The sequence below is a fragment of the Colwellia sp. BRX9-1 genome, from assembly GCF_014077195.1.
In the GTDB taxonomy this organism is placed as follows: Bacteria; Pseudomonadota; Gammaproteobacteria; order Enterobacterales; family Alteromonadaceae; genus Colwellia_A.
In genome coordinates, this window is the sequence record NZ_JACGVM010000003.1 from 230,685 (window position 1) to 279,649 (window position 48,965).

Genomic DNA, 48,965 nt, shown 5'->3' on the forward strand with positions numbered 1-48,965 from the left:
ACGAACAGGGCCCGTCAGATTACCCGCAAAACTTGTCATGTCGGTACGAATCGGATCATAGTAGCGACCAACAAAAGCAAAGACTTTACTTTCCCCATCGTTATTAATGTCCCATGCAGCACTTAAGCGAGGAGCAATTTCCCAGTCGAACGTTTGAATCGTATCGCCTGCAGATGAAATATGCTCATATTTTTCCGAACGTATGCCAATATTCACCGAAATACCATCATCATTGCTCCATTCATCTTGAATGAAGAATACTTGACCTTCAATTGACATTTCAACCGGAGCTGTTTGGGTCATATTAATGCGATAAACATTATTTAAACCATTTGGATTACCCGTAGAACTATTAAAAGTCATCTCATCTAATTCTGCACGACTAATTGCACCATCATTATCAGAATCTAACAGGCCTAAATAGTATGCGCTATCAGTTGCTACCATCGCATCTAGAATGCCATCTACGTCACTGTCTGAATCAGAAATATCGGTAGTTCCTGTCCAGCTATCGCTAACATAGCTACCAAAAGTTGCACCTGAATTTTGACCTGGAATTGATGTGTATTGCGCGCCGTCACCAGTATATTCTAGGCTGGTTTTAAAGGTACTTTTAGTTTGTGAGTAACCGGTTTTAATAACATGAGAGCCAAAATCACTCGTATCTAAATAATATTCGGCAGTAATTTTCATTTCAGTGCCATCACGACTGGTAATAGAGTCAGAACCGAGTCCACCGAGTGAAAGATCACGACCCGTAGGGTTACCCCCTAAATAAGCCACATCATTTCTTGAAGATTGGTCTGCGGCTAAACTAGACAGTTCTCCTTCATGTGAAGCATATTCTGCAGTAACAATTAAATCATCCCATGTATGAGAGTATTCAAAATGCAGATTATCACCACCTTGTTTTCGAGCTCTATCTCGATTATTAAAGAGTGACGCATCAGCTGAACCACTTATTTCTGTTGGATCGTTAAAGTACGAAACAACAAAACGATCATTTTGAGTTGCTTGCCAAGTTAATTTAGCAAAACCTAAATCAGCTTCATTAGTAATCGTGCGTTGAAGTGCACCCGTTTCTGGATCAGCAACATCTTCTTCAAGGTCTTTGACTTGATAAGAAGTAAAGAACCATAATTCATCTTTGATGATTGGACCACCAAGCGTAAAAGCCGTATCAAAGGTTGAAAAGCTATTTGCATCTTCATTTTTGTTATCAGCAACTAAGCCATCATTTTGCAGGTAGTAGTTAACAGAACCATGAAATTCATTACTACCTGACTTAGTAATAACGCGAGAGACTAAACCTGCACCACCGGCAAACTCAGCAGGAATACCACCCGTCAGTATTTGTTGTTCTTGAATAATTTCGGAGTTAAAGTTTGCACCAAATGTACCTGTGTTATTATCGGTAACATTAATATTATCAATATAATAAACGTTATCTGTAGATACCCCTACACTGCCACCACTATCACTATAGTTAACACCTGATTTAGAGGAAGGGTTTCCACCTGTAGAAGGTTTAGTACCTGGTGCTAATTGTAAGTATGCTTGATAATTACGCGCAGTAGGCAAAGATTCAAGCATTTCTAAAGTTAAATCAATACCTGATGTCGTTGAGCTAGTATCAATGGTTGCAACAGAGCCTCTCACTGAAATCACTTCGATATTATCCCCAATACCAGATAAGATGTAATTTACATCAAAGCTTTTACCTGACACTACACGCACTTTATCACGTGAAAAAGGTTCAAAACCATTACCTGTTATTTCAACTTCATATTTAGTTGATGGGTCTAAACCTGATAATCTTAAGTAACCATTTTTATCAGTTACGCCTTTGCGGCTAACTAAACTTTCAGAAGTGCTTACATTTACAACGGCACCCGCTACAGGTTTACCCTCTGCATCAGTTACTTGGAATTTTAGACCACCGGTATCTGCAAATGCTGTACTCATACCTAGAACAGTCGTTACAGCGATAGCTGCAATTGAGCGTTTAAAGTTTCGCTTTAAATTAGAATTTTTCATTATTAGTATTTCTCCCTGAACTTATAATTTTAATTATTTAAAATCATGAGGTTAACTTTTAAACAAATCGTTCGTTTAATTAACAACCCCTTGATACTGCCTGAATATGGAGATATTACAAGCCTTTAGGTCAAAGTTATTTTGAACTTTTACAGACGAAGCTAACCACCTGATATTTATATAAATGTCTATTTATTCGTACAGTAATGTTTGCAACAATATATCTTTTTCAATAAAAAAAAAGACTAATTAATAGACATATTTCAATCTAAATTTTTTTTATAAATAACGAAAAAATAGCAGTGACCAACCTTGATCAAACGCCTACATAAGAGGTATGGTATATTTTTTTATAAAGGTTACATTTTTAATGGTTACAGATACTGAAGGTTACATCCATATTATTGAATACTTGACTGAGCATTTCAGTTTATTTGAAAACTCCTCCTCAGTAAGTGCTGATTCAGATACCGTTATGAGCGTTATTGAACAAGAATTAAGTGAACAAATCATCAGTATTTGCAGCCAGAACGAAGCGTTGTCTTTTAATCAGCGCAATACTATTATTCGAGAAGTTGATGCTATTGTTTATGATTTAGAAGAGATTCTCTCTGGCGTTATTAACAACAAAGTCACTAACGAGCAAAAAACATTCATTAAAGAATTTGCCTTACTGATTAAGAATTTATTTGATAGCGAAATTCACAGTCAGTTTTTATCTTAAGGCGTTGAACGAATTATTTCGAGCAATAATATTTACCCACAAAAAACCTGATCACGACCCAAGTCTTTCGCTTGATATAATGCTCGGTCAGCGCGGGTAAAGAAATCATCAAAGTTATCATCTGCAAATCTTATACAAGTAACACCGATACTAACAGTTACTTTAATTTCGCCCTGCCACTCACCTTTTATAATTAGATTACTTTGATTAAGTCGAATACGCTCTGCGACAACCTTTGCTGACTGCAATGTAGTTTCAGGGAGCAATATTGAAAATTCTTCACCGCCAATACGGGCTAAAATATCTTCTTGTCGAAGACAAGGAAGTAAACATTGAGCCACTGACATTAGCACCTTATCCCCTATCGGATGGCCATAGCTATCATTGATATCTTTAAAGTGGTCAATATCAATAGCAATCAAGGATAGAATGCGAAGGTGCCTTTTAGCACGATGAAACTCTCGTTCAGCATGATCAATAAAATAGCGGCGGTTATACAGCTTAGTTAATGAATCGGTATTTGCTTGTTTTCTAAATTCTTCTTTTAACGCATACAATTCACTGACGTCGGTAGAAAATCCAATTAACGTTGGAAGTTCACCTTGGTGTTGATAAGGAATTTTTGTACTAATATAGTAACGTACATTACCTTGTTCATCTGCTGAGGTTTCTTCTATGGTTTGTTTTTCGCCCGTATCAAAAACTTTTTGATCAGATTGGTTAAAATGCTCAGCAACATCAAGTGGTAAAACCTCAGTGTCTTTCTTACCAATAATATTTTCTGCTGACGTACCAAATAATTCAGCAACTTTACTGTTTACATATTTAAATGTTCGCTCATTATCTTTCATGTAAATATAAGCATCAACATTATCAAGTACCGTATGAAGTAATTTTTTCTGTGCTTTAATTATTTTTTGGAGCTTTTTTTCTGCTGTTATATCTGTTGATACACCACAAATACCGATGACATTGTTAGCATCATCGAACAAGGGTTTTTTAACCGTTTTATATATCCGGGTTTCTTGTAGGGATTTGATGAAGTTTGTTTCTTCATTTTCTACAGTTATAGCCTCTTTAATAACCTTTCGATCATTTTCTTTTAGTTGCTGAGATAACGCTAAATCAAAGAAATGACTATCATCAAAGCCAATGATATCTGTTGAGTTAATATTAAATAAATCCAGTACAGCCTGGTTTACATAGGTATAGCAACCATGAATATCTTTAGTGAATATACAAGTGCCAACGTTATTTAACACTTCCGTTAACATCTTAACGTCTACGGATAAATTATCCTTTGACGTTGAAGTAACGGGTAATGGTTTCTTTTTACTCACTAATAAACCTTAACTGTTGATGATATTACAGAAAGTTTAATTGTAGTTGAAAATTAATAATAGGCATTATGCTTGCGACATAATCGTTATTTAGCCAATATTTATTCAGTGGGTAAGCTTGCATAGTGCAGAGACAGGAGACAGGAGACAGGAGACAGGAGACAGGATTAAGCGCTAAAGTTATCTTGATATAACCCAAGAGAAAATGACTTTCTATTGGGTTATTAAATCATCAGTGTTAATAAGCTATGACTTTAAATTAGTAAGCGCCGGCCGCATAGGTTAATTCATAGCTGTGGCTGTATATTTCTAATATATTACCAAAAGGGTCTTCCATGTAAATCATACGATAGGGCTTTTCACCGGGATAGTAGTAACGCGGCTCTGCCATACGTTTTTTACCACCTGCTTCGACAATTTTTTCCACCAGTTCTTCAAGATTAGGATCTTGCACACAAAAATGAAACACGCCTGTTTTCCAGTATTCAAAGTTGTCTTCTGGATTTTCTTGATTAGCAAATTCGAATAGCTCAACGCCGATGCGGTCGCCTGTCGACATGTGGGCTATTTTAAATTTACCCCAATTAGCACCAAATACGTCGGTACACATAGCGCCAATGGGGCTATCATCTTCAATGATTTCTGTTGGTTTCATTATTTCATACCAACCTAAAACGCCAGTATAAAATTCAACAGCAGCCTCTAAATTAGGGACTGAAATACCGATATGGGAAAAAGTTCTTGGATATGCTTTACTCATTTTTATTACCTCGTTAAATTTGATAGACAAAGTATAGTGAACTTTATAAAGTATATAAAATTATCATTTGTAATATAAATGAGTACATTTTGTTATGATAAATCTTATTTGGTTAAAAACATTTTGCACGCTTGCTGACGTTGGACATTTTACCCAAACAGCGGAAATTCTTTTTATGACGCAATCAGGCGTAAGCCAGCATATAAAAAAACTTGAAGCGCAGTTGGACATTTTATTATTAACGCGGGAGGGTAAGTCTTTCTCATTGACCGATGCGGGTATTAAATTACGCCAACAAGGACAAGATTTATTAGACACATCTGCTGATATCGAAGCTTCAATTAAACAAGATGATGCTTTTATCGGTGTCATTAAAATAAGTACACCTGGCAGTGTCGGCTTAAAACTATACCCAAAGATGCTTGATATGCAGCAACGCTATCCGGCGCTTATTATCGATTACACCTTTGCACCCAATAAAAATATAGAGCAAAATTTAATTGAGCGAAAAATTGACCTGGGGATACTCACTGAGTTAAATAGGAGCCCACAGTTAGCCTACAAAAAAATAGCCATTGAGCCTTTGGTTTTAGTGACGTCAAGTGATATCACAAGTATCAACTGGCAGGTGCTTACTTCTATAGGTTTTATCAGCCACCCTGACTCAGAACATCATGCACAACAATTATTGAGTAAAAATTACCTTGAATTTGAACATACAAGTCAATTTAAGCACAAAGGATTTTCTAATCAAATAAGTTTGATTTTATTGCCCGTTAGCCAAGGATTAGGTTTTACCGTATTACCCCTACATGCGGTAAACGCTTTCCCTGAGCAAAGCCTGATAAAAGTACACACATTGGAGATACCGGTCAGTGAAACCTTATATCTTTGCCAAAACAAACATTCGTTTGACACTCAAAGGAGTCAATTAATTAAAAAATCGATTCGTAAATTTATTTTATAACATTGACTATAAAAACTCACTTAGCCTATGAATTTTTTAGCGATAAGCAAACACTCAAATCGGCTCATAGTGACTTAATTGTAAATTTATTTCCAGCCGACCCGCCATTGATCACTGACTTTTAGATCCCGCCAATCTATGGTGTATTCATTATGAGTCATCACCGCTTCGATAACACAGGCAATTACTTTTTGTTCTTCGTCAAACTCCACCTTAGTGATAATAAAGTGTTTTTCTTTATTGGTAATATCAACTTTAGTCCACTTACTATTGATGAGGGCTTTGGGATTAATTTTATTCATCTTTACCTTAGTGTATAAGTTATTGTTTCAAAAAAGACAGTGTAAATATCGATAATGAAAATTGCCCAGGGACTTTTTTAGTCATTAAAAATCCGACTTCTTTAATATCTTCTGAGTTAAGTAAAGGCGCATTTGGTATAGCCCTTCCACGAAAAGTTGCTTTAAAGTCTGCAAGCTCGAAGATATGATTTTCACGCTTATTAGCGACGGTTTTAAAGTCATGTTTATAAGCTAACCGGTAGCCATTTACATAAATAATTAGCCTTAATTGATAGGCTTGCCCGTCACCTTCGGTGTTAATAACAAGTTTCTTATAAGATTGTGGAAGATTATCGACAGCACGAAAAACCGAACTAAAGCCGCCATTATTGTCTAGAGAGATGCTACCGCTAAAAATACCATGATCTTGAGCAAATATCATTTCCCCGTTTGATAAGCCGCCCATAACGCCATCATTGGTTATCCGCCAGCGTCCGTTTTCTTGCTTTGAAAAATCAATCATATAAGCCTTCTTATTGCCACTTGAATTATCATTGGCCTGGTTATTAATATTGTTACCACTGGCATAAGCACTGAAAAACAAACATAAAATTAAAATAAATCGCATCAATAAATTCCACTTAAGTATTCTATATCGCCTTTTAAATACGCAAAATAAACTTGTTAAGATCAAAATCACTAAAAATGAGCTAAAATTAATACTCTAACGTATGTAGTGTTAGATTTAATTTAAAATAATAACCAACGAGTAAAAATATATGCGCATTTTTTTATTGATATTGTTTATCAGCCTTGCCTCAGGTTGTAGCACAAAATATACAAATCAATCAGTCACAGGTAAAGCTTTTCCAGCGGTTACCGGACAAACATTAGAAGAAAACACAGTCAATATTCCAGCCGATTTCAACAAAGAATTTACTTTATTATTAGTAGGCTACAAACAGAATTCACAGTTCGATATCGATAGATGGTTAATCGGTTTAGATATGACTGAAACTAAAGTCGATGTCTATGAGCTCCCGACTATTCAGGGATTGTTCCCAAAAATGTTTAGTACTTTTATCGACAATGGTATGCGTGCTGGTATTCCAAAACCTCTTTGGAAAGGGGTGATTACAATTTATGAAGACGGTGATAAAGTTCAAGCTTTCACTGGAAATGAAAGCCCTAATAACGCGCGAGTATTACTGTTAGATAAAAATGGCATCATTGTTTATTTTTATGATGACGGTTTTTCAGTTGCAGCGCTTAATGAGTTGAGAGATAAGTTAACGCCATCGAGCTAGTGTAACTTTGTTGAGACTTGTGCAAGAGACAGCAATTAACCGTTACTGTTTTTTGCCAATTTTAGCTATTTACCCAAGGTTTATTCTTATCTATTTATATACCCATACTTCTTTATTTCCTTCAACGTTGTCGTCAAAATATTTTGAAGCACGACATATTAACTCACTACTTCACCCTTGATTTTTACCGCACCAAAACGGGGCGCTTAATCACATCAGTGCAATTCCCTCGGTTACTCATCATTTCAAAAAAACACTAACCTCAAATAAAAACCTTTTATTACAATAAATTAGTAGCAAAGCACTGTTTACTAATGATCTGGCATAAGACTTGAAGCTCTGATAATAATGAATAATTATCTACAGTGAAAATTATGCTCTCTGCTTTTATTGAACAACACAAACTACCTGATGAATTCAGCGACACCGTTAGACTGCATTATCAACCACTTGCTGAGCGAATATTGGGGCAATTCAAAAAACACAACACACCGTACTTTGTCGGTATCAATGGCTGCCAAGGTAGTGGAAAGTCAACATTAACAGACTTTCTCGCTGAATATTTAACAACTCAATACCCTCTTAATGTGGTGGTGATGTCTTTAGATGATTTTTACCTAACAGGTAAAAAACGTCAGCAGCTTGCAGAAAATATTCACCCATTATTAGCAACAAGAGGTGTGCCAGGCACCCATGATATCGCGACTCTTGAGCACGTACTTTTGCAATTAAAAGCTAAAAAAACGGGATTTTCTATCCCTAGATTCAATAAGGCTACCGATGAACCCTATCCAAAAGAGCATTGGACTGTGGTTGATAAACCAATAGATATTATTTTATTAGAAGGATGGTGTTGGGGGGTAAAGCCTCAAACTGAAGAACAACTAAGGTCAGCTATTAATGAACTTGAATTGCAGTATGACGCTAAAGGTGAATGGCGAAATTACGTTAATCAACAACTGAGCGAGGCTTATGTTCCCTTGTACAAAAACATGGATTTTTGGTTAGCACTGCAAGCACCATCATTTGACTGTGTTTATAAATGGCGATTAGAGCAAGAACAAAAATTACAAGCTAGAAACATCAACTTAGCTAATTCAAAGGTAATGTCTCCTGAAGAAATATTAAACTTCACCCAATATTTTCAGAGACTTAGCGTACAGAGCTGCACGACTATCGCACAATCTGCTGACGCAATATTTTACTTAGATTATGCTCGCCAAATCAAAGATGTGCCTCTAAAGGAAGTACGATGAGCTCATTAAGAACACTTGTTTTTAGTGACTTAGATGGAACCTTACTCGATCACTTCACTTATCAATCAAGGCCCGCAGATAAAACACTTGCGCAATTAAAATGTGCAAATATTCCGGTTATTTTAAATACCAGTAAAACCCTAGCTGAATTAGCCATTATTCATCGTGAACTCAAACTAGATACCCCCTTTATTATTGAAAATGGTGCCGCTATTTATATACCTATAGCTACTTTTTCAGCACAACCTGCTGACACTGAAATTGTTGGAGACTATTGGGTAAAATCTTTCTGTTTACCTAGGCAGCATTGGTTAACTTTATTAGCTGAAAAAACTGATGAATTTAAAAAGTATTATCAAGGTTTTTCTACTATGTCTGCTGCTGACCTTACCGAAATAACAGGGCTGTCGTTAACAGAAGCTAAGCGCGCTCAACAAAGACAATATGGTGAACCCATTCAATGGTTCGGTGATGAGGTCAGCAAAAATAGCTTTATAGAGCATCTTATTGATCTAGGAGCCAATGTTGTTCAAGGTGGTCGGTTCATTCATGTCGGTGGCTACTGCGATAAAGGCCAAGCCCTAATTTGGCTAACAGAGCAATATCGAGAAAACTTTAATAACCCTGCAATTCTGACCATCGCCTTGGGTGATGGTGAAAATGATAGCCCAATGCTAGAAGCCGCAGATATCGCGGTACAAATTCGTTCACCCGTTCATAACTTCCCCAAACTCTATCGCCAATTTAAAACGACTCGTACTCAAGATTATGGTCCTGAGGGTTGGGCTCAAGCACTACAAACTTTGCTAGCAAAGCAACTACTTTCATCTTCTACTATTATATAAGAGGTAAACCATGGCTGATTTTTATCAAAACGGTACAGTAACCACGCTACATAACTTAGCACAGCGTGAACCAGCAGATATGGCAGCTGAAATACTAGCCTTCTCTAAAAAGCGTTCTTTAGGGCTTATTTTACCTTCATTATTTTCTGAATTAGAAGGCAAAGCCTTGCCCGACATTATTAATAAAATTAAAGGTGTCGAATATTTATCAGAAATAGTTATTGGTCTTGACCGTGCCGATCTTGAACAATATAAACACGCCTTAACTTTCTTTGGTCAACTGCCACAACATCACCGAGTATTATGGAATGACGGTCCAAGATTACAAGCGATAGATGCAAAATTACATGCCCTAGGGTTAGCCCCCAAAGAGTTGGGTAAAGGCCGTAATGTTTGGTATTGCATGGGCTATATTTTAGCTTCGGGTAAAGCGGAGTCAATTGCCCTACATGATTGTGATATTTTGACCTACGAACGTGAACTACTAGATAGACTACTTTATCCTGTTGCTAACCCTATGTTTAATTACGAGTTCGCTAAAGGTTTTTATGCACGAGTTGCCGGTGGAAAAATAAATGGCCGTGTGTCCCGTCTATTAGTAACACCGCTAATTAAAGCGTTGAAAAAAACAGTCGGTCATTGTGACTATTTAGAATACATGGACAGTTTTTTATATCCTTTAGCCGGTGAATTTTCTTTCCGTCGAGATGTATTAAACGATATTCGTATTCCTAGTGATTGGGGTCTTGAAATTGGTGTGCTCTCAGAAATGTATCGCAACTATTCGCCTAACCGTTTATGCCAAGTTGATATTGCCGCGACCTACGATCATAAGCATCAAGATTTATCTTTGGATAATACTGATGGTGGTTTATCAAAAATGTCTATTGATATCAGTAAAGCTTTTATTCGTAAACTTGCTACCCAAGGTGAAACGTTCACGGCAGAAAAATTCAGAACATTAAAAGCGACTTACTATCGTATTGCGTTGGATTATGTCGAAACTTATCGAAATGATGCCATGATGAATGGCCTTAAACTTGATATTCATAATGAAGAAAAAGCAGTTGAGATGTTCGCACAGAATATATTAACCGCGGGCAATACCTTCTTAGATCAACCCATGGATACGCCGTTTATTCCTTCTTGGAATAGAGTAGTTAGCGCCATACCTGATATTTTATCGCAACTAAAAGAAGCGGTAGAGTTAGATAACGAAGAATTCAGACAAGCATTATAAAAAAAGGTGCCACATGCCAACGCAAGATAATCAGTTAACACCTAAATTGCAGGGTAATTTAAAAGAAAAGTTAGTTCAGCAGCTTTCGACTATCTATCACGATGTCCCGCTTGAAAAGCCAGTAAGTGATATTGCCCAATCTCTGCTTGATATTATGGGGTTATCTAAAGAAACAATGGCGGCGAAGCCTTTCTCAAACCATTGGTCAGAAGAAGATATTATCTTGATCACCTATGGCGATAGTATCGTTAAGGCTGATGAAGCACCACTCAAAACGTTGAAGACTTTTTTAGACACTAACGTTAGCAATACGATTAACAGCGTGCATATCTTACCTTTTTTTCCTTATAGTTCTGATGATGGTTTTTCAGTTATCGATTATTCATCGGTAAATGAGTCGTTAGGTACTTGGCAAGATATTGGCCAGATAAGTGAACATTATCGTTTAATGTCTGATCTCGTCATCAATCATTGTTCAAGCAGAAGTGCCTGGTTTGACAATTTCATTAAAGGTGAAGGACAAGGCAGCGATTATTTTTTTACGGCTCTTGCTGATGATGACTTGTCAGCCGTTGTGAGACCAAGGACATCGCCCCTCTTAAAGGAAATTGAAACTGGCAAAGGCAAACAATTTGTTTGGTGCACATTCAGTCATGACCAAGTTGATTTTGACTTTCGTAATCCTGAAGTTTTAAAAGCTTTCGCTTCTATTATTAAACAATACCTTGATATGGGTGTAAAAATATTTCGTCTAGATGCCATCGCGTTTTTATGGAAAGTAGTAGGAACACCCAGTATTAACTTACCGCAAACTCACGAAGTGGTCAGGTTATTAAGGACGCTTATTGAGTCAGCTAAACAAGATGCTGTTATTATCACTGAAACCAATATCCCCAATACGCAGAACCTCACTTATTTTGGTAATGCCAATGAAGCCCATGGGATATATAACTTTTCATTACCGCCGTTGTTATTAAATACCTTGCTAACGGGTAACTGTTTATACCTTAAACGCTGGCTAATGAGTATGCCTCCTGCGCAAGATGGCACTATGTATTTTAACTTTATTGCATCACATGACGGTATTGGTTTACGCCCGGCAGAAGGATTATTAGATGAAGCTGAGCTGGATAACTTAGTACAGGCAGTAGAAAATTTCGGTGGAAAAATATCTTGGCGCACTACAGATACCGGCCAACAAAAAGCCTATGAAATGAACATATCACTTTATGATGCGATGCAAGGCACAGTGCGAGGTAAAGATCAGTGGAATTTTGAGCGTTTTATTTGTGCACATGCCATTATGTTTGCCCTCGAAGGCATACCAGGTATCTACATTCACAGCATGCTAGGCACACAAAATGATTATCAAAAATTAGCAAATACCCATCATAACCGTGCAATTAACAGGCGTCGCTGGCATGTAGAAGCTTTAGAAGAAGCGCTTAATGACAGTAACTTACACCATGCAAAAGTGCTTTCATCATTAAAATCTTTATTGGCGTTAAGAATTAAACAACCCGCCTTTCATCCTAACGCAACGCAATTTACCCTGCATTTAGGTTTGCAATTGTTTGGCTTTTGGCGACAAAGTAAAGACCGAAAACAAAGCATGTTTTGTGTGAGTAATATTTCTGATCAACCGGTAGTATTACCCTTGAGTGAGCTGAACTTAATTATTACCGAATCATGGTTTGAACTTATTACCGCAGTAAAAATAACAGAGTTAAACCAAGAGCTTACTTTGTCACCTTATCAAACAGTATGGATATCAAATATATAAAGTGAAAAGTTAAAAATAAACGCTATACTAAAAATAATTTTGGTATTAACTGCAGATTAGCTTTGGAATAGCAGGGGGGATTATCAATGCATGATTATTTTGCACCTCATGGTGAATTCAAATTACACGTGAGCAATAATATAATTATCGCGCGCTTAACGGGTTCCTGGAATAAAGAGTGTGCGGAAAATTTTTCACAAGCATTTATAGCGCAAGTGAAATTGTTAAAAATACAAAAATGGGCGCATTTAGTCTTCTTAGATGACTGGCAAATAAGTGTTCCTGAAATTGTCCCTGTTGTTGATGAGTTAGCCGCTTTTTGTATTTTAAATGGTTTAGAAAAATCAGCGCAAGTCGCCAATGAATCAATGATGAAAAAAATGTACCTCGATAAAATGGCAATTGAAACACGCAGTAACTTTGAGAGGCGAATATTTTCTGATCAAGATAAAGCGATTAGCTGGCTCAATGAATATGGTTTTACTACAAAAAAAGGATTAAAAGCTTACGAATTAGTATAGCTTGATGGTGCTGCTAGAAGTTTTTCGTAAACACTAAAAGCAACTGTAAACTGCTTTTGTCTTCAACTAGAGGACTGTCAGTAATACTTTTATCAAACCAAGTGTATTCGAGATTTAAGCGGGTATATCCGCCAAAAAAAATAGGGGTCGCGATTGAAAATCCAAGATTTTTATTAACGCCACTGTGACCAAGGTAAGCCCCCCTATTTTGATTCACTTCATCTTTAGAAACACCATAATAGTAATCAACATGATGTTTATCTAAGAAACTGAGTGAAATTGAGGGTTCGAAAAATATTGGCCCATACCTAAAAACATGACCAATCGTTGATTTTATCTCAAAACCATTTGAGCGATTTAGTGCATCAAACATCGAAGAAAAGCCGATTTTCCAATCATTTTGTTGATAATCAACACCAAAGCCGACATCAAATGAACTTTTTCTTTTTCTCATCCCTTCGAAAATAGCACTATCAGATTCATCAAACCCTTGGAATCTTGGGGATAATTTTGCGGAGAGAGTTAATCGATTCGAATTTATTAACTTATAATTAATAAATGGTCCAAATACCGATAAGTTTTCTCCTTGATATCCCAATAAAGGTAAAGGCATTACTCGGGTGTTATATCCCTTATATATCTCTTTATTAACACTGATACCTACGCCGTATAAAAAACCTTCGGTTTTTTTTCGCTCAACAGATACGACTGTCCCCTGCTCTGAAAAGACGTAAAAAGCTGGAAAAACTAAAATTAATATTAAGGCTTTATAAATGCTTTGTATCATTGGGTGATTCTCACTGGATTTTTATCATACCGAGTATACGTTTAAAAGTGCAATGAGGTTTAAACCTCCGATGAAATTAACCGAGTAACAGCTTGTTATACATTTATCATAACTCTATTTATTCAGTGTTAATTTAATAATACGGTTATTAAAAATAATATTAATTATAACAAAGAGTAAAGTGCAGCCTTGTCTTTATTGTTAGCTAGGTACAATAATTAAAATATCTCAGCGAGGTGATCGACCTTGGCCTAAACTACGTATAGTTAAGCATCAATTATATTATCGGGTAAACCTAAAATGAAACACTTGAGCCATAACGAATTGTTAAAGATGGATGCACGCTACCGGGCTCAACTGATCAATAGTTTATCCGGATTTAAAAGTGCTAACCTCATTGGTACACGCAACAAGCAAAACCATAACAATTTAGCGATATTTAGCTCTGTTGTCCATTTAGGCTCTTCGCCTGCTCTAGTTGGTTTTATTACTCGCCCAGACATCGTCGAACGCCATACTTTAGAAAACATTCTGCAGACTAAACAATTCACCATAAATCAAGTTAATGAAAGTTTTTGGCAAGCGGCACATCAAACATCAGCACGCTATAATGCCGACCAATCAGAATTTGAGCAAACCGGTTTAACGCCTTATAACGTTGATGGTATCAATGCCCCTTTTGTTAAAGAAAGTCACTTAAAGTACGCCTTGAAACTACGTGAGATAGTGCCAATCGAACTTAATGGTACTCAATTAGTAATAGGTGAAATCACTGATATTATTTGTGATGAAGTTGCTATTAAAGCTGATGGCTATATTGATATCGAATCATTGGGTACGGTTGCTATTTCAGGACTAGATAGCTACCACACCAGTCAACGCTTATCACGATTGAGTTATGCTAAGCCAGAAGTTCAGCCTAGAGAAATTTCACTTGATGGCCAGGCACTTGACGGTAATTCATTTGAAATCTAAATAAGCTTCACCGGATTCTAGGGACAAAAATGAAAAGTTGGCAGTTACTTGGCTATCTTGGTCTACTACCTTTTGCAGGTTTTTTATATTTAAGTGTTGTGCTAAAAGACTCTTCTGTGTGGGCACAACAAGCTTTTATAGCCTATAGCGCTATTATAGTCAGTTTCATTGCTGGCACATTGTGGCGTAAAGCCGAAGACAATACTCGGTTAACACAGCAAATTATTAGTAATTTATTAAGCTTAATCGCTTTTACCGCTTTACTGATGCCCGGTGATTTGGCCTTAATAGTATTATCATTCAGCTTTATGTTTTTATTTTTATATGAAAAAAAATTAGCGATAACAGAGCAAATAAACGATGTTGATGTGGCTTACATGAGAATGCGTTTTTGGCTAACTTTTATTGTTCTCTCACTGCATACCAGTGCTTATTATCTGTGGTTCATTTATTTAGCCACCCAGTAACTTTTAGGAAAATTAATGCTAACTATATTTTATGATGGCAATTGTCCAATGTGCGCAACTGAAATGATCCACCTAAAAAGGCATGATCAAGACAACATCATATTTTTGGTCGATATACACCAAGAAAATTTTTCAAGTCTTTACCCTGCAATTGATTTTTCAGCCGCTATGAAAATATTACACGCGACTTATAATGGTAAAATTCTACTCGGTTTAGAAGTCACGCATAGGGCTTGGACACTTGTTGGTAAGGGTTTTTGGGTAGCTCCTCTTAATTGGCCAGTATTTAAAACACTAAGCCACTGGGTTTACTTAGGAATGGCTAAATACCGTCATCAAATTTCAGCACTTCTCGCCAAAGTTTTTGGCATAAAAACAGCAAACTGTAATTCAGGAACTTGTTATGATAAATCAACTAACACTGATCATTGGCGCAAATAGCGACATTGGCAAAGCAATTGCCACCCAAGTAGCTTCTTTGGCTGATACTGGCCTTATTCTTATTAGTCGACAAGCCATTGACGAGAAAGACACTGTTGAGGAGCAAAACAGCCTTAAAACTAAAAAAATTATCGTTAAAGATTACCAACCGCAATCAATAGACAATGCTATAGCAGAATTAGTTGCGCATAGTGAGTTACCCATAAGCCAAGTCTTTGTCTGTAACGGCATACTGCATAGTGATAAATTTCAACCAGAAAAACGTCTAGAAGACTTCGATGCACAAGCATTTGAGCAAGTTATTAGCGCAAATACATTAACCCCAATGTTATGGGTTCAGAAGTTGACACCAATACTGACAAGGAAGTCACCCTGTAAATTTATTGTTTTTAGTGCCCGGGTCGGCAGTATAAATGATAACAAATTAGGCGGGTGGTATAGCTATAGGGCATCGAAAGCAGCATTAAATATGATGCTTAAAACTGCATCTATTGAGTTTGCAAGAAGAGCAAAGAATATAAAGCTAATTTCTTTTCATCCCGGTACTACAGATACGCCGTTGTCTAAACCTTTTCAAAAGAATGTCCCTGCAGATAAACTTTTTACCAGTGAATTTGTTGCCAAACAATTGCTAACTATTGTTGCTGATACTCCTATTGATCATACCTTGAGTTATCTTGATTGGCAGGGCAAGTCTATTAATTGGTAGCTGACAGTAATGGCCGTTAAAAGTTAGTTATTCCAGGTTACTTTTTGATTTAACTATTGAAGTTAAAAACAATAAAAAAAACTGCAATGAGATTTGCAGTTTTTATTGGGATTATTTATTAAAGGTGATTATTTTTTAGTAAAACCGTCAGCTATTTTATGAAAAGATTCAAGCGTCACTTTATTATCATATTCAATCGAAAATCTGCCATGGAATAACAAGGTTATTGTTAAGTCTTTATAACCTAACCAACATGTATATCCATCAAAGTCATGCCAAGCTTTAATACCAGAATACTGATAAACACCATCGAGTTTAGTACCCTCTTTGGTGATATGGTCATAGATTTCTAAAAAATCTCTTAGCGTTAATTGTCTATCCTTCATCAGTTAAAACTTAATCATTTGGCTGCATCGACCATTGCTACTGCTGGTGCCACACATTTCATCATAAGCTGTTTGATACTCTAGTGCAGCGTTAAATATATTATTATCTCGAAGATAATTTTTAGCTTCAACTAAAGATCCCATCACAGCAACATCTCTAGATTGGGTTAGACCAATAAAGTTATTGAGAGAATCAACCGCGCCAACCAAATAATGAGTCGATTCAGCGACACCAATAATAGTAGGTATAGTTGCTTGATTACTGTTAGTTAATGTATTCATCATAATAATTCTCCAACTTGAGTATAGCTATCATTACGGTGATACGAAGATTAAAGATCAACTTCAGTAAAATTCATAGTTGAATTTTACTAACCTATCACCTTAAAATATCTCGTTTGTCAAAAGATGCTCCTCTCTATTATCCTTTAGCTAGTATTCAGCTACAGCCATTAAGGAACATCTATGAAGAGTAAAACTGTCTGGTATCTCCATCTCCATGTAATGGATGAGTGGAGATGTGTATCCTCTGGTAACCTTGCTCATATCAAAAAAGCCCAGAGTATGTATATACAAAATGGCGTAACCACACTGCTAAGGGTTGCACATAGTAAATTGATTAGTTCAAACAGTTAAATTAACAGATAACGCTTTTAAGCGAATAGCTAGGTTTATGATCAATATTGCCATAGCGGCTAAAGCTGGATTAGAATTGACTGCTGATCTTTCTTGGTCATTTTACTGACCACTAGTAAATAAGAATTATCCATCATTCTCTCTAGCTCGCCCTGAGGAATTGAGCCATCTAAGATAATAGTATTCCAATTAGATTTATTCATATGATAGCCGGGAATGATGCCTGGAAAAATATCACGTAATATCTCTGCCTCATCTGGGTCACATTTTAGGTTCATCCAAAAGTGGCCTTTAGCGTCTTCTGCAACCTTGGCACTTTTAGCGTTTGAACCATGAGAAATCGTTGCAAACAGTTTGTTTTTGACCTTGAAAACGCTAACGTCATCGCCAAATGGATAATAAAGTGAGCTTGCTGGTTTAGCTAATAAATAGTGCTCAGCCATTTGTTGGTTCATAGATTTCATTGACGTTTATCTCTATACATTAAAGGCTTAAATTTACGGTCTAATGAATTTAAGCATAGCAGTAAAGAGTGACTTTGGGTTAATGAGCAAGATGAGCAGAAGTTTCAGCCTAAAAAAATACCGATAAACAATCTATCGGTATTTTTTAGCAAAAGCTGAGCTTAGCTTAAATTAATAATAAGAAACTTGTGTTGGGATTGTTAAAATACTTTTACCAAAACGCTTTAACCAATAATATATCGCCGCAAAAATGGCAATGACAATGATGATGCTAATTCCCGCTGACAACGGATTAGTAGCAAAGGTTGCCACTTGATAAGTAAATGTCGCCGCTAAATAAGCCAATGAAAAGCTCCATAAAGCCGCAAATCCAGCCCAACGACTGCCAACTTCACTCTTTATTGCGCCCATAGCTGCTGCACAAGGTGTATAAAGCAAAATAAATAACAAGTAACTAAATGCGCCAATTTTACCGGCAAATGCAGCCTGCATAACGGTGAATGTTCCTTCATTAACGCCTTGTTCTTCTGCGGCGGTATGTAAGTTGGTAACATCTCCGATATCAGTCCCTAAAGGATCATCAGCTTGAATACCTAATAAGTTTTCTTTTATTGAATCCGTCGCGTCAGTCCACAACTCAGCCATTGACTTTAATGCTTCTGGCTCTGCATTCACATCGGTATAGAGACTATTAAATGTAGCCACTAAAGCCTCTTTCGCAAACAAGCCGGTAATAATGCCAACACTTGCTTGCCAGTTATCTTCCTTAATACCCATAGGTGCAAGTAAAGGGGTAACAACCTGAGCACTTTTACTTAATACCGACTCTTGAGAGTCTTGATGACCAAACTGACCATCAGTACCTAATGAGTTAAAGAAGTTGAGTACACAAACCACTAAGACAATCGTTTTACCTGCCCCCAAAATAAAAGACCGAGTACGTTGCCAAACACGATGCACTAGATAAGAAAGCTTAGGTATTTCATAAAGCGGTAATTCCATAATATTGACAGAATTTTTGCCCATTAATACCGTGTGCTTTAATAAAAATCCAGTGAATAGTGCTGCCGCTATACCGATTAAGTACAATAAGAAAACTAAGTTTTGCCCAGAATCCGGGAAAAATGCCGCAGCAAATAAAGCATATACCGGTAAACGTGCCCCACACGACATAAACGGTGACATCATTATGGTGGTGATACGTTCACGCTCACTATCAAGAATTCGTGCCGACATTACAGCAGGAACCGTACAACCAAAACCAACAATTAAAGGGACAAAAGCTTTGCCGGGTAAACCAATTTTTTGCATAGCACTGTCAACCACAAACGCTGCACGCGCTAAGTAGCCACTGCTTTCTAAAATCGATAAACCAATGAATAAACAAGCGATGATTGGAATAAAAGTAGCGACCGTTTGAATACCTAAGCCAGCTCCTTCAATTAAGGTTAGCAACCACTGAGGTAAATCATAACTTGATAAAAATCTTTGCGGGTAATCGACAAAAATAGCGCCGGCTAAAATATCAAAAAAGTCGATAAAAGCGCTACCAACATTGATTGCAAACATAAACAATAAGTACATCATGCTAAGAAAAACGGGCACACCTAACCAAGGATGAAGGATAAAATGGTCAAGGCGGTCACTTAAACTTATTGCCGGTGCTTTTTTGGAAGCCGGTAGACCCTTTTTAACATCGATCAATAACTGCTGAATAAACTCGTAACGCGCCTGCATAATACTAATAGCATCGGTATTGGTTTGCTGACAGCCACCTTGATCATTACAAGCGCCACATTCAAGATCAATTAACACCTCAGTTGAGTTTTTGTCCGCGAGTTTATTGACAATATCTGCTGATAACATTAATTTCTTTGGACGTTCACTTGCTTTAGGTAATTCAAGTAAAGCCTGTTCAACTTGTTTTAAGGTATCTTTAGCTAAGCTGTTGGCAATAATAACTTTACAGCCAAGTTCTTTGGCTAAAATATTTATATCAACGGTTTGCGCTTCTTTTCGATCAGATTTATTGATAACCAATAATACCGGTAAACCGAGTTCAAGTAGCTGAGTCGTTAAATACAACTGACGCTTTAATTGCGTCGCATCGACGACATTAATTAAACAATCAATGTCGTTATTTTTAAGAAAATCTTGGGTAATAGTCAGGTCTTTACTTTGTTCAGTTCGAGTGGCGAGAGAACTAATGCCAGGTAAGTCTGAAAGTAAAACTTGCTCATTATTAAATGAGAAGCGCTGCTGTTTTGTCGCTACAGTGACGCCAGTCCAGTTTCCTGTTTGTTGTTTCGCGCCCGTTAGAGCATTAAAAAACGTGCTTTTTCCTGAATTGGCAAAGCCAACTAGAGCCAAATGTAAAGCTTGTGACATTAGACGATTTCTATACCTATTTGTTGAGCAATACTCGGTGCTAAGCAAATTTTAGTACCATGGAGATGAAAGGCAAGTGGCCCATTAAATGGTGCTTTATGGGCTAATGATATCTCAGTTTTTAACGCAAAACCCTGCTCGATTAACTTTGAAGTCAAATCGAAATTTGTTGGCAACGTGCGGATCACCGCTCGTTGGGTACGCCTCAATTGTGAAAGGGTCATAAACAACAACTCAAATAATAATGATTATCATTTGATTCTACTTTACTATTAACTTTTCAGCAAGCGTATATAACAGCGTAATTGATCTAAATCAGCTTAAATTAATCTACTAATAAATTTGATTTAAAATTTAATAGTTTAGCAAGCGTTCAATATAATCATATTAAAAATATAACTGGATTTATCTGCGCAGCTTACGTAAAAATAGCGAAAAGGTAAGAGAGGTATTGTTATTATGAAAATTAAATATTACCTAATGAAACATCGCTGACAAATCCAAATAGCTTGTCAGCGATTTACTATTTTAATGACAGTATGATTTATAGATTAAAAGCTATATGTCATTTCTGCCCATGCACTGGTACCTTCTTCAGGTAAACGGTCCATAAACGTTACATCACTGCCTTTGACTCGGTTATAGCCACCTAAGTGATTTTGATATTCTTTATTGAGTAGATTATCAACGCCAAAACGAAGCGTTAATTGATTATTGACGTAATATTGAGCGTCTACATTCATCACACCATAACCAGCACTTGTTTGTTCCTGATTCGTTAATGAAATATCTTTTTGTGCGGCGGCCATCACTAAAACCATATTTACAGACCAATTCTCACTAAAGTAATTGGCACTTAACTGACCATTCAATGGCGCAATACGATACAAGTTATCATTAATATCACGACGTTCGCCACGTACGTAACTGACCACGGCTGATAATTGTATTTGATCATTTATAGTGTAATAGCCATTTACATCAGCACCATAAAGCTTAGCATCTACATTAGTAAACTTTAGAGGGTTATCATCACCCGCCATCATTTGGGCCATCATTTTTGCTGACATATCCAACATACCTAAAGGAGTACCTTGAATATAGTCATCAATATTTTGATAGAAGAAATGAGGTGTGATCATAACTTTTTCAGTTTGGTAGGTAAAACCGACATCCGCTTGATAAGCTGTCTCACTGTTAAGATCCATATTACCCACATAAGTGTTACCGTCGGCCAGCCCACCCGTTGATTCCATCGGGGTCCAGAGATAAAGCTCTTGATATGAAGGCGCTCTATTTTTTAAACCTACGCCTATATATAATGATAAATCTTTCGATAATTGAGTTTCCGTGCTTAATGCGATATCTATATTGGTATCATTAACACTGTGATCACTGTTATTAAAGTTATCCCGTAAGTCTATGGCTAAATCAGCCATCGTTGGCATAGCTGAATTCATATTATCCATCATTGCAGAGCCCATCGGCATAATCATCATTGCCATAGATGTTGCCACTTGACCTGCATCTAATTCAGCTCTTTTTAAACGGACGCCTAACTGAACTTTGGTATTGTTAAAGGTTTGCTGCCATTGTGCAAATAGCCCAAAGCGATCATCTTTGACATCATTAAAGTTTACCACGGCAAACATCGAGTTATTTGGATTGGTGATCACAGAGTCATGCTTGGCTAAATAACCATCGAAGCCAAATTCTAACTCACCAAAAGTAAAAGATTTACCCAGCGAAAAATTAAAATTAGTTGTTATACCCGTAGCATTATTACGACGATGTTTTTCTGGATTATTATTCAATCGCTTTTCAAAGTTAGTCATACCATGATCGGCATCGGTGTAGCCTAACAACCAATCTGCTTGCCAATCGGCCCAGATAAAGTTACCGTCTAAACTTGCTCGGTGACTATAAATATATTCTATATCCATAGGTAATGCTGGCGTACCCGAATCTTGGGTATCTGTATAATGGTAGCTAAAACCTGTTTCACTACTCTCGCCAAAATAACGTAAATCAGTGCCAAATTGTCGTTTAGCAAAATCAGTTGGCGATATAATTTTACTATCGCCACTTTCCATATTCTCACCTTCTTGAACATTGCCATAAAAAAGCCCAGCAATATCACCTTTGGTAAGATTAACCACCGATGATAATGTTTGCGCTTCATTATTGCTTCGAACACCTGCTTGTAAATCACCATTTATCGCGAGTTTCTCGCTATTATTGGCTTCTGCTTTACGCATTTTTACATCAATAGCACCACCCAAGGTATTTATGCCGGCAGAAACCGGGGCGATACCACGATAGACAGTCATAGACTCAACAATTAATGGCGTAGAATAACTTAAGGGTGTGTCCATAGCATTAGGACCAGCGCCAATGACCGCTTGTCCATCAAGTGTGGTTGAAATTCGGTCGCCATATAGGCCACGATATTGTGCAATACCCGTTACCGGGCCATTACTGTTGACATTTGCACCAGGGACCGACTTTAACCAACTCGCTAAATCGGGCTCCGTAGTCTTCCCTTGGGCATAACTTTCATTATTTTCAATGCCGATATGGTGACGTTGATGAGTGATAGTGATCACTTCAATCTCATCGAGGTTAGCCGTTGAATCAAACGTATTATTAGCAAAAGCACTAATAGACAAAAGACTGCTAAAAACTAATGAAGAGCTTATTGCTAAAGCAATGGGTTTAATTGAAAACGTCATAGTTGTTTCACTTACTTGTTTGAGTATACCAAATAGAATTAATACTATTGTGTTAGCTATAATCAATAAAAACAAAGTAAAAACAGTGAACTGCGACATAATGTCGCAATAAAAAATGACTTACTTGACCTAAGTCAAACAAGACATTTTAGAAGAGTAATCGTTATTTAACTAAAAACCTTAGCTACAGAGCTGATTAACGTTAAAAGCAAAAAATGCACAACTAGCTTATTTTCAAAGCAGACTAATTTAACCTATTAACGGCAGTTACTTTAAGCAACATAATTGCTTTAAACCTAGACAATAGTTAATAACTTATTGTCTTAATTACGGCGCTCTGCATTTTTATCTCCTAAAGTTTTCATGATATCTCGCCAAGTTAATATGCCAACGGGAATGCTATTTTCATCAACAATAGGAATACATGACGTTTTAGTCTGATTGAAAATATCAATGGCATCAAAAACATTAGCGTTAGGCGTTAAGGTGACCAATTTGCGATTCAGTATTTGATGCGCTTTCTTGTTTAAGGTTGCTGTATCTCTTGGGAGCTCTGCGGCAGTGCCGATATTAGGACTCAGTGCTTTGAGAAGATCTCTGTCTGAAATAACCCCTGATAATTGTTTATTATCAACGACCAGTAAATGATGAAAATTAGCATGTTCAAAAATATTTTTTATCGTCAATAACGTATCGTCCAAAGAGACACTAACAAATGCTTTGGTCATGATGCTGGCTATTTTCATTACGCTACCTTTTATCCATTTTATTCTTAACTATACAATACATTAACAAACAACAAAGAGAATTTACTTTATTTGGGGATAATAGATGACAATTAACCTAACAATGGCACAATGAACTAAGACTCAAAATAAGGAATATAAATGAAAGGTTTAACTACCTTAATTTTATTGTGTGTTAGCACAATAAGTTATGCCACCGAACAAGCAGAAGAAATATTCAAACAACTTGCTCCGTCACTTTATCAAATAAGACTTATAGACATCGCCAGCGGTGAAAAGTCATCAATTGGCTCTGGTTTTCAAATTAGTGCCGACGGTTTAATTGCAACCAATTATCACGTTATTTCTGGCTATGCGCGTCATCCCAATAAGTACACGATTGAAATTTTTGATCACCAAGGTAAAAAAGCGCCACTTACTTTACAAAGTGTTGATGTTATCAATGATCTAGCCTTGGTAAAAAGAACGACTGATGGCGAAATGCCTTTCTTTAAAATTGCACAGCGTGTTCCCCAAAAAGGCGAAGAGCTTTATTCGTTAGGTAACCCGCACGATTTAGGCATGATAGTAGTACCCGGCACTTACAATGGTTTGAAGAATGAATCTTTTAACGACCGCATCCATTTTACCGGCTCAGTGAACTCTGGGATGAGTGGCGGACCTGTCGTTAATAAAAACTCTGAAGTCGTTGGGATAAATGTGGCGACTTCAGGTAATCAAATCGGATTTTTAGTACCACACGATAAACTGCTTAACTTATACAAGCGTTATAAAACAGGTAATTCTGAAAGTATTGCAGCACAAATGGCACAACAACTTGCCGATAATCAAGACAAGTTAATTACCACCTTGTTAAATAGCGAATGGCAGATGCGCCCTTTAGGAGAAGGTTTAATTCCCGTGGTTAATATTCCTTTTATTCGTTGTTGGGGAGAGTCAAACGCTGATAAGGCAGATGCTATTGTTCTAGCCGTGGTTGCTAATTGTTCTTTGGATGAAAACACTTACATCTCAAATGATTTTTTCACCGGCTCTATTGAAATGGAATATCGCTATATGCAAGCAAAAGAACTTAGTGACACTAAGTTTTATCAAATATTTGAGCGTCAATTAACGCAAGTCATGCCAGGAAACAAAGCGGGTAAAGATGATGTTACTGAGTTTCAATGTCAGCACGATATTGTTACACCATCAAACCAAGCGATTACCAACAAATCAGTTTTTTGTACCCGTGCCTACAAAGATTTCCCTAAATTATTTGACGTTTTATATATAGCTATTTCTGTTGATAAGGGCGACCAAGCCTTACTTAGCCACTTTACTGTCGCTGGCGTTACGCAAAATAGTGCACTCAAATTTACAGAGAAATTTATGGAGTCTATTTCATGGAAATAATCATAGAAGAAATTACTCGCGCCCATAAATTAATAGCTCGACATAAATTTATACAAAATCACATCAATATTGGTCGTGGTTATGATAATGATATTATTATGGCGGACCCACATATTTGTGCCCAACATCTTAGCCTTAATTTTAATGGTGAACATTGGCTGCTAAACGATGAAGGCTCTATTAACGGCAGCTTTTATGACGATGAGTTTTCAAAAACAAAATCAGCTGTCCATCAGCACATCGTTCGTTCTGGACAAGTCTTTATGATTGGCAAAAGTTTAGTACGCATTGTTTTTCCCGATCATCCCGTACCTGAAAGCATTAGTTTTAGCCCTTTTGAAAATATTTTAACCTTAACAAGACATCCGGTCTTTTTAGCCATAAATATTTTATTATTTGCCAGTGTTACCGGCTGGTTATTTAACCTTCACAACCCTGTAGAAGTCAATTTCACTCAGTTATTAGTACCGGCTATTGGCATGACTTTACTCTTTGGGCTTTGGCCTATTGGTGTTGCTTTGGTTTCTCATTTAACCAAGCATGATGCTAGATTTTGGGGACAATTAGGCATCTGCTTTGTCTTTTATAATTTAATGTGGCTAAGTGATTTTATTGAAAACATCACCAGCTTTAATGCTTCATCTCAGTCAATACTCAGCGTACTTGCCACTTTCTTACCTATTGTATTGGCATTTTGTTTATTCTGGCTAAATTGCCAAATTGGTTTTCATATGAGCACTCGACGCAGAACAGTAATAGCAAGTTGCATGACGCTGCTATTGTTTGGTGGTAGCTTCTTAATTCAGTTAAGTAAAAAACCTGAATTCAGTATCCGTCCCGCTTTTAATACCACGTTAATGGCGCCAAGTTATTTATTTACTCACAGCAATAATGTCCAAGGCTTTCTTGAGAGCAGTAAAACATTATTTAACGATGCGCAAGAAGCAGCACTTGAAGACAAATAAAGCGCCTTAATAAACAGAAAAAGCTAACGAGTTCGTTAGCTTTTTTGTTTGTTAGCCCAGAGAATAACGACTGAGTGATGACGACACATTAAGGTCGAGGAATAAAACCTACCGCATCATAAACTTTTGCTAATATTTTACTTGCTCTAGCTGATGCTTTTTCAGCGCCTGCTTTCATCACTGCATCTAAATAAGCCTGGTCCTCACGGATCTGATGATATCTTTGCTGAATAGGTTCTAATAAAGCAACCACAGCATTAGCAACGTCACCTTTTAAGTGCCCGTACATTTTATCTTCATATTGTGGTACTAACTGCTCAACGGTTTCACCTGTACAACAAGACAATAAAGACAGTAAATTTGATACACCTGGTTTTTCTTCAATATTGAAATAAATATTAGCTTCTTCATCAGAATCAGTCATGGCGCGTTTGATTTTTTTACTGATTTTTTTAGGGTCTTCTAATAAGCCAATAAAATTACCAGGATTAGCGTCTGATTTTGACATTTTCTTTGTTGGTTCAAGTAAGCTCATTACTCGCGCACCAAATTCAGGAATATAAGGGTCTGGCACAGTGAATGTGTCACCATGAAGATTATTAAAACGAGTCGCTATATCACGAGCTAATTCTAGATGCTGCTTTTGATCTTCACCAACCGGCACACGGTCAGCATTATAGAGAAGAATATCTGCTGCCATTAAGACTGGATAAGTAAATAAACCTGAATTCATATTTGCTTCAGACTTTTGTGACTTATCTTTGTATTGCGTCATTCTGTTCAATTCGCCCATTTGTGTGTAACAATTTAACACCCAACTAAGCTGAGCATGTTCAGGGACATGTGATTGAATAAAGATGGTACTCTTTTCTGGGTCAACGCCGCAGGCTAGATACAAGGCTAGGCCATCAAGCGTCGCCTTTCGCAAATCAGCGGGGTTTGGGCGAACAGTAATAGCATGTTGATCAACCAACATGTAATAGCACTCATGGCTATCTTGCATGCTAACCCATTGTTTTAACGCACCTAAATAATTACCAATGGTTAAATCACCTGATGGCTGACAGCCGCTTAATACGATAGGTTTACTCATGATTTCTCTTTATTTTATTTGATTTATTTGTTAATTAAACTATTGGCTAACTGTCGCTAATTCGCTGCGCATTTCATCAATCGCCAGCTTATAATCTGGCTTTGAGAAAATGGCTGACCCTGCAACGAACATGTCAGCGCCCGCCGCCGCTATCTCAGCAATATTGTCTGCTTTAACACCGCCATCAACCTGTAAACGAATATCACGTCCACTAGCGATGATGCGCTCTTTTACTAATCTCAACTTATCCAATGTGGTTGGAATAAACGATTGACCACCAAAGCCAGGATTAACTGACATCAACAAGATAACATCAAGTTTATCCATAACAAAATCTAAACAATTCAATGGTGTGGCCGGATTTAGTACCAGTCCCGCTTTACAGCCATGGTCTTTTATTAATTGCAGAGTACGATCAATATGATCACTTGCCTCTGGATGAAAAGTGATAATATCTGCGCCTGCTTTAGCAAAGCCTGGAATTAAACTATCAACCTGCTTGACCATTAAATGTACATCAATAGGTGCGGTAATACCGTAATCACGTAGCGACTGACAAATCATTGGGCCAAAAGTTAAGTTAGGCACAAAATGATTATCCATTACATCGAAGTGCACAACATCGGCACCCGCAGCTAAAACCTTAGCAACATCATCACCTAAACGTGCGAAATCAGCAGACAATATAGAAGGAGCAATTAAAAATGAAGACATAGATAAACCTTTTTAGAATATTGCGCAACATTATAACAACGACCTAAGGGAAAACTCTATAAATTCATGCGTCCAAGCGTTATTTAACTCAATGTTACCCAGCGATTGCTCTTTTAGTGTCGAATGCTCATGATTATTTCGTGCTCTGATTACTTTTTATAACCACGGCTTAACTATAACGTGAAAGACTGCCAAGAAAGACCACTCCATACCAGATAATACCAGTCGATATTTTATGCACTTTTTATGAGCGTTAACGATTTAATTGCACCAATAAAGATCATCTATTAGTGAGCGATCCTCATAATAAAAAAAACAACCTCACCAAGTCATTGAAATAACTATGTAAAATTTATTAATATTATTATGTCGCTCAGGCATCTACCTTGCAATGTATGGTTTAGCCCTAAAATATTAAATAAAAAACTACTACATAAAGAGACTATTATGAAAAAAACACTATTATCGATATCGCTCACATCTTTACTTGCCGCTACTTCATTATTATCAACACAAGCATCAGCTGTTGAAGGTTTATCTGCTAATGTTGCTGCTAGTAGTAACTATATATGGCGTGGTGTTAGCCAAACAGACAATGCTGCCGCTATTTCTGGTGGTATCGACTATGCTGACGATTCAGGCTTTTATGCTGGAGCTTGGGCTTCAAATGTCGATTTTGGTGATGATGCGAGTGCTGAACTAGATTTCTACTTAGGTTTTAGCGGCCAATTAAACGAAGATGTTAGTTATGATGTGGGTTATATTTATTATGCCTACCCTGACTCAGCCCAAACTGATAGTACTAACGAATATGATTTTGGCGAGATATATGGCTCTTTGGGCTATTCATATTTTTCACTTTCAGCAAGTTACGGAATTCATAACGACGACGGTGCTGCTTTTGCTGATGCCAGCTTATATATTGCAGCGGGAGCAGAGTTTGAAGTAGCTGATGGTTTAACCTTAGCTTTTCATCTTGGCGATTATTCTTTTGACGACGCCATGATCGCAGAAGATTATAACGATTACAGTGTTAGCTTAAGTAAAGATGGCTTTACCTTTGCGGTATCTGATACCGACATCGATAATGATGATATGAAGTTTGTCATTTCTTATTCGGTTGATATCGACTTATAAATAAAGATAAGCCAGTAATAATTTTACTGGCTTTTTAAAGATAGTTAAAGACAGTGCAAAAAAAATCTTCGCGTAGTACAATTATATTAGTGTTGATTTAAAAATAAACGGCGGCATAGCTAAGATATTTAAACCTAATTAATATATTTAGCGAAACCAAAAAGCCGATATTCATCACAATAACGATTTGCATCCATTAGTGAAATTTTACCTAATTAAATTAAATTTTAAGGATTTTACATGCAAATAATTATTTTTGATGATGCTGAACAAGTTGCAGAGCATGCAGCACAATGGGTCAGTGAATTAATCACTAAAAAAGCCAAACCTGTGCTCGGTCTTGCTACCGGTAGCACCCCGATTAGCCTCTATAAACATTTAGTTAATAAACATAAAAATGAAGGGCTAAGCTTTAGCCACGTCTCGTCATTTAATCTTGATGAATACCATAATATTAATGCTAATAATGCTCAAAGTTATCGGAGTTTTATGAAAGAGCATTTATTTGATAACGTAGACATAGCACAAACCAATACCTACCTACCAACGTGTAACCATAACCAAAACCCTCGTGAACAAGGGCTTAACTATGAAAACAAAATAAAATCATTGGGGGGTATCGACTTACAAATATTAGGTATTGGCGCTAATGGCCATATTGGTTTTAATGAACCGACTTCGAGCTTATCATCTCGTACCCGTATCAAAACATTAACCCAGCAAACACTGACAGATAATAGCCGCTTATTTAAAGACGGTGAAACACAACCAACGATGGCAATGACCATGGGTATTGGCACTATTATGGATGCTCGCTATGTATTATTAATGGCGACAGGAGAAAATAAAGCCCAAGCAGTAAATACAATGATCACCGGAGCTTTATCCGCTATGTGTCCGGCATCCGCATTACAGATGCATGAAAATGCAGTTATTTTGTTAGACAAAGCAGCTGCAAGCCAACTACAAGATCATCAGTATTACCTTTGGGCTGATCAGCAACACCGTAAAATCAACGAAACTTATGGTTTTTATCATAATTATTAACAAAGTGAATGCTTCAATAAAAGGTCCCTAATCTAGGGACCTTTGTTGAGGTGAGATTTAACTTAACTTTTGTAGTTTTTTGTCTCGGTACATTTTGCTGTCTGCTATCGAGATGAGTTGTTCTAAGCTCTTGGATTGTTGAGGAAATAACGCTAAACCGAATGAGAATCTCAATGATAATTTATGCTTTGCCACCTGGTAAACTTTCTCTTGCAGTTGCTGAAATCGATCGTTTATATTATATCTCGCAGTGACTAATGTTTGAGCTGTGTTTCCTTGCGCTAATAACAGCACAAATTCATCTCCGCCCCATCGACAACAAAAGTCATCGGCACGTAAAGTGTTTTTTAAGTTAACCGCGAAGGCTTTTAACAGTTCATCACCGATATTATGACCGTATGAATCATTAACGCGTTTAAAATCATCTAAGTCTATCATTACTAGACTGTAACAATCATTTCTGGTCAGTGTGGCAGAAAGTTTATCGAAATATGCCATTAAAGCGTATCGATTATCTAAGGTGGTTAGCGGATCATGGAAAGCTTGTTCCGTCAGTTTTTCATTGAGTACTTGAATATCGGTAATATCAGTTACTGTAACGGCTACAGAGTTAACTTGGTCTGAATGACTATCAAAAACAGGCTGATAAGCAACTTTGAGAAAGAGCATTTGTTTTTTATTTTCTGAATAAAACCAATCAGTATAAGTTCTCACCTTGCCTGAAAAACATAAATCGAGCTCTTTCTTAACCACTTTATTGAAAGCTTCTTCTCCTAAGACCGTTATAACATGTTGGTTAATAATGTCCGCTTTTTGCAAGCCCCATTTAAGGCTATATTGCTCATTAACTGACAAATAGTGATAGTTTTTATCAACTAAGGACAATAAATTATTCGAGTGGTCGACTAAATCAACAACAGATGAGTCCTGTAGTAATTCAGCACTATATTCAATAAGAAACAGAATCGGCTGTTTACTGATAATACTGACATACACCTCTATATTTTTTTGGATAAAACTAAAATGTGTTAAACATTTATCATTTGAGCCTAAAGGCATATTAGAAATGTTGAGAATGAATTCAGATAAACTAACCTTACTGTCACATAATGCAAAGAAGTCATCTCCCTCATTAATATGATATTTATGCTTGATGTGTTTACTACGACTAACTACAGTTCCTTGCTCATTAATAATTAAAGCGGGAAAGTTAACATAATTGAGTAAATCAGTGTTCAATGGAAAATCCTTTTTCTATTTTTATCAGTAAATTAGATAAATAATCTGTATATTAGACAAATATACAATTTAGCATAGACTAGCTATATTTTACTGTCAAAAATATATGTATTTTTTATAATTTATATCGTCTTTACCCTGTTATGTTAAACAGGTAATCATTGTTCATCGCCACCACGTTAGCGATCACCTTGAAATAAGTTGCTCGTTCGATAACGCTAAAACGTGTAGATAGTAATGATGAAATATATTTAGGATTGTTTTAGCGCGAAAAGTAAGCGACTATCAAGTGTCACCCAACAAAAGGATTATATGATGCCAACGGAAAACTTATCAAAAAAAACAAATTCTTCTGATAAAAGCAGTAGTTTTAAAACGACCGCTAAAAGCGTCGGCGCCGCTTTTTTTGGCGTACAAAGTAATAAAAACCGCGATAGAGATTTTAGTGAAGGAAAACTAAGCCACTTCATCATTGCTGCTGTAATAGGTGTAGCTATATTTATAGGCGTGTTGATCGCGGCAGTATCTTTAGTTTTACCTTAAGATAAGTGACTTAGAAGCTTACTTATAAAGTACCAGTAACTCTGCAACTTTATTACGTTTACTCGCCTTTTGGCTAATAGTGCGCGCTACTTGTATCGTTTTTTGCTTACTGGCATGCTCATATATTTTACGTGTCCAGATAGTGTCATGATTACTGATCAATACTGATATTTTATCTTGCTCAGTGACTTCTTCAGCAATATTGGCTAAATCAGCTTGCTCATCTAAACCAAAGCCATTACCAACATAACTGGTAAAACTAGCTGTTTTACTTAATGGTACATAAGGGGGATCACAGTAAATGACATCGCCACTTTTTGCCCTGGCAAAAGTTTCTCGGTAACCTTCACAAACAAAAGTGGCTTTCTTAGCTTTTTCCGCAAAATACAGCATTTCATTTTCAGGAAAATATGGACGTTTATATTTACCAAAGGGAACATTATAACCGCCCGATTTATTATATCGACATAAGCCATTATAACCATGACGGTTCATATAAAGAAATACCAGCGAACGAAAGTAGCTGTCACTACTGGCATTAAACTCTTTTCGTAACCGGTAATAAACTTCAGATTGATTATATTCAGGCGTAAAGTATATCGCTGAATCTTTGATAAATTTTTGTGGGTTTTCTTTAATAATATTATAGAGATTGATTAAGTCTTGATTTATATCATTTAACAAGTAATGGTCAAAATTACTGTTCAGAAATACTGAACCAGCACCGACAAAAGGTTCGACTAAACGCTCCCCTTTGGGTAACATTTTATTAATTACATCGCTGAGGCCGTATTTTCCGCCAGCCCACTTTAAAAATGCTCGATGCTTTTTGATCATTTAACCCATTTGCCTTACAACTCATTATTTAAGTGCTAGGCTTAAATAGACGTTTAAAATAGAAAACGAATTGTATCCTGATTAGCTTATTATTGGGAGTCTTGATAAGCATTGATTTCATTATTAATTGCTTGAAGTGACTTTACCCACGGCTGATAAACTTTAATACTACTTGGCAGTAACGTAACAGCCTTTTCTGCGGCCAAACGAGTCTCAAAAACCTCAGAGGTTATCATTAGCATAGGTTGTTGATTAAATAGTCGGTAGTAACTTTTAATCTTGAGACCGACAAAATCAGGTATAAACTCCTGATATACGGAAAGACGAGTAAAACCAGCAATTTGTATAACAAAGCCCGATGGTGCGCTTATATAGTAACTGGCTTGGGCGCCAACATCTTCAATCGAGTTTACTAGAATAGCGGCTTGCGTAATAAGGGGGGTCACTTTATTTTCTGACTTTTTAACGGATAAAGCCTCTATTACGGTTTTATCCGTTGATAAGGTAACAGAAGCTTTATTTTCAGTATCCCCTTTTTTATCAAGAAACGATGCAAAGCGCTTAACTTTATCGGTGGCTATTGGCTCTGTCGACTTAACGACGTCTTTTTCTGCGTTGACAATCGCTTGAACGATATCATTTGGCTCTGCCGGTAGACTAATTAGAACCTTTCCCCCTGGGTCCGGTGCGGTTAACGAAAGAAATATATCTTCACTCTTCGCTGGAGCACTCACATTTTTATTATTATAGGCTGAAATAATACTGGTCGAGTTTGCTGGTACCGCTTTTAATTTAAGCTGGGTGTTCGCACTAAAAACATCTTGTTGAAACAACCAATAACCTGTTGCCCCTAAGCAAATCACGAAACAGATAAAAATTAAGGTCCATTTCGTAAAACGGCTGAAGGTAAAAAGTGATGTCTTCACTTTGAATGCTTTGGAGTTAAGGGTTAATAACTGACCTGTTTCTCCAGATAAAACTGAGATTTTTTTATGGAATAGTGATTTATTTTGCGCCAATAAAAGTCCAGCTTTTGGCGTACCAAGCATAAGCACACTGATTGCATAATTGGCTTTTTTAGCTATGTCAGTTAATTGACATAGCTCATGTAAAATTTGTACGGAGAGAAACTGGGCGTGTTCGATGACAATATCAATGGTTTGCTTTTCTTGCTTAGATAAATTGATCAAGCTAACAGCTAAAGACTGCTCAGGATCAAATAGAGTGTCAGCGAAAAGTTGCTCAACAATACGACAGCGAATTTGAATATCGTTTAATTTAGGTGATATAGCGATAAAAGCAGCATTGTGATCATTACCCAAAGAGCCAAGAAACTGACTCGCTACTTGAGAATAAACATTGGCATCTTGGTCAACAACCAAAACGGCATGCTTTGAAAAGCGTAAAATATAATCAACGCGTGCGTTAGCACTAATGGTTGTTACACTTTGTGGAGCGTTATATTCTGTGGCATGTGCTTGTGCAGACATGTTTCACCTGTTCTGTATTAAAATTACAGAATTTGTTGAAGCATCTCCTCACTAATATCATCACGCATTTCTGATTGACCAATAGCGGTGGGTACGATTAAACGTAATACCCCTGCCAAATTCTTTTTGTCACGACGCATGTGACAAATAAATTCTTCAAAGCCCATACTTTCAGGCGCTGTTAATGGTAAATCAAACGCGGCAATTAATGTTTCTATACGACGAAGATCTGACGCTTCAAGCAAATTCATTGCTACTGATAACTTAGAGGCAAGTACCATGCCAGTAGCGACAGCTTCACCATGAAGCCAGTTACCGTAACCTTGATCGGCTTCGATAGCATGACCAAAGGTATGGCCTAAATTCAATAATGCCCTTACGCCTGATTCGGTCTCATCAGCGGCAACAATATCTGCCTTGCATTGGCAGCAAGTTTTAACCATTTCAATCAGTGTGTTTTTATCTGCTGATTTTATTTTTTCAATATTGCTTTCTAACCAAGCAAAAAAATCACTATCACCTAAGATACCGTATTTAATCACCTCAGCCATGCCCGCATTGAATTCGCGGATAGGTAAAGTGCTAAGGCTATCAATATCAATAAGAACAGCTTTTGGCTGGTAGAAAGCGCCAATCATGTTTTTACCTAAAGGATGATTAACCGCTGTTTTACCACCGACAGAAGAGTCGACTTGTGAAAGTAATGTGGTTGGAACTTGAATAAAGTTGATTCCGCGTTGGTAACATGCGGCTGCAAAGCCAGTAATATCACCAATAACACCGCCGCCTAAAGCAATTAATGTCGAATCTCGCCCATGACCATTTGCCAATAAATGTGACATGATCACATCAAAGTTTGCAAGTGACTTTTGAGCTTCGCCATCAGGTAATATTATTTCGTCAATGTCGAAAGCGCTTAGTTTTGCTTTTAAAGTAGCAAGATATAACGGCTTAACAATATTATTAGAAACGATACATACTCGTTTACCACGAATATGCTGAGTAAGCAGACTATTATTAGTTAATAGTCCGCTATCAATATAGATGGGGTAACTGCGTGTACCGAGTTCAACATTTAGCGTTGTCATTTTTAGGTCTTTTTTTGAGTGCCTAGCCGCTTTTAGAAATCTAAGCGCTCAACAATTTTATGGGCAACAACTTTAGCACTTTGATCATCTGTTTTTACAATAACGTCAGCAATTTCTTCATATAAAGGATTGCGTTCTATTGCTAGATTCTCAAGTACTGTGCGTGGTTCTTCAGAGGTTTGCAACAATGGACGTTTACGATCACGCTGCGTACGAGCCACTTGCTTGTCTATAGTTGTTTCTAAGTAGACAACTATGCCTCGTGCCGATAAGCGATTACGTACTTGTGTACTTATCACTGAACCACCACCAGTCGCTAAAACAATACCTTGTTTTTCACTTAGGTCTTCAATTACACCTTCTTCTCTTTTGCGAAAGCCTTCTTCGCCTTCAAGATCAAAAACCCATGCGATGTCTGCACCTGTTCGGCGCTCTATTTCCTGATCAGAGTCAAAAAACTCAAGATGTAGCCTATCAGCTAATTCTCTACCAATTGTGCTTTTACCAGCGCCCATAGGGCCGATAAGGAAAATATTACGTTTTTCTGCCATTAGATTAACTTCAGCTCGTATAAATAATTACGTTTACAAATATGAGGGAACCCCCTCCGAAAATTTTGAGGGCGTAATTATCGCAATTGTTCGGTGTACATTGCAAGTTAACTAAGACGAAAATAAAATGAAATTACTCAGTAACTCACAAAGTTGTTTAAAAACGCTCAGTTACGATGCGTGGTGTCACAAAAATTAATAATTCTTTTTTCTCATTAAAGTTGTTGCTATTTCTAAATAGCCAACCAAAATAGGGAATGTCGCCTAAAACAGGTACTTTTGATACTGTACTGATAATTGCTTGTTGATAAATTCCGCCAAGAACAATCGTTTCGCCATTATTAACTAGCACTTGTGTACCTATTCGCTGAGTATCAATTGCGGGTGCTTGGCCACTTTGTACATCAGAGACGGTATCTTGAGTAACAACTAAATCAAGAATAATACGATCGTCTGGGGTAATGTGTGGTGTTACCGTTAAACTAAGCACAGCTTTTTTAAATTGGGTTGATGTCGCGCCACTTGATGATGCTTCTTGATAGGGAATTTCGACCCCCTGTTCAATATACGCTTGTTTTTGATTTGCCGTAGTAATTCTTGGGCTTGCGATAATTTCACCCTTGTTTTCTTTCTCCATCGCGCTCAACTCAAGATCCAATATAGTACCATCGGCTAATCGCGCCACTTGAAAAGCAATACTACCTGCTGGGTTTGCTACGGGTAAGTTAACATTTAATCGGTCAGCTAAATTAGGTACCAGCCCACTTGCCGCAGAATTAGCCCCCTCTAAGGAGCCAGAGCCCGCATATTCCCCGTCAGTATCAGTAACCCCCCAGCGTATACCTAACTCTTCATTAATGCTGTCTTTCACTGTGACCATACGCGCTTCTATAATCACTTGTCGTACAGGAATATCTAAAACATTGACCATACGCTTTATATCTTCGATACTTTTCGCCGTATCACGAATTAATAAGGTATTCGTTCTCTCGTCAACACTGACACTGCCACGTGTTGACAAAATACTGTTGTCATCATTTTTAATTAAGTTAGCAAAGTCGGTTGCCTTAGCATAATTTACTTGTACATATTCAGAGTAGAGTGGCGCAAGCTCAGCGACTTGCTGTTTAGCTTGTAAATCACGTGCTTCACGGGCAGAAAGTTCGTCGCTCGGAGCAACCATTAAAATGTTGCCTTCCATACGCTTATCTAAGCCTTTAACTTTTAATATAATATCAAGGGCCTGATCCCATGGCACGCCGTCTAAACGCAAAGTCACATTTCCAGAGACGCTATCGCTGGTCACTAAGTTAAAGCCATTGTAATCAGCAATAATTTGTAAAACGGTACGAACAGGAATGTCTTGAAAATTTAAAGAAATAGCGCGACCACTAAAATCACCATCTTCTTCTAAGTAACCGGGCGCCTTATCATTTTTAACAACGGTTAATGAAAAAACATTATTAATCTGTTGATGCTTAAAAGTAAAATCACTATTGATATCGACAATAAACTTGGCATTACGTCCCTCTCTAAAGGTTTCGATGCCAGTAACTAACGTACCAAAGTCGGTAACATCTAATTTATAAAGTAAATCGTCAATAATTTGGGTGTTATGGAATTCGATATACAGCTTGCCGAGTTTGTCTGTCACATCAACAGCAACCATACTGTCATCAAGGTAAACCAGTATTTGTGCTTCATTGTTTTCACCATTACGAAAATCTATCGAATCAATGTTGTTAATAAAGGTATTACCTAATGGATTGACCTGGGTAATCGGCGAGTCGCCCACACCTTTATTGAGAATTAATGAGAAGAACTTACCATTTTGCTTAATATCAAAAACTGACAGTTGATCTAAGTGAACCGTAGCAACCACTTTTCCTGCTAATTTTTGCACGCTAACATGACTAACACCGGCATGTTCAACAATGGTTTTTAATAACTTTTCATTAAACTCATTCGCATCAAAGGTAATGCTAATTTGAGCAGGATTCATCGCCGTTTTCATCACGGGTGGATTAACAATGGTTTCGGTGAGTTCAAACTGCAACTCTATTTCATCGTTCTGTAAAGTATTATATTTAATACCGATTAGATCACTAGACCATGCCGAAAAAGCCAAAGAATAGAGCATCACTGCGGTGATAACACTTCGCGTTACCGTTAATGTAACTGACTGATTAGTTTTTATTTTATTAAATAGCAACATTACTTCCCTTGCCCCTCTGTACCTGACTTGACCATTTTAAGTGTCGTCTCACGTTCGACCCAACAACCAGCGCCATCAGCAATTAATTCTCTAACTTTAACATCAAATGGATTCACCATTGTAATGCGACCATGATTCAACCCTAAATAACTTCCAACAGCAACTCGATGTAAGGTTGCATCAGAGGCCTCAACAAGTGCCCAAATAATCTCTTGTTCTCCTAAAGTTCCTCGCATTGATAAATTGCTGAGCGGATACTTTTCCAAGGGCTGCTTACGGCGACGAGGATCTGGACTCAAACATCCTGACATCTGTTGAATTTTCTGTTGGATTGCTTCAACTTCTGGTTTATCAAATGGACTTCGTAACCCTTGCGCTGAATAGTCAAAATGACCAAACTTTGAAATTACCGGCATAGGTTTAATAACATTAGGTGTATTTGCCTGCACTGTCGCTATATGGGTTCGTAAATCACTGGTATCATCAAAGCAACCACTGACACTGATAACAAGCGCAATAAATAAGACTGACTTTTTCATTTTTCTTCAGCCTCTCGATAACGATAAGTTTTTGCTTGTAGTTTTAAACCCAGCAAACCATTTTCCATATTGTTAATGTCGACATCAAAGTCATGCAAAGTAACAATTCGAGGTAACCCAGCAATTTTACTGACAAAGTTACCAAACTCATGATAAGAACCAACCACTTCAATATCAATAGGAAGTTCAATATAAATTTCACGGGTTATTTCTGGCTGCCAATTAAGCTTAACAAATTTCAGCCCACTTGTTGTCCCAACAAAAGTTATATCATCAAGTAAGCCAGGGGTTTCATGACTTTCAGGCAAACTTCTTAATTGATTGGCAAATAAGGCCTCTGCCTCTTTCATTTGCTGCTCAAATAACTCTAAATTGGCAGCAACATGGTATTTTATTTGATATTGGCTTTTTAGTGTAACTTCTTCCGCCGCGTAATTATCGAGTGTTGTTATTTTATCACTGATTAATAAAAAATAACCTAACACCAAAACCACGATAGCGATAAAAACGGCTAATGTTATTTTGGCAGCTTTTGGCCATTGCCCAACGTTATCAGCCTCTAAACCTTCAAATTGTTCAAAGAATTGAGTTAAATCTATGTTCATGATTTACCTCCGTTAGTGATGACTTTTCCGTCATCTCCACTATTTAATAAGCCTTTAATACGCACCCGCATTTTAAAGTCACTCAATAATTTGTTTTTTGCTTCATTGGTCGTAATAGATTCTAAAATTGCATCGGTAAATAACACCGAGCGCTCTATTTCACGGATCATATTCGCTAAATGATTATTCGATTCACTTTTGCCAACGATGTTAATACTGTTGCCCTGTTTTTCAAGACGGGTCAAATAAACACCTGTTGGCACTATTTTAGCTATTTCATCAAAAACTTGGGTACCCACATTTCGGCTGCGCTGAAGTTGTTCAACCACTTGAGTTCTTTTTTGTAATTCTTTTTTCTTTTCGTTTAAGTTTTTAATTTTTATAATACGGGCGTCTAGAAGAGCAATTTCTGTTTTTAAAAACTGATTACGTGAATTTTGACCATCAATACGCATTTGGTAAAATTGACTAATAATAAAAACCAGTGCGAAGGCGATTACGGCAACAATAGTAAGTAGGGTAAAATACTCACGTTGTTTGGCTTTTTCGGCTTCTTCGCGCCATGGGAGTAGATTTATAAATGCCATGAAACAAAGCTCCTCAATGCTAAACCTGCTGCTACCATATATTGAGCGGCGGTTTTATCTAACACATCTTTATCTACACTGTCGGCAACTGTCATCGATTTAAAAGGATTGGCAATAATAGTATGGATACCTAATTCTTCAGTTAACAAGGCTTCAAGACCTTCAACATTAGCACTACCACCTGAAACAATAATATAATCTACTTTCTTTTTCCCACTAGAGGTTAAGAACATTTGTATTGCACGGCGAATTTGCTGTGTAAAAATGGTGTGAAACGGTCCTAAAACTTCAAAGGTATAATTAGGCGGCAAGTCATTCGTTATTTTGGCATGCTCGGCTTCTTCAAAGGTTTGATTATAATATGAAACAATTGATCGAGTGTATTGTTCGCCGCCAAAGAGTTGATCCCGGCTATAAATATGTGCGCCAGCATCAGTCACCGAAAACAAGGTCATCACCGCGCCCACATCAACTATAGCAACCGTTTTGTCTTTAGCATCATCGGGTAATTGCGATAAACTTAAATCGTAGGCTCGACTCACGGCATATGACTCAACATCAATAACCTTAGTTTGAAATCCTCCCAATTCTAAAGCCGCAACTCTCGCTTCTACTGATTCGGTTCGAGCAGCACTTAATAAAACATTAACCTTGGTTGGGTCTGATTCATTAATGTCCAGTTTTTCAAAATCTAAACTAACCTCATCTAAAGGGTAAGGAATTAAACTATCGGCTTCAATTTCAATTTGACTGGCGAGCTCGTGCTCAGACAAATTAACGTCCATATAGATAACTTTAGTAATAACGGTTTGTCCAGAAACGGCTGCTGCAGCTTGATTGACTGAAGAGGTAATTTCTTTTCTGATTTTAGTAACAACTTTGCCAACGGCATCAATGTCTTGGATTTCTCGGTCAATAATAGCGCCACGGGGCATAACTTCTGTTGCTAATGCTTCCAGCACATACCCTTCATCGTCTTGACTTAACAAAACCGCTTTTATTGCATGAGAACCAATATCAATACCAACTATTAAAGATGTATTCTTTTTAAAAAGACTGCTGAGCATAACATCCTACTAATATGAGTAAATTCACTAATAACGACACAATTTAAATAAATAAATTTAAATAAACATTATTGCATTGCTTTATATTAGGCATAAACCTGAGATAAATACATTTATTACATGCTTTTAAAGGATATACTAGTGTTATTAATCGTTTTTTTGTCCAATATTGAGAGAAAAATTTAGTGCTTTTATTTAAACGTCTCATAAAAGTAGGGCTAATCTTTATATTTTTAGCTTGTTTGTCTTTAGCCGCTTTATATTTATCAATGCGCAGTGAATTGCCCAGTGTGACTTCATTAAAAGACATGCAATGGCAAACGCCGATGCAAATTTTTAGTGCCGATAATAAGTTAATCAATCAGTTTGGCGAAAAAAAACGCATCCCCTTAAAGCTTAACGAATTTCCACAACAACTGATTAACGCCATTTTAGCCAGTGAAGACGATCGCTTTTATTCACATTTTGGCGTCGACCCAATTGGACTAGGCAGAGCTGTACTCGGTAAACTGATGGGACAAAACAAAGGGGGTGCAAGTACCATTACCATGCAAGTGGCACGAAACTTTTTCTTATCCTCTGAAGTAACCTACACTCGAAAAATCCGTGAAATATTTTTAACTTTCCATATTGAAAGTTTACTCACAAAAGATGAAATACTCGCCCTGTACATGAATAAAATACCGTTAAGTCATCGTAGCTTTGGTTTTGGCGCAGCAGCACAAGTATATTACGGTAAAGATGTTAAAGACTTAACACTGGCACAGATAGCGGTACTTGCTGGTTTACCTAAAGCACCTTCTAACAGAAACCCTATAAGTTCGCCTGATAACGCCAAGACCAATCGCGCAATTGTTTTACAGCGTATGTATAGCGCAGGCTATATCAACTCAACAGAGATGGAACAAGCAAACCAAGCCCCTATTACCGGCAAGAGACACAGTGTAGAAATTGAGTTGAATGCGCCATACATAGCAGAGATGGCACACCAAGAGATGGTCGATCTCTATGGAAAAGAGCTTGCCTATACCGGTGGCTACAATGTTTATCTAACGGTTAACTCAGATTTTCAAAGAGCAGCACAAAAAGCAGTAATCGATAACTTACTGTCATACGATTTGCGACATGGATATCGTGGCGCAGTCGTTTCTTTACGCCCAGAGTTAACTGAAAATACAAGTACTATTGATAAGGTAGCTGAGCTCAGCGATGATGAAGTTATCAAAGCGCTTAATAAAATCGATAATTATCAAACACTTTTTCCTGCTGTGATCACAGGTATTGCTGAACAGTCAGCGACGATTAAATTTTTAGGTCATCAAGATAATAACCACATCACTTTGCAAGAAGGCGATATATTATGGCAAGGCATGTCGTGGGCACGCGAATTTATTAATGATGAAAAACAGGGCGCTGCACCTAAGCTTGCCAATGAAATACTCCAATATGGCGATGTTGTCTTTGTTATTAAAACCGCGCAGGGTTTTACATTAAGCCAGCTACCAGAAGTGAGTTCTGCTCTCGTCTCTTTATCAACAGATAATGGTGCGATAAAAGCAGCTATTGGCGGATTTAGCTTTCAGCAAAGCCAGTTTAATCGAGTTACACAGGCAAAACGACAAGTGGGCTCTAACATAAAGCCCTTTATTTACTCCGCCGCTTTAGATAATGGCTTTACCTTAGCCACACTTGTCAATGATGCGCCAATTAACCAATGGGATGAAAGTTCAGGTTCAGTTTGGCGTCCAGAAAACTCTCCCCCTATTTATAACGGCGACATTCGGGTTCGATTAGCACTTGCACAATCTAAAAATGTTATCGCCGTTAGACTATTAAGAGCGGTTGGATTAGACAAAATAATTCCGCATTTAGCAGCCTTTGGCTTTGTACCCAACGATTTACCACGAAACGAAACACTTGCTCTAGGCTCTGCATCTCTAACACCATTAGAAGTGGCCACCGGATTTGCAACCTTCGCGAACGGCGGCTATTTAATCAGACCCTATTTAATTGATAGAATAGAAGATTCGTTTGGTAAAGTCCTCTTCCAAGCAAATCCAGCTATTGCCTGTGACATATGTTCACTAGAAATTAAGCAACGAGATATTAATAATTCCTCAGTCCCGCTTGAGCTTTTAGCTGAAAAAGACCTACGTCCACTTATTAAAGCTGAACGAGTGATTAGCCCGCAGAACGCTTTTTTAGTGACACAAGCATTAAATGCGGCAATTTGGGGTTCAGATTATCAAATGAAACCGTTTTGGCGAGGAACAGGATGGCGCGCACAAACATTAAAACGACATGATATTGCAGGAAAAACAGGGACAACAAATCAATCAAAAGATGCGTGGTTTTCAGGCTTTAGCCGTCGATTGGTCACTACTTCTTGGGTAGGCTTTGATGACCCTGGCAGAAGTTTGGGTAAAACACGTTATAATAGCAATCTCGATAAATATCAAATTACCGGTGGCGAAGCTGGTGCAAAATCAGCACAACCAGCTTGGATAGACTTTATGGAAGTTGCATTAGTTGCTCATCCTGAAGAACCTTTTATTCAGCCTGTTGATATAGTGTCAGTACGCATTGATAAAAGCAGCGGTAAACTGACCAATAAAACAGATAAAACCAGCTTTTTTGAATACTTTCAGTTTGGCACCGCGCCAACAGAATCGGTAACACAAGATAATAGTAGTGAAATACTTGATGGCTCACGTATTTTTGATGAGAGTAGTAACGGCGATATATTTTAACCAGGCAGTAATTTTCTTCCAATATCATTAGTCGCCTGACAAATGTTAGTGAGATACTTGCTGTAACTTGTCGCTATTGTCAGCTTTTGACTTTTATAACTTTCATTTGCAACTTATTCCTTACAGAACAAAACATTTATTTAATTGTTTTGTTCCTTTTACAAAAATAAATTCACTGTAGATTATGCGAATCAACAGCATAATCTACAGTCTCTCCCATAAAGCAAAACCAGCAATAAGTTCTTGTAATAAAACAATTAAAATAAATCAACATGGTTCTAATGGTAAAATATTTAGTTTAATTACTCAGTCACCGTATCTTCCCCCCTACCACTATAAATGAAAGTTATAGTGAAAACTTTCACAACGAAAGAAATTTTGCTTTCGTTTTGTCTAATAATCGCCTAAAATTGCGTTCTCAAACATGTTTAACACAAAATGTTCACTGTCGTACTTTTAGGAGAGTATTCGCTATGGCTTCTTTAGAAAGCTCAATTGATTTATCTGTATATGGCATCAATGATGTTGCCGAGATTGTTTACAATCCGTCTTACGAGTTACTCTTTGCTGAAGAAACTAAGTCTGAACTGACTGGTTTTGATAAAGGCATAGAAACCGAACTTGGTGCGGTTAACGTCGATACGGGTATTTTTACCGGTCGCTCACCTAAAGATAAATATATTGTTCGTGATGATACTAGCCGTGATACGGTTTGGTGGTCTGATCAAGGTAAGAATGATAACAAACCAATGACGCAAGAAACTTGGGATCATTTAAAGACTTTAGTGACTACTCAACTTTCTAAACAGCGTTTATTTGTTGTCGATACTTACTGTGGTGCTAATGCCGATACACGCTTAAAAGTTCGCTTTATCACTCAAGTTGCATGGCAAGCTCACTTTGTTAAAAACATGTTTATTCGCCCTTCAGATGAAGAGTTGAAAGATTACGAACCCGATTTCATCGTAATGAATGGTGCTAAAACAACTAACGATAAATGGCAAGAACAAGGTCTTAACTCTGAAAACTTTGTTGCCTTTAACCTTACTGAAAAAATTCAATTGATCGGCGGTACTTGGTACGGCGGAGAAATGAAAAAAGGTATGTTCTCAATGATGAACTACCTATTACCTTTAAAAGGTATTGCTTCAATGCACTGTAGTGCAAACGTCGGTGAAGAAGGCGATGTAGCGGTATTTTTCGGCTTATCAGGTACAGGTAAAACAACGCTTTCTACAGATCCAAAGCGTCAACTTATCGGCGATGACGAACATGGCTGGGATGATAATGGTGTGTTTAACTTTGAAGGTGGTTGTTACGCTAAAACGATCAACTTAAGCAAAGAAAATGAACCTGATATTTATAATGCGATACGTCGCAATGCATTATTAGAAAATGTTAGCGTTGATGAGCACGGTAAAATTGATTTTGATGATAACTCAAAAACTGAAAATACCCGTGTGTCTTACCCTATTGATCATATTGAAAATATTGTTAAGCCTATTTCTCGTGCTGGTCATGCGAAAAAAGTTATTTTCTTAACTGCCGATGCTTTTGGTGTATTACCACCTGTTTCAAAGTTAACCCCCGCACAAACTGAATATTACTTTTTATCTGGTTTTACAGCTAAACTTGCTGGAACTGAGCGTGGTATTACCAAGCCGACTCCGACATTCTCAAGTTGTTTTGGCGCAGCCTTCCTAAGCTTGCACCCTACTCAGTATGCTGAAGTTCTACGTAAACGTATGCAAGCCGTTGGTGCTGAAGCTTACTTAGTTAACACCGGTTGGAATGGTACGGGTAAACGTATCTCAATAAAGGCTACTCGTGCGATTATTGATTCGATTCTAGATGGTTCTATAGATAGCGCTGAAACTACTGTTTTACCGTTATTTAATTTAGAAATCCCAACGAGTGTTGCAGGAGTTGAAGGCGATATTCTTGACCCTCGTGATACTTACACAGATAAAGAAGAGTGGAACACTAAAGCAGAAGATTTAGCTAAGCGCTTTGTTAAAAACTTTAGTAAGTTTACTGATACTGATAATGGTAAGTCATTAGTGGATGCTGGACCTCAGCTATAACGACTTAATATTTAAATGTTATCACTAAAAAGCCGCTAAACTTAACATTTAGCGGCTTTTTTATGTTCAGGATGAACCGTTATCACAGCATGACCATTCTTAGTGAGACATGCCTTCTATTGCATCAGTCCATTGTGCAACGCACGGTTACTGTGTGAATTTCAGAAAATTTATTTAATGGGTAATAAAACCTTGGCTGATAAACCGCCTTCAGCACGGTTAGTTAACAGAACATCGCCACCATGGGTATTCACTATCTTCTTTATTATCGCTAAGCCTAAACCACTTCCTTCTGTGCCTCGCGCTTTATCCCCTTGCGTAAAAGGTTGGAACAAACGTTCTATATCTTCTTCAGGAATACCAGGGCCGTTGTCAGACACACAGAAATACACTGACTTTTTATCCGCTGAAATCCCGGTAATAATATCAATATCTCCATCAGAGTAACGTAAGGCATTCTGAATAATATTAGCAACCGCTCTCTTCATCGCAACAAAGCGTAGCGGTATTTCAGGTAGTTCTTGCTCTGAAAAATTTATCTGCCGACCATAAATAAGTTCGGTTTGCATCACATCATTAATTAAGTGATTGAGATCGCAAAGCTCAGGCTTATCTTTACTGTTATGGCGAATGTAGTCGATAAACTGATCAATAATACTGTTCATATCATCAATATCGCCTTCGATACCCTCTTTTAAAAACTCATCTTGTGTTGACATCATCTCCGCCGCAAGGCGAATTCTGGTTAATGGCGTGCGTAAATCATGAGAAATTCCGGCCATCAATAAGTTACGATCGTCTTCGAGCTGTTTTATACCTCGAGACATATGATTAAAAGCTTGAGTTACCGCAACAATTTCAGTGGTTCCTAACTCGGCTAATGGCTGAGGAAACTCGCCACGCCCGACATCTTCTGCGGCTTTTTGTAATGCTTTTAAAGGACGATTTATTTGCCGAACAAACAACCAACCGCCAATGACACTTAATAGGCCCAGAAACATTAACACCACTGTAAGCGGAGAAAAGTTTGCTTCTTCTAGACCTGAAAGGGGAATTCTGATCCAATAATGTGGCGCTTGCGGAGGCCTGATCCAGAATATATATTGCTCCCCTCCTTGGGTCAGTCTCAGTTCAGCATCGCCATCAAGTAATTTTGACATCTCTTTAGAGCGATGCGCAAGATAGGTAGCTTCTGCCAACCCTGACGATAATGCGTCACTTTCACGATAAACTTCAATGCCCGTTTTTTCTTGAAATGATCTTGAGAATGCCTTTCTAAGCAGATCATCATCAATATCAATAAGCACAACCCGTACTTGTTTTGCTAACAACTCATTAGTTAGCTGAGTATTAGGTTGGATGATGTAATAAACCATTGATACCCAAGAAACAACTTGATTAATCAAGAGTAAAAAACCAATCAAGAGTACGGTTTGCCCAAAGGCACTACGTGGCAATATTTTCATGGTTTACATCCATAGTAGGGTCTTCGCTTATATAAGGTAGGTAACGGTGTTAAACGCACTAATTGACTTCTTTACCTTCAGGCACAAAGACGTAGCCTAAACCCCAAACCGTTTGAATATAACGAGGTTTTGCCGGATCTACTTCTAACATTCTTCTTAAACGTGAAACCTGTACATCAATACTACGCTCTAAAGCTGAATAATCACGACCACGCGCTAAATTCATCAGTTTATCACGAGACAGTGGCTCTCTCGGGTGAGTGATCAGGGCTTTTAAAACAGCAAATTCGCCACTCGTTAAAGGCATATTAATATCGCCTTTTACCATCTCTCTAGTGGCAAGGTTAAGTTGATACTCACCGAAAGAAACAATGTTCTCTTCTTGTGAAGGAGCGCCAGGAGCTTCTTGTACCCTACGTCTCAACACAGCTTTAATTCGCGCTAATAATTCTCTTGGATTAAAAGGTTTTGGCATGTAATCATCAGCACCGAGTTCCAAACCAATAATACGATCAACTTCATCGCCTTTGGCGGTTAGCATGACAATTGGCATATCATTAGATTGTTGACGTAAGCGACGACATATAGATAAGCCATCTTCGCCAGGTAACATCAAATCTAAGACTAACAAGTGAAAGTTCTCTCTCTCAAGTAAACGATCCATTTGCTCTGAACTCGCCGCAGTACGCACAGCAAACCCTTGTTCAACTAAATATCGCTCTAAAAGCGCTCGAAGGCGCATATCATCATCAACTACTAATATCTTTTTAGTTTCATTACTCATTGGGGTCATCCTATAACAATCATTTGTTCACTATAATCTAAAAAAAGTAATAATAAAGCTGCTATTAAGAATTAAAGTTAAGGTATTTGTTACAATTTATGAAGTTTGACCGTTTACAGGCATACGGAGTGAGGCCAGACAGTCTCATTGAACTGCAAAGTTATTAACACCTGCTCTGTGTTAGCGACTTTGACTGTTTTGTTAAAATTTAGAGATAAAAAAAGACGCCTAAGCGTCTTTTCTTGAATTCTCGTGAGAACTAAAATTTGCAATTATGCGATGCTTCTTTTAGGTACAGTGATACAACACCTGCTCTGTGGTAGTAACTTTGGCTGTTTTGACTATTTCACTAAAATCTAGATATAAAAAAAGACGCCTAAGCGTCTTTTCTTTAAGTTCTCGTGAGAACTAAAATCTGCAATTATGCGATGCCTCTTTCAGGTACAGCGATACAACACCTGCTCTGTGGTAGCAGCTTTGACTGTTTGACTGTTTTGCTAAATTTTAGATATAAAAAAGACGCCTAAGCGTCTTTTCTTGAGTTCTCGTGAGAACTAAAATCTGCAATTATGCGATGCTTCTTTTAGGTACAACGATACAACACCTGCTCTGTGTTAGTAACTTTGACTGTTTTGACTATTTCACTAAAATCTAGATATAAAAAAAGACGCCTAAGCGTCTTTTCTTGAATTCTCGTGAGCACTAAAATCTGCAATTATGCGATGCTTCTTTCAGGTACAGCGATACAACACCTGCTCTGTGTTAGCAGCTTTGACAGTTTTGACTGTTTGACAATTTCACTAAAATTTAGTGATAAAAAAAGACGCCTAAGCGTCTTTTCTTTAAGTTCTCGTGAGAACTAAAATCTGCAATTATGCGATGATTTTAGATACAACACCAGCACCAACAGTACGACCACCTTCACGGATAGCGAAGCGTAAACCTTCATCCATCGCTACTGGGTTGATTAGCTCTAC

At 37.4% G+C, this 48,965-nt stretch carries 47 protein-coding genes (1 of these 47 only partly in view); 19 read left to right on the forward strand and 28 right to left on the reverse strand.

The genetic code is table 11. The features are described 5' to 3' along the window. Positions 1–2,037: the 5' portion of a TonB-dependent receptor gene (locus H4J76_RS05385; RefSeq protein WP_182213804.1), read on the reverse strand. The gene continues 951 nt to the left of window position 1, outside the view; the window shows 2,037 of its 2,988 coding nt (coding positions 1–2,037); it begins with the start codon at positions 2,035–2,037; its stop codon lies off the left edge, out of view. 370 nt (positions 2,038–2,407) lie between these two features. Between H4J76_RS05385 and H4J76_RS05390 the strand changes: the two genes are divergently transcribed. Then, a complete protein-coding gene (locus tag H4J76_RS05390) occupies positions 2,408–2,761 on the forward strand; it encodes a DUF3802 family protein (RefSeq protein WP_182213806.1) in 354 nt (117 codons plus the stop codon). Positions 2,762–2,793: 32 nt separating this feature from the next. On the opposite strand, the gene H4J76_RS05395 is transcribed toward H4J76_RS05390, so the two are convergent. Next, a complete protein-coding gene (locus H4J76_RS05395) occupies positions 2,794–4,101 on the reverse strand; it encodes a GGDEF domain-containing protein (RefSeq protein WP_310734070.1) in 1,308 nt (435 codons plus the stop codon). Positions 4,102–4,360: 259 nt separating this feature from the next. Then, complete coding sequence (locus tag H4J76_RS05400) at positions 4,361–4,861, reverse strand: lactoylglutathione lyase family protein (protein WP_070375692.1); 501 nt, start codon at positions 4,859–4,861, stop codon at positions 4,361–4,363. A gap of 94 nt (positions 4,862–4,955) precedes the next feature. Here H4J76_RS05400 and H4J76_RS05405 point away from each other — a divergent pair, with 94 nt between their 5' ends. Beyond that, positions 4,956–5,828, forward strand: coding sequence for a LysR family transcriptional regulator (locus H4J76_RS05405; protein WP_182213807.1), 873 nt, complete (start codon positions 4,956–4,958; stop codon positions 5,826–5,828). Positions 5,829–5,914: 86 nt separating this feature from the next. Here H4J76_RS05405 and H4J76_RS05410 read toward each other — a convergent pair whose 3' ends face one another. Then, positions 5,915–6,130, reverse strand: a complete 216-nt coding sequence (locus H4J76_RS05410) for a TIGR02450 family Trp-rich protein (protein WP_182213809.1) — start codon at positions 6,128–6,130, stop codon at positions 5,915–5,917. A gap of 19 nt (positions 6,131–6,149) precedes the next feature. Next, positions 6,150–6,737: a CIA30 family protein gene (locus H4J76_RS05415; RefSeq protein ID WP_259364801.1), complete on the reverse strand. Its 588-nt coding sequence runs from the start codon at positions 6,735–6,737 to the stop codon at positions 6,150–6,152. A gap of 151 nt (positions 6,738–6,888) precedes the next feature. On the opposite strand from H4J76_RS05415, the gene H4J76_RS05420 reads away from it, so the two are divergent. The 6 genes from H4J76_RS05420 to H4J76_RS05445 all read left to right on the forward strand — a co-directional run bounded on the left by H4J76_RS05420 (position 6,889) and on the right by H4J76_RS05445 (position 13,061). Next, complete coding sequence (locus H4J76_RS05420; protein ID WP_182213811.1) at positions 6,889–7,416, forward strand: hypothetical protein; 528 nt, start codon at positions 6,889–6,891, stop codon at positions 7,414–7,416. Between the two features lie 374 nt (positions 7,417–7,790). Beyond that, positions 7,791–8,672, forward strand: coding sequence for a kinase (locus H4J76_RS05425; RefSeq protein WP_182213813.1), 882 nt, complete (start codon positions 7,791–7,793; stop codon positions 8,670–8,672). Further along, positions 8,669–9,517, forward strand: coding sequence for a mannosyl-3-phosphoglycerate phosphatase (locus tag H4J76_RS05430; RefSeq protein ID WP_182213815.1), 849 nt, complete (start codon positions 8,669–8,671; stop codon positions 9,515–9,517). The genes H4J76_RS05425 and H4J76_RS05430 overlap by 4 nt, the downstream gene beginning before the upstream one ends. A gap of 10 nt (positions 9,518–9,527) precedes the next feature. Next, positions 9,528–10,757: a glycosyl transferase gene (locus tag H4J76_RS05435; RefSeq protein ID WP_182213817.1), complete on the forward strand. Its 1,230-nt coding sequence runs from the start codon at positions 9,528–9,530 to the stop codon at positions 10,755–10,757. Positions 10,758–10,770: 13 nt separating this feature from the next. Beyond that, positions 10,771–12,540, forward strand: a complete 1,770-nt coding sequence (locus H4J76_RS05440; protein ID WP_182230224.1) for an alpha-amylase family glycosyl hydrolase — start codon at positions 10,771–10,773, stop codon at positions 12,538–12,540. Between the two features lie 86 nt (positions 12,541–12,626). Further along, complete coding sequence (locus H4J76_RS05445; protein WP_182230225.1) at positions 12,627–13,061, forward strand: hypothetical protein; 435 nt, start codon at positions 12,627–12,629, stop codon at positions 13,059–13,061. Positions 13,062–13,074: 13 nt separating this feature from the next. Here the strand turns inward: H4J76_RS05445 and H4J76_RS05450 are convergent, their stop codons facing one another. Beyond that, on the reverse strand, positions 13,075–13,848 hold the full coding sequence (locus H4J76_RS05450; RefSeq protein WP_182230226.1) for a MipA/OmpV family protein: 774 nt from the start codon (positions 13,846–13,848) through the stop codon (positions 13,075–13,077). A gap of 300 nt (positions 13,849–14,148) precedes the next feature. Here H4J76_RS05450 and H4J76_RS05455 point away from each other — a divergent pair, with 300 nt between their 5' ends. From H4J76_RS05455 to H4J76_RS05470, 4 genes are read left to right on the forward strand one after another with little or no spacing between them, the layout of a single operon-like run. Beyond that, positions 14,149–14,823 (forward strand): flavin reductase family protein, encoded by a 675-nt coding sequence (locus H4J76_RS05455; protein WP_182230227.1) that lies wholly within the window; start codon positions 14,149–14,151, stop codon positions 14,821–14,823. 29 nt (positions 14,824–14,852) lie between these two features. Next, the gene (locus tag H4J76_RS05460) at positions 14,853–15,290 is read left to right on the forward strand and encodes a DUF3429 domain-containing protein (RefSeq protein WP_182230228.1); all 438 of its coding nucleotides are present in this window, start codon (positions 14,853–14,855) and stop codon (positions 15,288–15,290) included. Between the two features lie 15 nt (positions 15,291–15,305). Next, entirely contained in the window at positions 15,306–15,731 is a 426-nt protein-coding gene (locus H4J76_RS05465) for a thiol-disulfide oxidoreductase DCC family protein (RefSeq protein ID WP_182230229.1), read from the forward strand. Further along, on the forward strand, positions 15,694–16,440 hold the full coding sequence (locus H4J76_RS05470; protein WP_182230230.1) for an SDR family NAD(P)-dependent oxidoreductase: 747 nt from the start codon (positions 15,694–15,696) through the stop codon (positions 16,438–16,440). The genes H4J76_RS05465 and H4J76_RS05470 overlap by 38 nt, the downstream gene beginning before the upstream one ends. Before the next feature lie 128 nt (positions 16,441–16,568). On the opposite strand, the gene H4J76_RS05475 is transcribed toward H4J76_RS05470, so the two are convergent. From H4J76_RS05475 to H4J76_RS05505, 7 genes are all read right to left on the reverse strand, one after another. Then, positions 16,569–16,826, reverse strand: coding sequence for a DUF3081 family protein (locus H4J76_RS05475; RefSeq protein WP_182213831.1), 258 nt, complete (start codon positions 16,824–16,826; stop codon positions 16,569–16,571). A gap of 3 nt (positions 16,827–16,829) precedes the next feature. After that, positions 16,830–17,111: a DUF6482 family protein gene (locus tag H4J76_RS05480; protein ID WP_259364960.1), complete on the reverse strand. Its 282-nt coding sequence runs from the start codon at positions 17,109–17,111 to the stop codon at positions 16,830–16,832. A gap of 410 nt (positions 17,112–17,521) precedes the next feature. Then, positions 17,522–17,917, reverse strand: coding sequence for an MmcQ/YjbR family DNA-binding protein (locus H4J76_RS05485; protein ID WP_182213896.1), 396 nt, complete (start codon positions 17,915–17,917; stop codon positions 17,522–17,524). Between the two features lie 180 nt (positions 17,918–18,097). Further along, a complete protein-coding gene (gene feoB, locus H4J76_RS05490) occupies positions 18,098–20,314 on the reverse strand; it encodes a ferrous iron transport protein B (protein WP_182213833.1) in 2,217 nt (738 codons plus the stop codon). After that, a complete protein-coding gene (locus H4J76_RS05495; protein ID WP_182213834.1) occupies positions 20,314–20,538 on the reverse strand; it encodes a FeoA family protein in 225 nt (74 codons plus the stop codon). The genes feoB and H4J76_RS05495 overlap by 1 nt, the downstream gene beginning before the upstream one ends. 327 nt (positions 20,539–20,865) lie before the next feature. After that, a complete protein-coding gene (locus H4J76_RS05500) occupies positions 20,866–23,046 on the reverse strand; it encodes a TonB-dependent receptor (RefSeq protein WP_182213836.1) in 2,181 nt (726 codons plus the stop codon). Between the two features lie 323 nt (positions 23,047–23,369). Then, entirely contained in the window at positions 23,370–23,792 is a 423-nt protein-coding gene (locus H4J76_RS05505) for a CBS domain-containing protein (protein ID WP_182213838.1), read from the reverse strand. A gap of 141 nt (positions 23,793–23,933) precedes the next feature. Here H4J76_RS05505 and H4J76_RS05510 point away from each other — a divergent pair, with 141 nt between their 5' ends. Then, entirely contained in the window at positions 23,934–25,187 is a 1,254-nt protein-coding gene (locus tag H4J76_RS05510) for a serine protease (RefSeq protein WP_182213839.1), read from the forward strand. Continuing rightward, entirely contained in the window at positions 25,178–26,152 is a 975-nt protein-coding gene (locus H4J76_RS05515) for an FHA domain-containing protein (RefSeq protein WP_182213841.1), read from the forward strand. The genes H4J76_RS05510 and H4J76_RS05515 overlap by 10 nt, the downstream gene beginning before the upstream one ends. Before the next feature lie 88 nt (positions 26,153–26,240). Here the strand turns inward: H4J76_RS05515 and trpS are convergent, their stop codons facing one another. Both trpS and rpe read right to left on the reverse strand, forming a co-directional pair. Continuing rightward, positions 26,241–27,245, reverse strand: coding sequence for a tryptophan--tRNA ligase (gene trpS, locus H4J76_RS05520; protein WP_182213843.1), 1,005 nt, complete (start codon positions 27,243–27,245; stop codon positions 26,241–26,243). Positions 27,246–27,284: 39 nt separating this feature from the next. Continuing rightward, complete coding sequence (rpe, locus tag H4J76_RS05525; RefSeq protein WP_182213845.1) at positions 27,285–27,959, reverse strand: ribulose-phosphate 3-epimerase; 675 nt, start codon at positions 27,957–27,959, stop codon at positions 27,285–27,287. A gap of 447 nt (positions 27,960–28,406) precedes the next feature. Between rpe and H4J76_RS05530 the strand changes: the two genes are divergently transcribed. Together H4J76_RS05530 and nagB are read left to right on the forward strand one after the other, a co-directional pair. Further along, a complete protein-coding gene (locus H4J76_RS05530; protein ID WP_182213846.1) occupies positions 28,407–29,096 on the forward strand; it encodes a TorF family putative porin in 690 nt (229 codons plus the stop codon). 240 nt (positions 29,097–29,336) lie between these two features. Continuing rightward, positions 29,337–30,143: a glucosamine-6-phosphate deaminase gene (gene nagB, locus H4J76_RS05535; RefSeq protein WP_182213848.1), complete on the forward strand. Its 807-nt coding sequence runs from the start codon at positions 29,337–29,339 to the stop codon at positions 30,141–30,143. A 57-nt stretch (positions 30,144–30,200) separates the two neighbouring features. Here the strand turns inward: nagB and H4J76_RS05540 are convergent, their stop codons facing one another. Further along, entirely contained in the window at positions 30,201–31,382 is a 1,182-nt protein-coding gene (locus H4J76_RS05540; RefSeq protein ID WP_182213850.1) for a GGDEF domain-containing protein, read from the reverse strand. A gap of 312 nt (positions 31,383–31,694) precedes the next feature. Between H4J76_RS05540 and H4J76_RS05545 the strand changes: the two genes are divergently transcribed. After that, entirely contained in the window at positions 31,695–31,925 is a 231-nt protein-coding gene (locus H4J76_RS05545) for a DUF2970 domain-containing protein (RefSeq protein WP_259368901.1), read from the forward strand. A gap of 18 nt (positions 31,926–31,943) precedes the next feature. Here the strand turns inward: H4J76_RS05545 and H4J76_RS05550 are convergent, their stop codons facing one another. The 9 genes from H4J76_RS05550 to H4J76_RS05590 form a co-directional block, all read right to left on the reverse strand. Continuing rightward, positions 31,944–32,762 carry a Dam family site-specific DNA-(adenine-N6)-methyltransferase gene (locus H4J76_RS05550; RefSeq protein WP_220463144.1) on the reverse strand — a complete coding sequence of 273 codons (819 nt, stop codon included), beginning with the start codon at positions 32,760–32,762 and terminating at the stop codon, positions 31,944–31,946. Positions 32,763–32,851: 89 nt separating this feature from the next. Then, entirely contained in the window at positions 32,852–34,252 is a 1,401-nt protein-coding gene (locus tag H4J76_RS05555; RefSeq protein ID WP_182213852.1) for an SPOR domain-containing protein, read from the reverse strand. 23 nt (positions 34,253–34,275) lie between these two features. Further along, positions 34,276–35,340, reverse strand: a complete 1,065-nt coding sequence (gene aroB / locus H4J76_RS05560; protein ID WP_182230231.1) for a 3-dehydroquinate synthase — start codon at positions 35,338–35,340, stop codon at positions 34,276–34,278. Between the two features lie 32 nt (positions 35,341–35,372). Further along, positions 35,373–35,891, reverse strand: a complete 519-nt coding sequence (aroK, locus tag H4J76_RS05565; protein WP_070375650.1) for a shikimate kinase AroK — start codon at positions 35,889–35,891, stop codon at positions 35,373–35,375. A gap of 157 nt (positions 35,892–36,048) precedes the next feature. Next, positions 36,049–38,106: a type IV pilus secretin PilQ gene (locus H4J76_RS05570; protein ID WP_182213855.1), complete on the reverse strand. Its 2,058-nt coding sequence runs from the start codon at positions 38,104–38,106 to the stop codon at positions 36,049–36,051. Next, positions 38,106–38,645 carry a pilus assembly protein PilP gene (locus H4J76_RS05575; protein WP_070375648.1) on the reverse strand — a complete coding sequence of 180 codons (540 nt, stop codon included), beginning with the start codon at positions 38,643–38,645 and terminating at the stop codon, positions 38,106–38,108. Before H4J76_RS05575 ends, H4J76_RS05570 begins: the two co-directional genes overlap by 1 nt. Next, positions 38,642–39,250, reverse strand: coding sequence for a type 4a pilus biogenesis protein PilO (locus H4J76_RS05580; protein ID WP_182213857.1), 609 nt, complete (start codon positions 39,248–39,250; stop codon positions 38,642–38,644). The genes H4J76_RS05575 and H4J76_RS05580 overlap by 4 nt, the downstream gene beginning before the upstream one ends. Beyond that, the gene (locus H4J76_RS05585) at positions 39,247–39,837 is read right to left on the reverse strand and encodes a PilN domain-containing protein (RefSeq protein ID WP_070375646.1); all 591 of its coding nucleotides are present in this window, start codon (positions 39,835–39,837) and stop codon (positions 39,247–39,249) included. Before H4J76_RS05585 ends, H4J76_RS05580 begins: the two co-directional genes overlap by 4 nt. Next, positions 39,825–40,904, reverse strand: a complete 1,080-nt coding sequence (locus H4J76_RS05590) for a pilus assembly protein PilM (RefSeq protein ID WP_182213859.1) — start codon at positions 40,902–40,904, stop codon at positions 39,825–39,827. The genes H4J76_RS05585 and H4J76_RS05590 overlap by 13 nt, the downstream gene beginning before the upstream one ends. Positions 40,905–41,089: 185 nt before the next feature. Between H4J76_RS05590 and H4J76_RS05595 the strand changes: the two genes are divergently transcribed. Continuing rightward, entirely contained in the window at positions 41,090–43,654 is a 2,565-nt protein-coding gene (locus H4J76_RS05595) for a penicillin-binding protein 1A (protein WP_182213861.1), read from the forward strand. A gap of 473 nt (positions 43,655–44,127) precedes the next feature. Next, the gene (gene pckA / locus H4J76_RS05600; protein ID WP_070375643.1) at positions 44,128–45,738 is read left to right on the forward strand and encodes a phosphoenolpyruvate carboxykinase (ATP); all 1,611 of its coding nucleotides are present in this window, start codon (positions 44,128–44,130) and stop codon (positions 45,736–45,738) included. Between the two features lie 170 nt (positions 45,739–45,908). Here the strand turns inward: pckA and envZ are convergent, their stop codons facing one another. The 3 genes from envZ to H4J76_RS05615 form a co-directional block, all read right to left on the reverse strand. Then, positions 45,909–47,204, reverse strand: a complete 1,296-nt coding sequence (gene envZ / locus H4J76_RS05605; RefSeq protein WP_182213863.1) for a two-component system sensor histidine kinase EnvZ — start codon at positions 47,202–47,204, stop codon at positions 45,909–45,911. A 58-nt stretch (positions 47,205–47,262) separates the two neighbouring features. Next, positions 47,263–47,988, reverse strand: a complete 726-nt coding sequence (gene ompR / locus H4J76_RS05610) for a two-component system response regulator OmpR (RefSeq protein WP_070375641.1) — start codon at positions 47,986–47,988, stop codon at positions 47,263–47,265. A gap of 872 nt (positions 47,989–48,860) precedes the next feature. Then, positions 48,861–48,965, reverse strand: a 105-nt coding sequence (locus H4J76_RS05615) for an elongation factor Tu (RefSeq protein WP_077287512.1), incomplete at its 5' end; no start/stop codon positions are given.

Bases quoted from the DNA above. Each gene is read 5' to 3' on its own strand.
- H4J76_RS05390 (WP_182213806.1), top strand. From the start codon at position 2,408: ATGGTTACAGATACTGAAGGTTACATCCATATTATTGAATACTTGACT.
- H4J76_RS05400 (WP_070375692.1), bottom strand. From the start codon at position 4,861: ATGAGTAAAGCATATCCAAGAACTTTTTCCCATATCGGTATTTCAGTC.
- H4J76_RS05405 (WP_182213807.1), top strand. From the start codon at position 4,956: ATGATAAATCTTATTTGGTTAAAAACATTTTGCACGCTTGCTGACGTT.
- H4J76_RS05410 (WP_182213809.1), bottom strand. From the start codon at position 6,130: ATGAATAAAATTAATCCCAAAGCCCTCATCAATAGTAAGTGGACTAAA.
- H4J76_RS05415 (WP_259364801.1), bottom strand. From the start codon at position 6,737: ATGCGATTTATTTTAATTTTATGTTTGTTTTTCAGTGCTTATGCCAGT.
- H4J76_RS05420 (WP_182213811.1), top strand. From the start codon at position 6,889: ATGCGCATTTTTTTATTGATATTGTTTATCAGCCTTGCCTCAGGTTGT.
- H4J76_RS05425 (WP_182213813.1), top strand. From the start codon at position 7,791: ATGCTCTCTGCTTTTATTGAACAACACAAACTACCTGATGAATTCAGC.
- H4J76_RS05430 (WP_182213815.1), top strand. From the start codon at position 8,669: ATGAGCTCATTAAGAACACTTGTTTTTAGTGACTTAGATGGAACCTTA.
- H4J76_RS05435 (WP_182213817.1), top strand. From the start codon at position 9,528: ATGGCTGATTTTTATCAAAACGGTACAGTAACCACGCTACATAACTTA.
- H4J76_RS05440 (WP_182230224.1), top strand. From the start codon at position 10,771: ATGCCAACGCAAGATAATCAGTTAACACCTAAATTGCAGGGTAATTTA.
- H4J76_RS05445 (WP_182230225.1), top strand. From the start codon at position 12,627: ATGCATGATTATTTTGCACCTCATGGTGAATTCAAATTACACGTGAGC.
- H4J76_RS05450 (WP_182230226.1), bottom strand. From the start codon at position 13,848: ATGATACAAAGCATTTATAAAGCCTTAATATTAATTTTAGTTTTTCCA.
- H4J76_RS05455 (WP_182230227.1), top strand. From the start codon at position 14,149: ATGAAACACTTGAGCCATAACGAATTGTTAAAGATGGATGCACGCTAC.
- H4J76_RS05460 (WP_182230228.1), top strand. From the start codon at position 14,853: ATGAAAAGTTGGCAGTTACTTGGCTATCTTGGTCTACTACCTTTTGCA.
- H4J76_RS05465 (WP_182230229.1), top strand. From the start codon at position 15,306: ATGCTAACTATATTTTATGATGGCAATTGTCCAATGTGCGCAACTGAA.
- H4J76_RS05470 (WP_182230230.1), top strand. From the start codon at position 15,694: ATGATAAATCAACTAACACTGATCATTGGCGCAAATAGCGACATTGGC.
- H4J76_RS05475 (WP_182213831.1), bottom strand. From the start codon at position 16,826: ATGAAGGATAGACAATTAACGCTAAGAGATTTTTTAGAAATCTATGAC.
- H4J76_RS05480 (WP_259364960.1), bottom strand. From the start codon at position 17,111: ATGATGAATACATTAACTAACAGTAATCAAGCAACTATACCTACTATT.
- H4J76_RS05485 (WP_182213896.1), bottom strand. From the start codon at position 17,917: ATGAACCAACAAATGGCTGAGCACTATTTATTAGCTAAACCAGCAAGC.
- feoB (WP_182213833.1), bottom strand. From the start codon at position 20,314: ATGTCACAAGCTTTACATTTGGCTCTAGTTGGCTTTGCCAATTCAGGA.
- H4J76_RS05495 (WP_182213834.1), bottom strand. From the start codon at position 20,538: ATGACCCTTTCACAATTGAGGCGTACCCAACGAGCGGTGATCCGCACG.
- H4J76_RS05500 (WP_182213836.1), bottom strand. From the start codon at position 23,046: ATGACGTTTTCAATTAAACCCATTGCTTTAGCAATAAGCTCTTCATTA.
- H4J76_RS05505 (WP_182213838.1), bottom strand. From the start codon at position 23,792: ATGAAAATAGCCAGCATCATGACCAAAGCATTTGTTAGTGTCTCTTTG.
- H4J76_RS05510 (WP_182213839.1), top strand. From the start codon at position 23,934: ATGAAAGGTTTAACTACCTTAATTTTATTGTGTGTTAGCACAATAAGT.
- H4J76_RS05515 (WP_182213841.1), top strand. From the start codon at position 25,178: ATGGAAATAATCATAGAAGAAATTACTCGCGCCCATAAATTAATAGCT.
- trpS (WP_182213843.1), bottom strand. From the start codon at position 27,245: ATGAGTAAACCTATCGTATTAAGCGGCTGTCAGCCATCAGGTGATTTA.
- rpe (WP_182213845.1), bottom strand. From the start codon at position 27,959: ATGTCTTCATTTTTAATTGCTCCTTCTATATTGTCTGCTGATTTCGCA.
- H4J76_RS05530 (WP_182213846.1), top strand. From the start codon at position 28,407: ATGAAAAAAACACTATTATCGATATCGCTCACATCTTTACTTGCCGCT.
- nagB (WP_182213848.1), top strand. From the start codon at position 29,337: ATGCAAATAATTATTTTTGATGATGCTGAACAAGTTGCAGAGCATGCA.
- H4J76_RS05545 (WP_259368901.1), top strand. From the start codon at position 31,695: ATGATGCCAACGGAAAACTTATCAAAAAAAACAAATTCTTCTGATAAA.
- H4J76_RS05550 (WP_220463144.1), bottom strand. From the start codon at position 32,762: ATGATCAAAAAGCATCGAGCATTTTTAAAGTGGGCTGGCGGAAAATAC.
- H4J76_RS05555 (WP_182213852.1), bottom strand. From the start codon at position 34,252: ATGTCTGCACAAGCACATGCCACAGAATATAACGCTCCACAAAGTGTA.
- aroB (WP_182230231.1), bottom strand. From the start codon at position 35,340: ATGACAACGCTAAATGTTGAACTCGGTACACGCAGTTACCCCATCTAT.
- aroK (WP_070375650.1), bottom strand. From the start codon at position 35,891: ATGGCAGAAAAACGTAATATTTTCCTTATCGGCCCTATGGGCGCTGGT.
- H4J76_RS05570 (WP_182213855.1), bottom strand. From the start codon at position 38,106: ATGTTGCTATTTAATAAAATAAAAACTAATCAGTCAGTTACATTAACG.
- H4J76_RS05575 (WP_070375648.1), bottom strand. From the start codon at position 38,645: ATGAAAAAGTCAGTCTTATTTATTGCGCTTGTTATCAGTGTCAGTGGT.
- H4J76_RS05580 (WP_182213857.1), bottom strand. From the start codon at position 39,250: ATGAACATAGATTTAACTCAATTCTTTGAACAATTTGAAGGTTTAGAG.
- H4J76_RS05585 (WP_070375646.1), bottom strand. From the start codon at position 39,837: ATGGCATTTATAAATCTACTCCCATGGCGCGAAGAAGCCGAAAAAGCC.
- H4J76_RS05590 (WP_182213859.1), bottom strand. From the start codon at position 40,904: ATGCTCAGCAGTCTTTTTAAAAAGAATACATCTTTAATAGTTGGTATT.
- pckA (WP_070375643.1), top strand. From the start codon at position 44,128: ATGGCTTCTTTAGAAAGCTCAATTGATTTATCTGTATATGGCATCAAT.
- envZ (WP_182213863.1), bottom strand. From the start codon at position 47,204: ATGAAAATATTGCCACGTAGTGCCTTTGGGCAAACCGTACTCTTGATT.
- ompR (WP_070375641.1), bottom strand. From the start codon at position 47,988: ATGAGTAATGAAACTAAAAAGATATTAGTAGTTGATGATGATATGCGC.